Origin of the sequence: Colwellia marinimaniae (genome assembly GCF_002207865.1) — a bacterium.
GTDB classification, from domain to species: Bacteria; Pseudomonadota; Gammaproteobacteria; order Enterobacterales; family Alteromonadaceae; genus Colwellia; species Colwellia marinimaniae.
The window spans coordinates 1-57,671 of the sequence record NZ_BDQM01000011.1 but is presented as its reverse complement, the minus strand read 5'-3'; the positions used below and the strand labels follow the sequence as shown (position 1 = coordinate 57,671).

The 57,671-nt window shown below is 38.2% G+C and carries 42 protein-coding genes and 4 pseudogenes (1 of these 46 running past the window's edge); 20 read left to right on the top strand and 26 right to left on the bottom strand.

The window, feature by feature from the left end:
- The 3 genes and pseudogenes from csrA to MTCD1_RS08610 form a co-directional block, all read left to right on the top strand.
- A pseudogene (csrA, locus tag MTCD1_RS21720) lies at positions 1–70 on the top strand (carbon storage regulator CsrA); its annotated part reaches 95 nt to the left of the window's first position; the annotation flags it as partial.
- A gap of 273 nt (positions 71–343) precedes the next feature.
- Positions 344–511: a helix-turn-helix domain-containing protein gene (locus MTCD1_RS20680; RefSeq protein ID WP_143760099.1), complete on the top strand. Its 168-nt coding sequence runs from the start codon at positions 344–346 to the stop codon at positions 509–511.
- Positions 512–975: 464 nt separating this feature from the next.
- Positions 976–1,716: a hypothetical protein gene (locus MTCD1_RS08610; protein ID WP_057180132.1), complete on the top strand. Its 741-nt coding sequence runs from the start codon at positions 976–978 to the stop codon at positions 1,714–1,716.
- A 218-nt stretch (positions 1,717–1,934) separates the two neighbouring features.
- Here MTCD1_RS08610 and MTCD1_RS08605 read toward each other — a convergent pair whose 3' ends face one another.
- Positions 1,935–3,539: an ABC-F family ATPase gene (locus MTCD1_RS08605; protein ID WP_057180131.1), complete on the bottom strand. Its 1,605-nt coding sequence runs from the start codon at positions 3,537–3,539 to the stop codon at positions 1,935–1,937.
- Between the two features lie 311 nt (positions 3,540–3,850).
- Between MTCD1_RS08605 and MTCD1_RS08600 the strand changes: the two genes are divergently transcribed.
- Entirely contained in the window at positions 3,851–4,753 is a 903-nt protein-coding gene (locus MTCD1_RS08600; protein ID WP_057180130.1) for a radical SAM protein, read from the top strand.
- 95 nt (positions 4,754–4,848) lie between these two features.
- Here the strand turns inward: MTCD1_RS08600 and MTCD1_RS08595 are convergent, their stop codons facing one another.
- Entirely contained in the window at positions 4,849–5,448 is a 600-nt protein-coding gene (locus MTCD1_RS08595; protein ID WP_057180129.1) for a GTP cyclohydrolase II, read from the bottom strand.
- Positions 5,449–5,497: 49 nt separating this feature from the next.
- On the opposite strand from MTCD1_RS08595, the gene MTCD1_RS08590 reads away from it, so the two are divergent.
- Positions 5,498–5,695 (top strand): hypothetical protein, encoded by a 198-nt coding sequence (locus MTCD1_RS08590; RefSeq protein ID WP_143760098.1) that lies wholly within the window; start codon positions 5,498–5,500, stop codon positions 5,693–5,695.
- A 172-nt stretch (positions 5,696–5,867) separates the two neighbouring features.
- Here MTCD1_RS08590 and MTCD1_RS21715 read toward each other — a convergent pair.
- A pseudogene (locus tag MTCD1_RS21715) lies at positions 5,868–6,052 on the bottom strand (NAD(P)H-dependent oxidoreductase); the annotation flags it as partial.
- A 156-nt stretch (positions 6,053–6,208) separates the two neighbouring features.
- Here MTCD1_RS21715 and MTCD1_RS08580 point away from each other — a divergent pair.
- Both MTCD1_RS08580 and MTCD1_RS08575 read left to right on the top strand, forming a co-directional pair.
- Entirely contained in the window at positions 6,209–6,817 is a 609-nt protein-coding gene (locus MTCD1_RS08580) for an acyl carrier protein phosphodiesterase (protein WP_057180127.1), read from the top strand.
- 89 nt (positions 6,818–6,906) lie between these two features.
- Positions 6,907–8,220, top strand: coding sequence for a metal-dependent hydrolase family protein (locus MTCD1_RS08575; protein ID WP_438819279.1), 1,314 nt, complete (start codon positions 6,907–6,909; stop codon positions 8,218–8,220).
- A gap of 481 nt (positions 8,221–8,701) precedes the next feature.
- On the opposite strand, the gene MTCD1_RS08570 is transcribed toward MTCD1_RS08575, so the two are convergent.
- The gene (locus MTCD1_RS08570) at positions 8,702–9,610 is read right to left on the bottom strand and encodes a hydrogen peroxide-inducible genes activator (protein WP_057180126.1); all 909 of its coding nucleotides are present in this window, start codon (positions 9,608–9,610) and stop codon (positions 8,702–8,704) included.
- Between the two features lie 233 nt (positions 9,611–9,843).
- Between MTCD1_RS08570 and katG the strand changes: the two genes are divergently transcribed.
- Positions 9,844–12,066 carry a catalase/peroxidase HPI gene (katG, locus tag MTCD1_RS08565; RefSeq protein WP_057180125.1) on the top strand — a complete coding sequence of 741 codons (2,223 nt, stop codon included), beginning with the start codon at positions 9,844–9,846 and terminating at the stop codon, positions 12,064–12,066.
- 97 nt (positions 12,067–12,163) lie between these two features.
- Here the strand turns inward: katG and katE2 are convergent, their stop codons facing one another.
- Complete coding sequence (gene katE2 / locus MTCD1_RS08560; protein ID WP_057180124.1) at positions 12,164–13,597, bottom strand: catalase KatE2; 1,434 nt, start codon at positions 13,595–13,597, stop codon at positions 12,164–12,166.
- A 354-nt stretch (positions 13,598–13,951) separates the two neighbouring features.
- Between katE2 and MTCD1_RS08555 the strand changes: the two genes are divergently transcribed.
- On the top strand, positions 13,952–15,163 hold the full coding sequence (locus tag MTCD1_RS08555) for an EAL and HDOD domain-containing protein (protein ID WP_057180123.1): 1,212 nt from the start codon (positions 13,952–13,954) through the stop codon (positions 15,161–15,163).
- 29 nt (positions 15,164–15,192) lie between these two features.
- Here MTCD1_RS08555 and MTCD1_RS08550 read toward each other — a convergent pair whose 3' ends face one another.
- The 5 genes from MTCD1_RS08550 to MTCD1_RS08530 all read right to left on the bottom strand — a co-directional run bounded on the left by MTCD1_RS08550 (position 15,193) and on the right by MTCD1_RS08530 (position 19,953).
- Positions 15,193–17,235, bottom strand: a complete 2,043-nt coding sequence (locus MTCD1_RS08550; protein ID WP_082606439.1) for a tetratricopeptide repeat-containing sensor histidine kinase — start codon at positions 17,233–17,235, stop codon at positions 15,193–15,195.
- A 249-nt stretch (positions 17,236–17,484) separates the two neighbouring features.
- Entirely contained in the window at positions 17,485–18,414 is a 930-nt protein-coding gene (locus MTCD1_RS08545; RefSeq protein ID WP_057180121.1) for a hypothetical protein, read from the bottom strand.
- A 59-nt stretch (positions 18,415–18,473) separates the two neighbouring features.
- On the bottom strand, positions 18,474–19,121 hold the full coding sequence (locus tag MTCD1_RS08540) for a hypothetical protein (RefSeq protein ID WP_057180120.1): 648 nt from the start codon (positions 19,119–19,121) through the stop codon (positions 18,474–18,476).
- A 25-nt stretch (positions 19,122–19,146) separates the two neighbouring features.
- A complete protein-coding gene (locus tag MTCD1_RS08535) occupies positions 19,147–19,608 on the bottom strand; it encodes a hypothetical protein (RefSeq protein ID WP_197410253.1) in 462 nt (153 codons plus the stop codon).
- 84 nt (positions 19,609–19,692) lie between these two features.
- The gene (locus MTCD1_RS08530; RefSeq protein ID WP_057180119.1) at positions 19,693–19,953 is read right to left on the bottom strand and encodes a DnaJ domain-containing protein; all 261 of its coding nucleotides are present in this window, start codon (positions 19,951–19,953) and stop codon (positions 19,693–19,695) included.
- A 513-nt stretch (positions 19,954–20,466) separates the two neighbouring features.
- Here MTCD1_RS08530 and MTCD1_RS08525 point away from each other — a divergent pair.
- Entirely contained in the window at positions 20,467–21,126 is a 660-nt protein-coding gene (locus tag MTCD1_RS08525; RefSeq protein ID WP_057180118.1) for a peptidylprolyl isomerase, read from the top strand.
- A gap of 80 nt (positions 21,127–21,206) precedes the next feature.
- A complete protein-coding gene (locus MTCD1_RS08520) occupies positions 21,207–22,253 on the top strand; it encodes an endonuclease/exonuclease/phosphatase family protein (protein WP_057180117.1) in 1,047 nt (348 codons plus the stop codon).
- A gap of 137 nt (positions 22,254–22,390) precedes the next feature.
- On the opposite strand, the gene MTCD1_RS08515 is transcribed toward MTCD1_RS08520, so the two are convergent.
- From MTCD1_RS08515 to MTCD1_RS08505, 3 genes are all read right to left on the bottom strand, one after another.
- Complete coding sequence (locus MTCD1_RS08515) at positions 22,391–23,923, bottom strand: DEAD/DEAH box helicase (protein ID WP_057180116.1); 1,533 nt, start codon at positions 23,921–23,923, stop codon at positions 22,391–22,393.
- 562 nt (positions 23,924–24,485) lie between these two features.
- Entirely contained in the window at positions 24,486–27,026 is a 2,541-nt protein-coding gene (locus MTCD1_RS08510) for a PilZ domain-containing protein (protein ID WP_057180115.1), read from the bottom strand.
- A 446-nt stretch (positions 27,027–27,472) separates the two neighbouring features.
- The gene (locus MTCD1_RS08505; RefSeq protein WP_057180114.1) at positions 27,473–28,090 is read right to left on the bottom strand and encodes a DUF5610 domain-containing protein; all 618 of its coding nucleotides are present in this window, start codon (positions 28,088–28,090) and stop codon (positions 27,473–27,475) included.
- A 506-nt stretch (positions 28,091–28,596) separates the two neighbouring features.
- Between MTCD1_RS08505 and MTCD1_RS08500 the strand changes: the two genes are divergently transcribed.
- From MTCD1_RS08500 to folD, 4 genes are all read left to right on the top strand, one after another.
- Positions 28,597–29,265, top strand: a complete 669-nt coding sequence (locus tag MTCD1_RS08500) for a YiaD family glycine zipper/OmpA-like lipoprotein (RefSeq protein ID WP_057180113.1) — start codon at positions 28,597–28,599, stop codon at positions 29,263–29,265.
- Positions 29,266–29,271: 6 nt separating this feature from the next.
- Entirely contained in the window at positions 29,272–29,571 is a 300-nt protein-coding gene (locus MTCD1_RS08495) for a hypothetical protein (RefSeq protein ID WP_057180112.1), read from the top strand.
- A 273-nt stretch (positions 29,572–29,844) separates the two neighbouring features.
- Positions 29,845–30,807: a transporter substrate-binding domain-containing protein gene (locus tag MTCD1_RS08490; protein ID WP_231732972.1), complete on the top strand. Its 963-nt coding sequence runs from the start codon at positions 29,845–29,847 to the stop codon at positions 30,805–30,807.
- 72 nt (positions 30,808–30,879) lie between these two features.
- Positions 30,880–31,740: a bifunctional methylenetetrahydrofolate dehydrogenase/methenyltetrahydrofolate cyclohydrolase FolD gene (folD, locus tag MTCD1_RS08485; RefSeq protein ID WP_057180110.1), complete on the top strand. Its 861-nt coding sequence runs from the start codon at positions 30,880–30,882 to the stop codon at positions 31,738–31,740.
- Between the two features lie 503 nt (positions 31,741–32,243).
- Here folD and MTCD1_RS08480 read toward each other — a convergent pair.
- Positions 32,244–35,135, bottom strand: coding sequence for a M16 family metallopeptidase (locus tag MTCD1_RS08480; RefSeq protein ID WP_057180355.1), 2,892 nt, complete (start codon positions 35,133–35,135; stop codon positions 32,244–32,246).
- A gap of 469 nt (positions 35,136–35,604) precedes the next feature.
- Here MTCD1_RS08480 and MTCD1_RS08475 point away from each other — a divergent pair, with 469 nt between their 5' ends.
- Both MTCD1_RS08475 and MTCD1_RS08470 read left to right on the top strand, forming a co-directional pair.
- Complete coding sequence (locus MTCD1_RS08475; RefSeq protein ID WP_057180352.1) at positions 35,605–36,735, top strand: methionine aminotransferase; 1,131 nt, start codon at positions 35,605–35,607, stop codon at positions 36,733–36,735.
- A complete protein-coding gene (locus MTCD1_RS08470; protein ID WP_057180109.1) occupies positions 36,723–37,511 on the top strand; it encodes an amidohydrolase in 789 nt (262 codons plus the stop codon). The genes MTCD1_RS08475 and MTCD1_RS08470 overlap by 13 nt, the downstream gene beginning before the upstream one ends.
- A 741-nt stretch (positions 37,512–38,252) precedes the next feature.
- Here MTCD1_RS08470 and MTCD1_RS08465 read toward each other — a convergent pair.
- On the bottom strand, positions 38,253–39,050 hold the full coding sequence (locus MTCD1_RS08465) for a Rossmann-like fold-containing protein (protein WP_057180108.1): 798 nt from the start codon (positions 39,048–39,050) through the stop codon (positions 38,253–38,255).
- A gap of 281 nt (positions 39,051–39,331) precedes the next feature.
- A pseudogene (locus tag MTCD1_RS21710) lies at positions 39,332–39,481 on the bottom strand (Type I secretion system protein TolC); the annotation flags it as partial.
- A gap of 389 nt (positions 39,482–39,870) precedes the next feature.
- On the opposite strand from MTCD1_RS21710, the gene MTCD1_RS08455 reads away from it, so the two are divergent.
- The gene (locus MTCD1_RS08455) at positions 39,871–42,522 is read left to right on the top strand and encodes a TonB-dependent receptor plug domain-containing protein (protein ID WP_057180351.1); all 2,652 of its coding nucleotides are present in this window, start codon (positions 39,871–39,873) and stop codon (positions 42,520–42,522) included.
- Between the two features lie 211 nt (positions 42,523–42,733).
- Here the strand turns inward: MTCD1_RS08455 and MTCD1_RS08450 are convergent, their stop codons facing one another.
- Positions 42,734–43,216, bottom strand: a complete 483-nt coding sequence (locus tag MTCD1_RS08450) for an FKBP-type peptidyl-prolyl cis-trans isomerase (protein WP_159459904.1) — start codon at positions 43,214–43,216, stop codon at positions 42,734–42,736.
- 420 nt (positions 43,217–43,636) lie between these two features.
- Here MTCD1_RS08450 and MTCD1_RS21195 point away from each other — a divergent pair, with 420 nt between their 5' ends.
- Both MTCD1_RS21195 and MTCD1_RS08445 read left to right on the top strand, forming a co-directional pair.
- Positions 43,637–43,777, top strand: coding sequence for a hypothetical protein (locus tag MTCD1_RS21195; protein ID WP_157447792.1), 141 nt, complete (start codon positions 43,637–43,639; stop codon positions 43,775–43,777).
- A 392-nt stretch (positions 43,778–44,169) separates the two neighbouring features.
- Positions 44,170–45,453: a lytic murein transglycosylase gene (locus MTCD1_RS08445; RefSeq protein WP_057180105.1), complete on the top strand. Its 1,284-nt coding sequence runs from the start codon at positions 44,170–44,172 to the stop codon at positions 45,451–45,453.
- Positions 45,454–45,755: 302 nt separating this feature from the next.
- Here MTCD1_RS08445 and MTCD1_RS08440 read toward each other — a convergent pair whose 3' ends face one another.
- The 9 genes and pseudogenes from MTCD1_RS08440 to MTCD1_RS08405 form a co-directional block, all read right to left on the bottom strand.
- Entirely contained in the window at positions 45,756–46,730 is a 975-nt protein-coding gene (locus MTCD1_RS08440) for a transposase (protein WP_088568928.1), read from the bottom strand.
- A gap of 213 nt (positions 46,731–46,943) precedes the next feature.
- Positions 46,944–48,560 (bottom strand): methyl-accepting chemotaxis protein, encoded by a 1,617-nt coding sequence (locus MTCD1_RS08435; protein ID WP_057180103.1) that lies wholly within the window; start codon positions 48,558–48,560, stop codon positions 46,944–46,946.
- 112 nt (positions 48,561–48,672) lie between these two features.
- On the bottom strand, positions 48,673–49,089 hold the full coding sequence (locus MTCD1_RS08430) for a type 2 periplasmic-binding domain-containing protein (protein WP_143760097.1): 417 nt from the start codon (positions 49,087–49,089) through the stop codon (positions 48,673–48,675).
- A 13-nt stretch (positions 49,090–49,102) separates the two neighbouring features.
- Complete coding sequence (locus tag MTCD1_RS08425) at positions 49,103–50,287, bottom strand: porin family protein (protein ID WP_057180101.1); 1,185 nt, start codon at positions 50,285–50,287, stop codon at positions 49,103–49,105.
- Positions 50,288–50,812: 525 nt separating this feature from the next.
- Positions 50,813–51,262 (bottom strand): methyl-accepting chemotaxis protein, encoded by a 450-nt coding sequence (locus MTCD1_RS08420; protein ID WP_231732982.1) that lies wholly within the window; start codon positions 51,260–51,262, stop codon positions 50,813–50,815.
- A 42-nt stretch (positions 51,263–51,304) separates the two neighbouring features.
- Positions 51,305–52,483, bottom strand: coding sequence for a methyl-accepting chemotaxis protein (locus MTCD1_RS21190; protein ID WP_057180099.1), 1,179 nt, complete (start codon positions 52,481–52,483; stop codon positions 51,305–51,307).
- Between the two features lie 749 nt (positions 52,484–53,232).
- On the bottom strand, positions 53,233–53,406 hold the full coding sequence (locus MTCD1_RS21185; protein ID WP_157447791.1) for a hypothetical protein: 174 nt from the start codon (positions 53,404–53,406) through the stop codon (positions 53,233–53,235).
- 423 nt (positions 53,407–53,829) lie between these two features.
- The gene (locus tag MTCD1_RS08410) at positions 53,830–56,748 is read right to left on the bottom strand and encodes an insulinase family protein (RefSeq protein WP_057180098.1); all 2,919 of its coding nucleotides are present in this window, start codon (positions 56,746–56,748) and stop codon (positions 53,830–53,832) included.
- 394 nt (positions 56,749–57,142) lie between these two features.
- Positions 57,143–57,671 (bottom strand): annotated as a pseudogene (locus tag MTCD1_RS08405) (transposase); the annotation flags it as partial.

Genomic DNA, 57,671 nt, shown 5'->3' with positions numbered 1-57,671 from the left:
TGGCATTGATGCACCTAGAGACATATCAGTACACCGTGAAGAGATATACAACAAGATTCAAGAGGAAAAACTTGTTGCTCCTGCAGTTAAATGGGTAAAACCAGAGCCATCCAACACTAAGCCGGCAACAATCATAGTTAAGAAGTCTAGAAAGATAACCTAATCAATCAAGGTGAGCCTTTAGTTTCTCATCACAACTAGCGCAACTGAAGCATTTATTGAATTTTCAACGGAGGGAATAGTCGAGGTGTGTGCAGAATATAATGAGCCATTAGTAATATGGCAATAAGTTGACCGATGCATAGTATCTGAGACTAGAAAATATATCCGTAGAGTAATCGTCATGAACAAGAAAGCAATAGAACTCTTTCTAGCAGAACATAAGAACACGAGAACAGTTAAAGCCATTGAATTATTATTGAGTGGTGATGGCGGTGTAACTATAGCCAAAGCACTTGGTATCAGTAAACAAGCAGTCTATAAGATTAGAGATAAATACATTAAGGTTTAGTTAGCGGTTACTTTCTAGGGTTGCAGTTTAAAAGTGCTTGCTGCAAGCTAATGTCAAAGTGACACGTTAGCACCGAAAAACCCGCTAATCTGCTATATTTACCAGCAAAGTAAGTATAATTCATCCAGTCTGCCTACTAATAAAACTGAAGCCCGGGAACCTTTATCCTGGAAAACGAAGACAACAATGATCCCCCCTTAATAAGATCCTCCTACTAACTAGCACCCGTTCAAGATCATTTATACCAATAGGGCTAAGTTATTGCTCATTTGGCGAGAATTAAAATGCTTTTAGCCTAGGTATGGATTACCGAGAATGTTTATTACCGATAATTTTTATTACCGATAATTTTTCCTGCATTATCTAATGACCTGGTCAAAGAAAATTAATGTTATTATTGCCTCATATTTTAGCAGAAATTAAATAAACGCTAACGTTAAACCCTCATTAATCGGTTGGTATAGATGCAAAAAATCAATAATATAACTAGTTTAAAAGCTATCCTATGCACTATTGCTTTATTTTGGCAAACGAGTTTATTTGCCCATACAATAACCGAGCATGCTATGGAAAATACGGAGCATAAAATTGAACAAACACAGTTGACTGAGCTTGGTGCAGCGGTAAAAGAAGCAGTAAAAGAACCAACCGTAAAGTCTATTCAAATAGAGCTAGTTAAATTAACGGATAAACAGTTGACTGAGCTTGGTGAAGTGGTAAAAGAAGCAGCAAAAGAACCAACCGTAAAGTCTATTCAAATAGAGCTAGTTAAATTAACGGATAATAGTGGTTTAAGCTATATAGGCGGAAAAGTTAATGCTGCCGACCTCGATGTATATTTATTCCAGATGAAGCAAATATTAGGTGATGACTTTACCCTGTATCGACAGTACCAAAGTAAGAGAGATCATCACACTTTCCACATGACATTAATTAATCCCTATGAATACCAAAACCTATGCAAACGTATCGCGATAGGAACAAAGTTATCCGTATCGTTACGTGGCTTAGCACGAGTAAGTGTTGACCATAAAACAGCATATTTTGTTGTTGCCCAATCTGCACAGGCGAAAAGTTATCGTCAAAGTTTAGTGTTAACTGCTAAAGACTTCCATATAACCCTAGGGTTTTATCCTAACGATGTTTATGGTGTGAATAAGGGAATTGAGACTCTTATACCAACAGTTCGAATAACTAATAAATAGCTAAACCTTGGGCAAGAGCTTTATTGATGCTTGCTAGTGGTGATATCGATTTACTGATTAACGTCGCTAAAACTCAAGCAATAGAGCTGTTTTCTTACCACGGTTATTCAATAAAATTAAGGCTATATTCAAGTATCATTGAAGTCAAAACTGACACTCGCTAATAAAATAGCGTGTGTCAGTTATTTTCTTAACAGTTAACCGTTAACCGTTAACTATTATGCTACTTTTTTGGCTTCTATCTGGCTAGCAAGGTATTCATCTAATGAACCTTGGAAGTTAACTAATTTTTTATCTTTAATATCAATAATACGTGTCGCCAAGCTTGAGACAAACTCACGGTCATGGCTAACAAAGATTAGTGTACCTTCAAACGCTTTAAGGGCGTTATTTAAAGCATCAATCGCTTCTATATCCATGTGGTTAGTTGGTTCATCCATGATCAAGACATTAATATCTGCCATCATCAACATACCAAATAACAAGCGGTTCTTCTCACCACCTGAACAGTTACGTGCTTTTTTGTTGGCGTCATCATCGCTAAACAATAAACGCCCTAACATACCACGAACGCTTAAATCATTGTGACAAGGTCTACGCCATTGTGACATCCAATCCATTAGCGTTAAGTCGTTATCAAAAAAAGAACCGCTATCTTGCGGGCAATAACCCACTGAAGCATTTTCAGACCACTTAACCACACCTTCATTGTGTTCTAATTCATTCATTAAACAGCGTAACAAGGTGGTTTTACCGACACCGTTTTCGCCGATAATGGCTAACTTGGTACCTGCTTCTAGCAATAAGTCACCCTTTTCAAATAACATTTTGCCATCAAAACCATGACCTAGGTTTTCCAGCTCTAAGGCTTGGCGATGCATTTTTTTACCTGGGGCAAAGGCAAGTTTAGGGCTAATACGACTTGATGCTTTCACATCATCCAATTTAATTTTGTCCATTTTTTTAGCGCGTGAACTGGCTTGTTTCGCTTTTGAAGCATTGGCACCAAAGCGGTTAACAAAGTCTTGTAACTCGGCAATTTCTTCCACTTTTTTAGCATTACCTGATAATAACTGTTCACGTAATAAAGCAGACTGCTCTAAGTAAAACTCATAATTACCTGGGTAAATACGTAATTCACCGTAATCAATATCGGCCATATGTGTACAAACAGCATTAAGGAAATGTCTATCATGAGAAATGATGATCATGGTGCATTTACGTTTGTTCAACTCACCTTCTAACCAAGTAATGGTATGAATATCCAAGTTGTTAGTCGGCTCATCGAGTAATAAAATATCAGGGTTGGCAAACAATGCTTGAGCAAGCAAAACACGTAACTTCCAACCTGGGGCAACTTGTTGCATGGAGCCGTAATGAAAAGACTCATCAATACCGGCTTCTAATAAGATTTCACCGGCGCGACTTTCAGCGGTGTAACCGTCCATTTCAGCAAATTCACTTTCTAATTCACCCGCACGCATGCCATCAGCTTCACTCATTTCTTCTTGTGCGTAAATAGCGTCACGTTCTTGCTTTACTTTCCACAATGGCATATCACCCATGATCACAGTATCAATAACATTGAACTCTTCAAAAGCGAACTGATCTTGGCCCAAAGTACTAACTTTGTTACCGGTACTGACCGACACATTGCCTGAAGTTGGTGTTAACTCACCACTGAGTATCTTCATAAAGGTAGACTTGCCACAGCCATTTGCACCAATCAAACCGTAACGGTGACCGTTGCCAAATTTAGCCGAGATATTTTCAAACAACGGCTCTGCGCCAAATTGCATGGTGATATTACTTGTTGTGATGATAAGCCTATACTCCGAACGAAAAAGTGATCATGGATTTTTCAAGTCGCGCATTATAGCTGAGTTGGCGGTCTAATGATAATGATAATTAGATTAACTGTACAAATAACGAACTCATTTGTGATGGCGGGATTTGGGGATTGTCCCGTAATCTTATTATGGGGTTATCATATACAGCTAGAGTTTAGGATTAAATTAGTCAATGAAATAGGCTATATCTGATAAACTACTTTTAACAAAGTAAGCTAAGTACAAGACCAAGTAGAGTCATTAATTGCCCATTTAGCTTGCGCCTAACTAAGTAGACCTTAATTATGTATCCTTTGAATTATATCGAACCGGTATTTCGCCCACCAAGTGAATGGAAAAGCCTAATATTACAAGTCACTAATGGCTGCTCTTGGAATAAATGTACCTTCTGCGATATGTATACCAGTGAAAATAAAAAATTCAAACCAAAGAAAATTGACCTGATAGAGCAAGAAATTATCAAAGTTGCTAACTCAGGCATTACCACCAGACGGGTATTCCTAGCTGACGGTGACGCCATGATGTTGCCGTTCAAGCGTTTAAAAGAAATTCTCGAGTTAATAAAGCGGCATTTACCACAAGTAGGTCGGGTCTCTAGTTATTGCTTACCGCGAAATTTAACCAATAAAACAGTCGAACAACTAGCTGAGTTGCAAACCCTAGGGTTGAAGTTAATGTATATCGGTTGTGAAAGTGGTGACGATGAAGTGCTGGCGTTAATTGAGAAAGGCGAAACCTATCAAAGCTCATTGATTGCCCTTAATAAAATAAAACAAGCGGGCATAAAAAGTTCGGTGATGATTTTAAATGGTCTTGGCGGTCCAGAACTATCTCGCCAACACGCCATCAATTCAGCTAAATTGATGAATGAAGCGCAACCTAACTACTTATCAACACTGGTGGTGTCTTTCCCTTTAGGTGAACAACGCTTTGCCGTTAAATTCAGCCAAGCATCACTGCAACCTTTTCGTCAATTAACACAGCAAGAATTATTTAGCGAAATGGAAGTACTGTTATCAGAGCTTGAGTTAGAAAAAACCATTTTCCGCTCTGATCATGCCTCCAACTATCTGGTACTCAAAGGTGTCTTAGGCCATGATAAGGAAGCGCTTTTGGGCCAAGTAAGGCAGGCTTTACAGCAGCCAAGTACGGCTAACTTAAGACAAGAATGGCAGCGAGGCTTATAAGCGGCTATGCGTTAGTAATAAAAAAAGTAACACTGGTATTATGACAGCACAACCCTATAAAATAGGGCGTTGAGTCGCTATTTTTAGCTAAAATACTAATCTAAAGTCAATTTATGACCCGCATCAGATATTTTTGCTTTCAGATAATCTACATTATCTTCCTTAATAAAGGTTGAAGTACTGATGACTTCGGCAACCTTTAAGCCATAATCAGTTAACGCTTTAACTTTTAAATCGTTATTGGTCAGTAATTTCAAATGATGAATATTGAGTGCTTCGAGCATTTGTCCAGCTTCGGTAAAATCTCTCAGATCATCACCAAAACCTAAATGGTTATTCGCTTGGTAAGTATTCATTCCTTCGGATTGCAGCTTGTAAGCATCAATTTTATTATATAAACCAATACCACGGCCTTCCTGGCGTAGATAAATAATTACCCCCCCTTCAGCTGCCATAAGAGCAATCGCTTCATCAAGTTGCTCACCACAATCACAGCGAGATGAATGAAAAACATCGCCGGTTAAACATTCAGAGTGAATTCTAACCAGTGGGACTTTTTGCAAGGTATCTGCCTGGCCCAAAACCAAGGCAACATGCTCTTTATCAGAAATTAGATCCCTAAATGACACCATTTCAGCGGGAATGTCACTATTGGGACCTATCTTTAATGAAATTCTTGTTCGTATCTCAGCCATAGCTACTACTTATCTATTAAACTATTAACCCAAAATGAGTTGTTTCAGCATGAAACCAGCAATTAACTTAGCTGATTTAAAGTATAAATATTATACCTTAAACCTCGACACTGGTATGACCTTTATTATCGACAATTTCATTATTAGTTATGCATACCACGAACTGGATAATTATTATCAGTATTTTTATTCAAGCCATACCATTGAGCAAAGCTGCAATTCAGAGCGAGCAAAGGGGTTATTTTAAATATCAACTAGTGGTATTTTTCCGCTGCTGTTAACAACAAAAAAGCCTGGCTCAGCAATGACATGATCCATTTTTTGTGGTTACCTGGCTCTGAAACATATAAGCCTAGCGTCTGTATTTGTGCAACCGTTAAACCCTATGCTATTGAGAAACGCACGGCTAATTGTTCTATGTGGTTTTCTAATTGCGCGTCGACATCATACTCATCAGCCACAGTGACCACTCGGCTGTTATAACCATTACCAGCAGCATGGTTGCTGCTTTATCTACTAAAGCAGCGTTTAGCTTACCCTCTGAAAAAGGGTAATACTGGTGAGCATTAATCATTAGTAAGTTTTTCGACTTGGCTGTGCTGATAAAATAACGCCAAAATTTAATTTTATTTAATTAAAATGAAGTAAAAAAATTTTTCTCCTTCATAATTAATGTTAAAAATAAAGCGTGCTATATTTTAGATCAATTAACAATGTGGTCCTAGTCCCATAAAATATAACAATTAGTTTGGTATAACATTTGAATTATTTAGCTCACTTATATCTTGCCCAACCGAATGCTGATTCTCATTTCGGTAATCTGTTAGGGGACTTTGGCGGCAAGGTTCATGCTCAGCAGCTATCGACAGGCGTTCAGTTAGGCTTAGAAAACCATTACCTAGTTGATCGCTTTACCGATAGCCATAGCGCAGTAAAACAGGCGAAAAACTTATTTTCTACAGAACGAAGACGCTTTGCCGGTATTGCCTTAGATGTGCTGTTTGATCACTTCCTGATACGGCATTGGTCACGCTTTCATCAAACACCTTTGCGCCAATTTAAACAAAGCAGTTATGCCCTACTCAATGAAAACCTTAGCTATATGCCGAGTAAAATGCAGCAGGTAGTTACACCCATGACACAAAATGATTGGTTTAAGGAATATGAAACAGTAGCAGGCATAGGTTTTGCGCTTGATAATATAGCCAAGCGCATTCGTTTTGCTAATCAATTTAGTGGCTGCATTGCCGATATCAATCGCCACTATGGCGAACTAGAAGCGGTATTTTTAGCATTTTTTCCTGAGCTGATTACCCATGTAAACAAACATGGCCTTGAGACAAAGCCAGTTGGCGTTATTCAACCATAGGTTTCGTGCCTTAGAGCTATTTGAATTCCCCAGTGCAGCTAAGCTTGCTATGGTGAGTGACAATTGATAAAAATAATAATAGGAATATTATGAAAGCTTTAATTAAATCATCAATGAAAGCTTCGACCCTGTTAGGGCTAACACTGTCTGCTCTAGTAGCCACTCAACTTGCCGCACAAACCTATGTCATTCATGCGGGTCAAGTCTTAACCATTCCTGGGCAAGCGCCCTTAACGAAACAAACCATAGTGGTTAAAGATGGCATAATCACTGCGCTTAAATCGGGCTTTATCGCCGCGAATAAAATAGCTACCAATGCCAAAGTTATAGATTTATCCAATAGTTTTGTCATGCCTGGCCTTATGGATATGCACGTCCACTTGCAAGGTGAGTTAGGTCCTAAAAATGATAGTGAAAAACTAAGAATGTCTGATGCAGACAAATTAGTTAAAAGTATCTATTTTGCTAAAAAAACGCTAATGGCTGGTTTTACTACCGTCAGAGATTTAGGTGGCAATGCCGAGCAAAGCTATGCCTTACGTGATGGTATTGCTAAAGGCTATCTACAAGGGCCGAGAATAATTGCCGCTGGCAGTAATGTTGCCGTAACTGGCGGTCACGGCGATGTAGATGGCATGAGCCCTGCTCTGTTAGAAATGCATACCGCAAAAACCATCTGTGATGGCCCTTATGATTGTCGCCGCGCTACCCGCCGAGCCATAAAATTTGGCGCTGACATTATTAAAATAACCTCTACTGGTGGTGTGTTATCAGATACTAATACCGGTACAGGCCAACAAATGTCTGATGATGAATTAAGAGAAGTGATAGACACAGCTCATGCCTTAGGCAGAAAAGTAGCCAGTCATGCCCATGCCGCTGCAGGTATAAACGCGGCGTTAAGAGCCGGTGTCGATAGTATTGAACATGGCAGTTACGCCAATGAAGAAAGTATTAAACTGTTCAAGCAAACAGGCGCTTATCTGGTGCCGACCTTGATGGCTGGCGATACTGTAGTAAATTTAGCGAAAAACACTGACTTTATGTCGCCCGCTATTCGAGCCAAGGCCATTCGTGTTGGTGGCGATATGATTGCCAACTTTAAACGTGCATACCAATCTGGGGTGAAAATTGCTTATGGCACGGATAGCGGTGTTTCTAAACATGGCAACAATGCCAAAGAAGCGGTGCTGATGTTTAACGCTGGCATGACGCCGCAAGATATTTTAATAACAGCGACAGTGAATGCCGCCGACTTAATTGGTAAATCTGACTCGTTAGGTACCATTGAAGTGGGTAAAATCGCCGACATTATTGCCATGGATAACAGTCCATTAGAAGACATCAAAGAGTTACTTACTGTTGATTTTGTGATGAAATCTGGGCTAATTGTCAAAGAATAAAACTATGTTCACTTGCTTAACCATTAATAACTAATCAGCAATCCCGAAACATAATGACTAAGCACTCGCATTAAAGGCCAGGAGTAAAATTACCAAGCAGTTTGGTATTAGCTCAACAAAAAGGCTGACAGCCAGCAGATAAAATCAGGGGTGCATGTCAGCCGCTTTATTCACTTTAGTTACCTGAGCAGACTTAATAGTTTGCCGTTTTATTTACTCTTTTGTTGGCAATACTGATCGCCATAATAATTGTTGGAGTAGTTACAATTAAGGACTGATTTTTTAACACTAGTTACAGTGAAAATTAATTTTATATTGCTTGTTACAGTACTAACCACCTGATCAATCGCACCATTAATTATACTTTTCATAAGTGTTCACCTGGTCTATTTAAGTTGCACCTAGTGTGCACCACCGTCATCATTCAGTAAATTCAACAATATCGAATATATACTTCGATTAAACTAAAGTACCGGTCGTGCTAAGGCAAACTACATTTATCGGTTAATTGCTGGCTAAAAATATCTTTTAGCAGGGTCAACTCATTGGTTCTGACATAATTGGGTCTGATAACTAAGGCAATGGTTCTATGTGGGCCAGGTTCATTTAAATGAATGGCCCTCAGCTCTGATTCGTTATAGATTAATTGATCTAAGGCCATTTGTGGTACCAGTGTCGTACCTAACTTACCAGCAACCATTTGAATTAAAGTATGTAAACTAGCCGAATCAAAATCTGAGTCTTGCTTTTTTATTTGTAATCGACAAGCCGCTAAGGCATGCTCTTTTAAGCAATGACCATCTTTTAACAACATCAACTTATCAATTTCTAATTCTTCACTGCTAATTTCCTGAATTTTTTCCGGGCATTCATCTTTATGACAAACCCAATAAAAATCCTCTTGCCAAAATTCGAAACTCATTAAGCCCGCTAACGGGTAAGGTAAGGCCAATATGGCGGCATCAATTTCTCCAGTACGCACCTTATCAACTAATATATGTGATTGTTCTTCAATGATTTTTAATTTAAAGCTCGGATACTGTTTTCTGACTTCGGGTAAGACTTTCGGCAACAGATAAGGGCCAATTGTCGGAATCACCCCTAGAGTCATGGGGCTGGAAAAGGCTTGTTGATCGCTTTGCGCTATTTGTAACAGCTGGTCTAACTCCAACTGCACGTTTTTGGCTTTATTGAGTATTAATTGCCCCTTATTGGTGACTAATACCTGTTTATTATTGCGTTCAAATACCGTAACCCCTAACTGTTTCTCAAGTTCAGTGATTGCGGTACTTAATGCTGATTGAGAGACATTGCACGCCTCTGCCGCCTTTTTAAAGTGTAACGTTTTTTCAATCGCTAAGGCATAGTGCAGTTGTTTTAGTGTGATCATATTTTGATGATTACCTAATGAAAAGCTAATGAAAATTCAATGTTAGCTTTTATTGAATATAAATATGATTTTAATCATAAAGACAAAATTAGTCACCTCTTTGACCATAAGAAAAATAGAAGCTTATCTTCACGTTAATCAAATATGCAACTACCGCTACTTTCCCTATGATTTATATAAATTGATTTATAACTAAATTACTTATCACTAATTTAGCAAACGAGGACACTACCATGTTAAAGAAAACACTGCCTATTGCCGCGGCAATTACATTTGCGCTGTCATCAATGTTACTACCGGAAAAAGTGTTTGCGGCCAGTGAAATAAAAACCAATCAGTTTTGGTGGCCTGAACAGCTAGACCTGAGTCCACTGCGCCAACATGGCGCTGAATCAAACCCATACGGCGAGCAATTTAATTATGCCAAAGAGTTTGCCAGCCTAGATTTAACTCAGCTTAAAAAAGATATTCAAACTACACTGACCGATTCAAAAGCTTGGTGGCCTGCCGATTGGGGCCATTATGGTCCATTGATGATACGTATGGCGTGGCACAGTGCCGGTGTTTATCGCGTGCACGATGGCCGAGGTGGCGCCTCTGGCGGGCAACAAAGATTCGACCCGCTAAATAGTTGGCCAGATAATGCCAATTTAGATAAAGCGCGGCGATTATTATGGCCCGTTAAACAAAAGTATGGCCGTAAAATTTCTTGGGCTGATTTAATGGTGCTATCCGGTAATGTTGCCCTTGAGTCCATGGGTTTTAAAACCTTTGGTTTTGCCGGTGGTAGAACGGATGACTGGGAAGCCGATTTAGTTTACTGGGGACCAGAAACAGTCATGCTTACGGATAAGCGCAGAGATAAGAAAGGTAACTTAACCGGCCCACTGGCCGCGGTAGAAATGGGCTTGATTTATGTTAACCCTGAAGGGCCACACGGCAACCCTGATCCGCTGTTAGCCGCTAAAGATATCAGAATGTCATTTGGCCGTATGGCCATGAATGATGAAGAAATAGTGGCCTTACTTGCCGGTGGCCATACCTTAGGTAAGGCACATGGCGCGAAAAAACCGAGCGCATGTATTGGCGCAGAGCCAGCAGCAGCAGATATTGAAGAGCAAGGCCTAGGCTGGAAAAACAAATGTGCCACTGGTGTTGGCGCAGATACCATCACCAGTGGCTTAGAAGGCGCTTGGACGGTTACCCCAACGCAGTGGTCCTCTAACTACTTAGACAACCTAATGAACTTTACTTGGGTACTGACTAAAAGCCCTGCTGGTGCCAAACAGTGGGTGCCTGACGATAAAGCGGCGGCTAATTTAGTGCCTGATGCCCATATCGCTAATAAACGCCATGCGCCTATTATGTTCACTACCGATATTGCCTTAAAGGAAGATGCAAGTTTTCGTAAGATTGTTGAGCGTTTTAGAAAAGATCCCGCTGAATTTGATAAAGCCTTTGCTAAAGCTTGGTTTAAGTTAACCCACAGAGATATGGGACCTAGAGCAAGATATCTTGGCGCCGACGTGCCCAGTGAAGTACTAAGCTGGCAAGACCCTATTCCAGCGGTAACGCAGCCGCTTATTACCCCCCAAGATATCAGTAAGCTTAAAAAGCAACTTATAAACTCGGGTTTAAGCACCGCTGAGTTAGTAAGAACCGCTTGGGCGGCAGCGTCTAGCCATAGAGTCACTGATATGCGTGGTGGCGCCAATGGTGCTCGTATCAATCTTGCGCCACAAAATAGTTGGCCGGTAAATAACCCAAAAGAGTTAAACCAGGTATTGGCTAAACTTGAAGGTATTCAGGCGGCATACAACAAGCAATCGTCTTCAAGCCAAATATCACTCGCTGACTTAATCGTTTTAGGTGGTGCTGCTGCCATCGAAAATGCCGCCAAACAAGGTGGAACTCAAGTTACTGTGCCCTTTGTTCCTGGCCGTGCTGATGCTAGCCAAGCGCAAACGAGCATTAAATCATTTAATTACTTAAAACCGAAAGCCGATGGTTTCCGTAATTTTTACACCGATGAGAGCTATATGTCACCCGCTGAAATGTTAGTGGATAAAGCCAATTTACTCGGTTTAAATGTCCCTGAAATGACAGTACTTGTTGGTGGTATGCGTTCACTAGCTGCCAACTATGACGGTTCATCTTACGGGGTATTCACCAATAGACCGGGTGTATTAAGCAATGACTTCTTTGTCAACTTACTTGATATGTCGACTGTCTGGAGTAAAGATGAAGCTAACGTTGGCATTTATCTAGGTCATGACCGCGCGTCAGGCAAGTTAAAGTGGCAAGCAACTCCGGTGGATTTGATTTTTGGCTCTAGCTCAGAATTAAGAGCCATTGCCGAAGTTTATGCCTCAGACGATGCCGATAAAAAGTTCATTCATGACTTTATTGCTGCTTGGGTTAAGGTGATGCAATTAGATCGCTTTGACTTAAAGTAAAGTTAACATAACGTTAAAAAAAACTTAAAATAAAAAGCGAGTACTTGCCTTTGGCGGTACTCGCTTTTTCATTTCATCAATCTTTTTCAATACGACCTTATAAATTTAATGCCGTTTTTAACCCTGCGCCATAGGCAGCATCCGCCGCAGTACAATGTTTAATATGGCGCTGCTTTATTTCATCCGGTACGCCACTCATTGAGCTGGCGGTATTATTAAATAGCGCTTGTTGTTGCTCAACTGTCATTAAGCGGAATAAATCTCCGGCTTGAGAAAAATAATCCTCATCTTCTCGGTGATCCCAATGCGCGGCATAACCTTGTAAATCTAACGGCGGCTCAGAAAAACCGGGCTGCTCTGCCCACTCGCCTTGACTATTAGGCTGATAACCAATAGTTGCCCCTTGATTACCTTCGGTGCGCATTTGACCATCTCGGTGATAACTATGTACTGGACAGCGCGGTGCATTAACCGGGATATGATTATGGTTAACCCCTAAGCGATAACGCTGGGCATCGCCGTATGAAAATAATCGCCCTTGCAGCATTTTATCCGGTGAAAAGCCGATACCTGGTACTACATTGGCGGGGTTAAAAGCGGACTGCTCAACATCGGCAAAGAAATTTTCCGGATTACGGTTTAACTCCATTACGCCAACTTCAATGAGCGGGTAATCTTTATGTGGCCATATCTTGGTTAAATCAAAGGGGTGGTAAGACACTTTATTGGCATCCGCTTCCGGCATAATTTGTACTTTTAAGGTCCACTTAGGAAAGTCATTATTTTCGATGGCGTCAAATAAATCTCTTTGATGACTTTCTCTATCTTTACCTATTATGGCTTCGGCTTCAGCATCGGTGAGGTTTTTAATACCTTGTTGGGATTTTAAGTGAAACTTCACCCAGAAACGTTCGTTATTGGCATTGATAAAGCTAAAGGTATGACTGCCAAAACCATGCATATGACGGTAAGTTGCCGGAATGCCCCTATCGCTCATCACAATGGTAATTTGATGTAATGCCTCGGGTAGTGAGGTCCAAAAATCCCAATTATTAGTGGCACTGCGCATATTGGTTTTAGGATCGCGTTTTACCGCATGATTTAAGTCTGGAAATTTTAACGGATCTCTTAAGAAAAATACCGGCGTGTTATTACCGACTAAATCCCAATTGCCTTCTTCAGTGTAAAACTTTACCGCAAAGCCGCGAATATCTCGCTCGGCATCGGCGGCGCCACGTTCACCAGCCACGGTAGTAAAGCGAGTAAACAATTCAGTTTCTTTGCCTATTTCCGAAAATATTTTTGCCCGGGTATACTTGCTGATGTCATGGGTGACGGTAAACTTACCAAAAGCACCAGAGCCTTTGGCGTGCATGCGTCTTTCTGGAATGACTTCGCGATGAAAGTGAGCTAATTTCTCTAAAAACCAAACATCTTGTAACAGTTGTGGTCCACGCGGACCAGCAGTCATCACATTTTGATTATCTGCGACCGGACAACCCGCCGCTGTGGTTAATTTTTTCTTAGACATGTTAAAACCTCCAATTAAAATTATTAGGTTAATTAACCCCTAATCATTCTAGTTGCTTTTTTAACAATTCATTGAACTAGGTCAATATTTCATGCTAATAAGGTAAATTCATGGATGATATTGGTACGTTGATTTTGCTGTACTAAAGGTGACATTAAAGATAATGATCCTGACACCGGCGGGTCCTTTAAATATAAACTGACAGAATCCGATAAAGAAAATTAACTATGACGAAAGTGAACTATGGCTGTGCTCGTTATTTCCTAGTCAGCTTTAGTAAAAACACTAGAAAATATCACTCATTCGCGTGGTTAAGTGTATAGTTAACTAAAGCAGTTCAACCACTAATATTGCATGAAAAAAACCTATATTGCTCGCCAAGCCATATTAAACCATAAGTTAGAAACCATTGGTTATGAGCTATTTTTTCGAGATAGCCCTGACAATAAATTCCCAGAAATAGATCCCAACGTGGCCAGCGCTAAATTAATTATCCAAAACCATATTTATAGTGATATACAAACATTAAGCATGGGCAAGGTCGCCTTTATCAATTTCACTGAGTACTCGTTAATTCATAAATACCCGTTAATGTTTGATAAAAGTAGCATAGTGATTGAATTAGTCGGTCATAAAAAACCGACAAAAAACTTATTAAAAATTCTTGGCTATTATCATGGCAAAGGTTACCAAATAGCTTTAACTGAGTATGACTTAGCGATTCATTGGGACGTATTATTTCCCTATATAAGCATAATAAAAGTAAACTTAGAAAAAATTAACCCTAAACGGATAATTGCGGCCCTGCCTAGAATGAAGCCTTATAATATAAAGCTGGCCGCGGAAAGAGTTGAAACAAAATACCAAAGACAAGCTCTAGTCGAAATCGGTTTTACTTATTTTCAGGGCTATTTTTATCATCAACCGGAAATAGTCGCCGGGCAAAAGCTAACCAGCCAAAAAACCCAAATGCTACAGTTATTAAGTGAAACCTTTAATACGCCAATAAATTACGACCAAGTGAGCAAAATCATCAGTCACGATGTCAACCTCAGTATAGCTTTACTGAAGATGGTCAATAATGTTTCAACTGGCTCTAGGGTTGAAATCACTTCGCTAAAACAAGCAGCGGTCTACTTAGGTGATGATCAGTTATGCCAATTTGTCGCTATTTTAGCGTTATCAAATTTAACCTCGGATACTGCGGATGAAGTGTGCCGACAGGCACTCATTACCGGAAAAATGATGGCTGAGCTAAGTCATAGTAATAGCTTTCAATCGGTGAGTGAATTTGCTTTTATTACCGGTTTACTCAGTGCCATTGAAGTGATGTTGGCCATGCCCATGGCCCAAATAATCAAAACCATGCCTTTGGCTCCCCCCATTGAACAAGCGTTACTAAAACAAGCAGGCCCCTTAGGCGAGTTATTGAAGTTAACAACGGCGTTCATCTCAGGAAAAAATGATGATATTAACCAATTAATTACCAGTCATGCCTTAAACAAACAAGCCATTCAGCAAGAGTTTCTCAACGCTAGCCAATGGTGTCATGATTTAGGTATATAAACCACACGCCTTAACTCATTATTATTAAACTAAGCTGACTTTACCTTCAGGGGTAAAGTGATACAAAACATGATGCCCTTTCCCTTTTGGGGTATACATTGAATATTGCCCTGCATAAGCTGCACCACTAGGTTGTATACTATGCTTAGCCCAATGCCCAAATTTTTATTGCCCATAGTCGTGGTATAAAAAGGTTCAAAGACATCATTCACCATCGCTGAGTCAATACCTTTACCATTGTCTTGATAAGTAATTTCAAGCTGATCCTTTACTTTAGCAATCTCAATATTTATTTCTGGGCTTAGGGTATCCGCAAAAGCATGGTCAATAGAATTAGCAATTAATTGGCTAAAAATCTTATTCAATGCTTCTGGATAGCCTAATATCCGCACCTTGCTGCCTGAGATATTAATGATGGGTTTATCTTGTTTAAGCAAGATTAACACTAAGTCAGTATGCTTAGATACATGTTCAAAAATTTCAAACTCTTGTTGCGTTTCCGCCTCCAAATTTTCAGAAATCATTTTAAATTGACTAATTAATCCGGCAACTTTAGCCATAGCGTTTGAAGAAAGCTCGCAGCCTTTGTTCAAGTCGGTCATAAATAAATCAATCTCTGACTTTTTCACCTTGCCGCCCGCAATTAATGTCTCAAAACATGTCACTTTTTCATGGATATGAGATACCCCGGTAACGGCTATGCCTAAAGGAGTATTTACTTGATGCGCCATTCTAGAAACTAAGGTCGTTAGCGCCGACATTTTACCCGATTTAATTAACTTCTCTTGAGTTTGTTGCAATTGAGTTAAGGTTAAAGACAGGTTGGCGTTTGTTTTTGCGATGACTTTTTTACTCTTTTGCACGGTCCATAAAAAAATAGTCAGAAGAATTACCATACAAAAACCAGAAATAAGCATGATTTTGGTTTTTTGTCGCTCACTATTAACTTGCAGCGCTTTAATTTCGGCATTTTTTTCTAGTTCTAATATATTTAGATCTTTAGAAATGGCCTCTGAAGTATTGAGGTAACTAGCCAGTTTAATGCTGGTTTTACGCGAAACCACCTGCTCTAAGGTTTGCTGATAAAGTAAAGAGGCTTGATAAGCGCTTTGGTAATCTTGGCTATCAGCATATATTTGTCGTTGTAGGTCAAAAGCATTTGATAAGCTAGTATTATTTTTTTGTTTTTTCGCTGTCACTATCACTGCTGTAATCACTTGTTGTGCTAATACATATTTATTACTGGCAATATAAACCTTAACTAAGGCCAATTGACTCACCAGTAAGCCTTTAACAAAACCCGCTTGCGCTCTTATTTCAATGGCTTTATTAAAAGCAATTTCTGCTGGTTGATATTGTTCTTGTTGATAATAAAAGAGTCCAATATTCTGATAAGAAAATGATGTATGAAATGTCAACTGATGTTCGAGTCGTATCGCCAGTGACTTTTCTAGTAGCTCAAAAGATTTCTGATAATTTTTAATCCCTAAGTAGGCTTCACCTAAGTTGTTATAGGTTGACGCCAACATAACAACATTATCATGGGTTAATACTATTGCTAACGCGGACTCCAAATAAGTAACCGCTTGCTGAAAAAAACCTAATTTAATAAAAGCATAACCAACGTTGCCTTCACTAATGGCTTGATATTGACTGAACTCAGTAATGCTTTTTACTACACCATAGGCCTTTAAGTTAAAATCTAGTGATTCTTCAATACTATCCATATGCCAATAAACAATGGCTTTGGTGTTGTAGTAATGCCAAAGAAAGCTCTTATCACTTGCCAAATGGGCTATTTCTTTAACCTCTTCGATAATATTAAGTGCGACTTTATGATGATTTAAGTAGGTATTCGCTACCACTTCATGCCTAATGAGCTTAACTCTTTGTTTTGTCGTTAACTGTACTTTGCTCTTTTTCAGTTGCTCTATTGCCCTAAGTGCCTGTTCAGGCTCAGAGACGACTAACGACTCTATCGTGGTTAATGTTTCGATAAGGCTTTTCTCATAGTTAGCCCAAGCAAAGGAAAAAAACAAGAAAAGAGAGAGAGTTAACAGTGTCTGCTTCATTAGACAATTAACCACTGGCTACAAGTATTAGAATTTAATTATAGTAATTAATTGGCCGAGCGCTGGGGCTTTAGTGAACTTTAGAAAAGAGTGCTCATTACGGCCTGAGGGATGACTGCATGAAAAGGGGGAATGGCTGACTTGGCTAGCCCATAGAACAAACACCAAGTCGGCTTTAACAAACACATAAATGAATAAACTTACATTTACTGGTACTTACTTACTCACTTACCTAAAACCACAATAATGCTATGGGTTTTCTTCTACATCTGGCCTTAAATAAGCGATATCATCTTCATCGTCACTATGAAAATCATAGCCGCCCTCAAAGTCATCATTCAATTCGGCCGCTAGGGTTATAGGAAGTTCTAATATTTCTTGAATAAAAATAGAGATATCAGTTTTTTGATCAATGATGCTCTTAAATTCAGTAAAGTCTAATAACTCAATTTCTTGCAAGTAATTTCTAGTGGGTATCGACAGTTGCTCGGTCAGTTTTACTATACAAGTCGCCAACTTCTCCAGCAGTAAGTCTTTCTCTGTACTGATCAGGTAAGTGTTAAACGTTTGATATAAAGAGCTAGTAAACACTTTTTTATCAGTATCGATCAGTAATAAGGCAAGCGCTGAATTAAGAAAACGTTGTAACTCAAATATCAGTATATTTTCATCATTTTCAATCAGCAGGGCATTAGCACTATAGCGCGCGGCAATGCTTTTATACACATCTAATAGCTTGGCACTTTTATAGCTTTCCTTCAAAAAATTGTTATGCATAAGCCTAATGTCAGCGGTATCGTTAATTGCTAAGGCATAACTGCTGATCGAAATACCTTCAAAAAATGCTGGTGATACTTGCTTTAATTGGCCATATTTAGCCCAACCTGCTCTAAAGCAATAAACAATGCCTTGAGTTTTGATGATCTCTTTTGCTTTGTCGGCATCGTTATCACACAGATCTAACAAACCTAAATTGGTAATACCGAGAACGATTTCACAGCCTTTTTTAATTTGATCCGCATAAATTATCGATAAATTATCCGAGGCGATGCGCAAAGACATGTCGACTAATTGTTGTTTGCTCTTATGGATAAACTCTGAAGAAAAATAGCCGTCATTTTCTCCGTCTTTTAACACTAAAAGTAGAAAAGGATGGTTTCTTAACTCTGCAATTCTCATTAATGAATCCTAGTTATAGTAAGCTGTTGATTAAGGCTATGGTAATAGTTTTTTGCCCATCAAAGTGGTGCAAACATGTCATCGGTATCTATTGCTACTGATGTCACTCTTTGTTTATTAGCATTATCTTTCAACGCTTTTTCAACATTGTCTAACGTACCATTGCTACTAACCACCATAACTTCACGGTAGGAATCTTCATCGAGGGATTTGATTTTCATTAACAGCTCTTCAATACTGCCTGATACTTGCTCTTCGTCTTCTTCGAGTTCCGAAAAATCATGACCAACAAATGGCAGAGACAAATATAATAGGCCAAAGTCATCTTCAACAATGGCTTTTAATACTTCTAGCTGTTTTTCTTCATCGTCTGAAGAAAGAAAAATTTGTGATAATAAACTCTGTGCTTCTGTTTGCGCACAAAACACATGGTCTTCATCCATATTTTGCCAATAAGAGGGCTCAACATTCAATAACTGCTTAATAGACTCGGCATCCATTAACCAAGTAGCGATAGAAGGAATGGTGGCATCGTGTTCTCTGACAATTTTAGCGACGGTTAAAATATCCATTTCGCTTAACACTGCCATCATTTTTTCATCACCTTCTTCAGAAGCAATTGCCTCTAATGAAGTACCTGCGCGTCTACCGCTTTGTTGTGCTATTTCGATAATATCGGTAGCCAGAGTTAATGCGTTTTTTGTCACGGTTATTCCTTAGAAGGTAAATCTACTAGTAGTTCTCATCAAAATCATCCGATGCATAATCATCGACTTTTTCATAATTGTCTGGGGCAGCTTTTAAAGGCGTGGCATCGTAGCACTTATAAAAATGAATAAGTAAAACAGCAATTTTCAACTCCTGTTCGGCATGTTCCATCAGTTCAGTAATACAGGCTCTGGCATCAGTATGTACACCAACGAATGGCTTTACCTCCGCCCAAGAAGGTTCATCCATTAAGCCAAGTAACGCTAAGTTTTTATTATCAATTTTAATTTTTGTGGTGATAGCCATGGCTAATTGATCAACCATGCCACTAAATAATAACGGCGTAGAATTTAACGGTGTAAATAAATTAGCTAAATATGTTGATAATAATTCAGGGTTTTCAGGATCAGTTAACGAGGTCATATTTTCTAAATACATAGAAAAATCATCAGTTAAATAATCAGGTATGTATTTTTCAATGTGCAAGGTTATTTCCTAATTACATGTTTTATACGTGAGAGTATTGTCTGCTTTATAAGTGATAAGTTCGCTTGGCGTTTAACTTAACGCTTAACTCAAGGCATTATGCCAAAAAGAATCTGCTACCACTCGGGGATCTGCTATAACGGTATAGTTACTTTTTAGATACAAAGTACGCTTTTTAGGATCCGAAATAGCCTCATAGGCCTTTTGAATTAATTGGAATTTCTCGCCATCCTCAGTGCTAGTATTTTTATCTGGGTGATATTGATTAGCAAGTTTTCGATAGGCTTTTTTGATCTCGACCGTCGTTGCATTTCTAGCTACACCTAACTGTTCAAAATAATCCATAGATTTACCACGACCTCTTATTGACGTTTTATCTTAACAACATCATTGTATTTATTTGCCTGTTAAGCATTGCCTGGGCTTCATCAATAACGCCCACCTAAGACCCTGAGAATAGTGTATTAACATCTATCGCTGGGCCAAACATAAAAGCTAACATAGGGGTTAACCATTATAGCTATTTTAATCTAATCAAAACATTCTTGCTAACGTTATTTAATATAGTGACTTATATTGGCACATCTAGCCTAAATCATTGCCAATAACTGCCGATATCGTCAATAAACTTGGTAGAGTTGCTGCTGGCTAAATGATTTGCTTAGACTATTGCTTTATTGGATGTCGCGATGATGGCAGCAGGAAAAGTGAATAACGCCAGCTTTGCTCAGTAAAAACACCGCCATAAAAAAATCATGGGAATACTGTTACCTGCAACTTGATAGCTGATAACATCTGACAACACCCGATAAGTTAAAATACTTTCAACCCTTAAAATAACACCATAAGACCTTTTATATGAAGAATAACAATAAAATAATTGCTAGCCTTTTTTTAATAATCACCCTCTCGGCTTGTAGTGGCGGCGATGCGGCAATAAAACAAGCCGAGAGTTTTATTACTCACCAAGCTATAGATAAAACAGATCCCAGTTGGAAAACCCAATTAACTAAACCGCCATTACTTACCTTTACCCAAGGCAAAGATTATTTTTGGGAGCTGCAAACAAACCAGGGTAACCTCACCATCAAACTATTAACAGATTCAGCACCCATGCATGTTTCCAGTACCATTTACTTAACTAAGCTTGGTTTCTATGATGAGTTGATTTTTCATCGGGTAATTCCAGGATTTATGGCGCAAGGCGGTGATCCTTTAGGCAGTGGCTCAGGTAACCCAGGTTATAAATATGATGGCGAATTTGAAGGTACGGCAGATCATAGCGAAGCTGGCATGTTAAGCATGGCGAATTCAGGCCCAGGTACTGATGGCAGTCAATTTTTTATTACCTTTAAAGCAACACCTTTTTTAGATGGCAAACATACTGTTTTTGGTAAAGTGGTTAACGATGAAGAAGGTAGTTTAGCTAAAATTGAAGCCTTAGGCAGTAGACGTGGTAAAACCACAACCGAAGTTAAAATAATTAAAGCATCAATTCGTATAGCCGACAGTGAATAAAGGAATTTAACCTTATCGTTATAGCAGATACATTAGCCGCCTCAGTAGTAGATACGCAACTTAAAATTGCCACCTTCAATTTGTTTAATTACCTTGAGCCACCCAATGCTTATTATGAGTTTGAGCGTATTTATAGTGCCGAGCAATGGCATAAAAAACAAAAGTGGATAGCGGATTATTTACGTGAATATCAGCCTGACATTATTGGTTTTCAAGAAGTGTTTAGTACCGAGTCATTAAAAGTATTGCTTACCGCACAAGGCTATAATTATTTTGCCGTGGTTGATCAACCCGAGGTTATTGATGATTTTATTTATCGATGTCCTGTGGTCGCCATTGCCTCTCGTTATCCTATTGTAGAGGTTGATGCGGTACGTCCTAATGCTGACCTTGCCCAAACATTAGGTTTGAGCAGTGACTTTTCTTTTAGCCGAAAAATAATCAGAGCGACGGTTGCAGTACCTCATCTAGGTAATTGTGATTGTTATGTGGTGCATTTTAAATCTAAGCGTTCAATGATTGCACTTGATCAACAACAGCAAAGTTCCTCGGCAGAAAAAACCATTATTGACAGCCTAAAAGCACAAGTGGCAGGAGGTTGGGGCTCAACCATACAACGTGGCAGTGAAGCGACATTATTAATGATTGAGATGATAGAGCGGCGAGAGACTACCGGTCAGCCCATGGTATTAATGGGCGATTTTAATAATAACTTAACGGATGGTGTGTTAAATCATTTACTGACCAATACTTTACGTTTTGTCTCCCACATTGATCGCGATGCCTATCTGGCTAAATATTGTTTAAATGATGCTTGGGATTTATTGCAACGGTCGCTGGCTAAAGAAGTGAACGAAGCTGATGAACCTAATGCAGCTAATACTAAGCAAGCAGTAAGTCGAGCAGAAAAAGTACCGCGGACACCAACACATTATTTTGGCGGTACTAGCTCGGTACTCGATTACATCTTATTGTCATGTGAATTTGATGCCAGTTATCACGACAGTCTTTATCAAGTCAGTGGCTATGATACTTACGACCGACATTTAATTAATCCTATCTTCGCGCGTGATGGCGAAAGTACCGATCATGGCATAGTATTAGTGACCTTAACCTTAAGATCATAATGGTTAAGCAGAATTCTTATTTTGACTGATTACGCCATGATTTGGTATTTTATTCTCTACTTGGCCTCGCGATGACCACAACAACCAAAGAGGCTTTACCTGCCAAAGCCTCTGTTGTTATCAATGATTATTTCTACCTAGGCTATTGCTAAGTCTTTCCTCGCTATTGCGGTTATCAAATTGCTAACCCGGAGCAGTAAACCTCTAATTGATTTGTTATGAGCGTGTTGATCCTCAACTAACTTAATGCAGCTATCAACTAAGGCATCACTATAAGCGAATCCTATCAGGGCAACTAACTTAACCATATCGAGCTCATCAAGCATCTTGCTACTTTCGTCTTGCTGTTCATAGACGATATTAACCAACTCTATGGTGCTGACTAGTTTTTCCATCTTAGGGTTAAGTCTGGCTAACGATGCAGCCCGCTTCTTCGCTGTACTATCAACTAGATCCTTATTGGTAACTAACGTAGGTCGAGGTGGTTTACGGATAGTCGATGGCTTTCTTTTGACAAGTTTACGCTCTATTGATTCATGGTAACTGAACTCACCATCGACAAACTGAGCGATATTGGTCACACTCAATCGCTCAGACATGATAGCGGCCGACTTAGCCGTTTTACGGGTAAAGTCTCTATAGTCTTCGGCAAAACCATGAGTCGAGATACATTGAGCTAAATCCAGAATTAACGCATTAGCCTTACCCTTTGAGGCACGTAAACACCTACCGATAATCTGTAAATACAATCTTAATATCTTGGTAGGTCGCGCTAACACCACGCAATCGGTAGTAGGGTCATCAAAGCCAATGGTCAGCATAGACATATTGATGATTAGCCTAACCTCGTTTGACTTGTATCTACGTATGCTTTCATCATTATCACTACCCGAGCGCTGAGAGTGAACAAACTCATGTTGAACACCGAGCAAATCAAAAGCCTCAGATAACGCCTCGACATGTTTTATCGAGTTAGCAAACAGCATCACCTTGCGACCATGAGATAGTGCATCATCAACGGTCTGCTGGGCAACTAAGGAGCAATGCTCCAGTAATATACAGTCTAATCCAGAGGCACTAAAGTCACCTCGGTACATTTTCACGGCACTATAATCTATCTCTTGAGATAGGCTAGGAACTTTGTAAACAGGCTTGGCTAATTCACCTAAGTCAATCAGTTGCTTAGTGGTAGTCTCTTCAATCAATATCATCGACTTATCAATATAAACGCCTAACCTATCAATGGGTGTAGCAGTAAGGCCTATGATCAAGTCAGGAGCTAGCTCTTCACGCATAGCGATATAAACACCACCCATACAGCCGACATGATATTCATCACGTAGCAGTACATCACATTCTATATTTAGGTACTTTCTTCGAGCAAATGACTGCTCCATCACTAAAGTCACATCACCACCAGCTATATACTCGTAGCCAGATTTGACCACGCTAACAGACAGACCATTAGAGGTAAGCGTATTTAATAATTGTGGGATCAAGGCAGCATTACGTAGACTTATCACGACTTTTTTATCGGACAATGCTTGGCACAATTTAAGTATACATATACTCTTACCGCCCCCCGTAGGTAACGCAATAATGGAGTTTCCCCCTGCGTTAATAGCTTTATTGACGCTGTTAATTTGATAATCTTTTTCTAATATCTGCATGCCATACTACTCGGGGTTCTTGCTAATCGGGGGCTTGTTAAACCAATGTGTTCTACGTCTAAGTTTCCTCACAACGCAAGCCCTCGACATTAAGATTTATGTGCGCTGCATCACAAGTCTTTTCGAAAGCGGGCACTATTATATACTGAAACGATGGCAATATGCAGAATTCAGATTTTACTTTTTTTTAGTGCCGTAAAATCAATTAATTGCTATCTTATTATCGGTTGGCATTGCCGTCGCTTTGAAGTGCTCAAGAACAAAAAAGCATACTTAGAGCGCTGCCAACACCTGAGTAATACGTTATCAACAAAAATGGTGATGACCCAAACTTTACTTTGCAAGATGGCATTTTTGGTTGGATGAATTTTGGTTATCCAGTCATGCGTGGCGATATTGAGGATGTTGCCGACTAAAAGCATTCCAGGCTAATCTTTTCAGCCCTAAACTTTTATTCGGTATAGGACATGCTCCGAGATTTACGCTGGGTAAGTTGGCACTAAATTTAAGCGTGACTTCAAGCACGTCTTATTGGCTGGCCTTATTAAGCCTTCTGTGAGTGTTATACGTAACTTAATTTTTTTAGTGTTGGAGTAGTTAAATTAGCATTGCTGATCATCTCAATTGCGATGTCAGTTAAATCAGTCACTTCTCCTATGCCAATAGTGTTTTCTAATTGCACTTCAAGATCATGAGCCAGATTTTTGTCCAAACTCTTTAAATAACTGATTTCGTCACGATAATGCATATTCTGAGTTTTATTACTTCTTTTTAATTCAATCTTTAAAATTGCTGGCTGACCAAGATTAGAGAGCTTATTGGTATATACTTGTAATTGTGAGGATTTCTTTAATACCGCTAAATCACGATACCAGAATGAGTACTCTTCTTTTTCATTTTGATCTTTATCTTTTGGTAAAACAAGAATATAGAAAGCACGTGCGGGTAAATTTTGGTAAGCAAGAGCCGCAATGATTGATAAACATGATTCTCTAAATTTCTTATTACTCAATAAGTTGAGAATAATATCTTCACTGCTCTCATTTTTATAAATAAGATTTTTAAGTGCTGAGTTACCACTAAAGCTTGCTGCATTAATATATTGTTGATGCTTAGTGGCTTTTAAATAGAAAGGAATAGAGAAATGATTATGAGCATATATATTTCTCATCGCTTTTTGCAGGCCATAAATGCGACTGCCCTGTTTGCCACACGCTTCAATGTTATCAATGTGCTGATATAAATACTTTCTTATGGCTCGACATGCCTGATGTTTACTTTCAATGGCGTTCATTAATAACCGAACTGCGCCATGACCGTCATAACCCAGAACAATATATTTTTGTTTTTTAAGCCGACGTTCTTGCTCAGTAAAAGGTACCGTTAGTTCAATTTCGATTTCTTCACCGGCTCTGAATTTAGTTTCTTGGGCCAGGTTTACTAATAAGCCCTGAATAGAAATATTTTGAGTTTCACCTGGAATATTTACCAAGACATTATTACTGCGTGTTATCGCCATTTTAAACGATAAGACAAAACGATCTTCACTTCTTAATTCATCATTTTCAGCGGTTACTATTTCAATTTCAGCAAGTTCATCAATAGCACTAAGTTGGTAGCGTTTAGGTAACAGGCGGTCAAATTCAGTCAAATTACCCTGTATTGGTTGATATATAGTTTCGTATAAACTGGTTATATCTGAGACTGTTACCATGTGATCGCAGTTATTAATCACCTCTACAGCCGCTTTAGGGGTAGCCCTATTTAATACCGCCATTTTAGGATGAACATGACAAGGTAGTGCTGATGGTACATACGCATCTTCTTTAGCATTAATAAAGGATGACGATATTTTAATCACTCTAAATAGGCCGTTTTTGAAATAACGATTAAAAACCGCTTTAACACTTTTATCATTAACAAATTCGTCATACCAAATAAGTGCATAGCTAAACGTTTCTTTATAACTAGACTTCAGTATGAATGCATACTTAGCCACGGTATTTTGTTTGTTTAAGGCATGTTGAATATCTTTATGGCCAAGTAATACCGGTAAATGAAAGTTTTGTTGTCTATCGCTAAAAAAACTCCATAAGTTATCATTACCTGAAGTTTTCATCGCTACTTTTACCTGCCAAGTATTATTATTTTTATAGCAAAGTAGTGGAATATCATGGGTTTTATTTAAATATAACTGCTCATAACCTTTAGAGGTGATCGAGTCAAATAATGGTTTAATAAATAGATCAGTAGGACCTATTATGGCTCGCTTTTTTTGCATTAAATAATGAAAAAACAACACGCGCATTTGTTTATCTGTTAACGGCAGTGAGAATTTCAACAGGTATTCAAAGTTATTATTTACTGACGAGCTTTGACTATCAATTATCTCAAAGCCCAGTTCGAGTTCTTTATCAAAATCTATTTCTTTATGATGGTCATATAACCATAAATACACTTTGTTAGATTTAATATGCTCTATTTTATTTAACGTCCTAATGATAACTTTTCTGTTATTCATTTTTTCAATACTAGCCGTTATACCAACGGCTTTCTTTCCTTTCGATGTCATGCCCATAATTGGATTAAGAAAGACTTTACAAGAAGAGTTAAGGCTCTTTATTTCATGAATTATTCGGTTTTTATTCACTAAGGGTTTCGGTTCAGTTTTATCTATTTTAAAGGTGGCATTTTTACTGCTATGGCTATTTTCGTGTGTATTGTTATTTTTATTTATCGCTTTCTTAGCGACTCTCTCTTGAGCATTTTCAATAACTTCATGATAAATCGCTATGGTGTAAATATTTTGGTATGCCACTAATTTTTGCTCGAAAAACACTTTACCTGCTGAATCAAGATAATGGCTTATTTTATTATGTTTAACCATCTCACAATCGCTAAAAAACAACCGTAAATCAATCGATTTAGTTGCTTGTTGAGCAAGTTTTTTTATTTCATTTTTAACGGCCAGATGTTGACCGGTACCTTCTTCAGGTAATAGTTTTTGAACAAGGTATTCTAGTCTGTCGTTGCTGGCATAAGGAACTAAACTTAATATTTGCTTGGTAAATTTCACTAAGTGAGGACTTATTGCACTACTCATTAGTCGTTGTACCTTATCTGTTACATGAACATATTTTAAAATATTTTAAAATCATATTCTTAGCTTATGTTATTGCGATAAACTAATGTTTACCGCCGATAAATGAAGCCTTTATTGTTATGTTTAGGTTAATAATAAAATTTACCAGCCAATATTCACTTGCCGATAAAGCCGTCAGTTTTTAGGCCATCAAATACAAATGACCATCAGTTTTTGTCAAGAATGAACGGTGATTTATTGAACGACTGTCTATTTATCACGCTAGGGTGACATTAAGCTTTCCATCGTCTTAGGTCAACAATGCCGATAAAAAAGACAACTTGAATTGAATGGCGCTTGCTAGCATTAAAAAAGGCGAACCATTGCTGGTTCGCCTTTTTATCTAAAATTAGGGTTTTTCTACAAACTAACCTTTATAAATGGCCATTATTTAAGAAGAAGCTAGTTTACTCTTCCTCATTCTTACTAAAAGAGTCGACAAAAGACTGTAATCCCTGTTGAACTAGCTCATAGGTTTTGTCAATATTACTGGCAATATCTCCCGCTAAGACTTTGAAACCTCCGAGTATATCCCTGGCTTCAGTAAAACCTTGCTCTATGCCGCCACGAATAATATCAACAAAGGCAGTTAACGATTGCTCTTCGTTCATTTGTGGATTTTGCTCTCGATAAGAAGCCAAAAACTGCGTGCTAAAAGCAACAATACGTTCTGCCGTTGCTTCTGGACTAAAATCAATACCCGAGTCATAAGCATTTTCAACGCTAGCCTCAACCCCTCTGTCTTTAAGGGCTTCGTTTATTCCCTGCAAGGCGGTTTTTAACAGCAGTGACAATGGCTGATCGCCGATTGTTTTACTGAATTTTAGTGACGACGCTATAATCGCCGCATTAAGTTGTTTTTTCTGGCTGAGATAAATAGACTCCGGTACTTCAGCCATTTTTTTCTTATCGGCAAGCTCCGATACCTGCTGTCCCATAGCGCCATGCTCTTTTTTATCCTGTGCTTTTGCTAAGGAGCGAACATTTTGGCTAAATGTCGCATTTGGATTAATTGATGAGCTCATAATATCTACCTTTATTTATCAACGCCTATATAAAAAGTATCGGCATGATGAAGTATAACTTAAGCGTTAATCTGACTATATTTCGGACAGTAAAATTTTATTAATTATCAGGGTACTCATTGATATTTAGGTGTTAACGTTAAGGATTACTATTTTCCTTCCGCTTTAACAATGAATAAAACAATACTGGTCAAACAGCTAAAAGCACTACAACAACGGTTATCTGCCTCAAGACCCCATAGCCATAGGCATAATATTTAAAAGATAAATACATCTGGACATGGGCAAGTCCAGACACCTATAATCGCCGTTTTATTACCTACTGTTACCTTTATACCGTTAGCTTTGCCCATAATTTAAAGTCTGTTTACTATTTATTCTCTACTCTGTTACCAAAAAGTATGGACGATGAATATGAAAAAGCTAGCGTTAAAAATATAATGGCAGTTATGCTAAAACACCATATTCAAACCCCAAACTCATAAAACACTTTTTAAGGAAAAAAAATGAAATTATTTACTATCCCGCTAATGACGTGTCTTGCCCTAACCGGCTGTTCGACTTTTGACCCATATACTGGTGAGGAAAAAGTCAGTAATACCGCCAAAGGCGCTGGTATTGGTGCTAGTGTGGCCGCAGTAGCTGCCTATTTAGCCAACAAAAATGAAGACGATATTAGTAAAAGAAATCGTAGAATTTTACAAGCGGCAGTCGGTGGCGCTGCGATTGGTGGTGGCATTGGTTTCTACATGGATAGCCAAGAAGCTAAATTAAGAAAACAATTACGTGGTTCAGGCGTTAGCGTTGAGCGTGAAGGAGATAACATCAATCTTATTATGCCGAGCAATATTACCTTTGCTTCCGGTAATACTAATATCGAACAAAGCTTTTTATCGGTATTAGATTCAGTTGTTTTAGTGTTACAAGAATTCGACAAAACCTTGATAGTGATAGCTGGCCATACAGATAGCTCAGGCTCGAATGCACTTAATCAACGTTTGTCTGAACGTCGTGCGCAGTCAGTTTCTACCTACCTAATTGGTGCTGGGGTTATCACTGATAGAATAGAGAGAATTGGCTTTGGTGAAACTCAGCCAGTAGCCAGTAATGCGACTAAGGCGGGTAAAGAGCTTAATAGAAGAGTAGAAATTACTCTGTTGCCAATTACAGAGTAATTAACTATGAAATATTTACTTTCAGTGTTAATGATCGTCGTATTATCAGCATGCCAAAGCGCAACAGAGTTGCAAAGTGCTTATTCAAAAGGCTTGGCTAATAGTTATTCTTGTGGACAAATAACCAGCGCATTGGCAGCGTATGAGGCAGACAAAACATCTTTTGCTACGCTTAAGCAAATCGCTGAGATGTCAGGATTAGTGATTGCGCCAAGCGCTGAAACGGATGCTAGCTCATATTACGAAAATGTAAAATCTGCAGCCACTGTTGCTATGCTTGTTCAAGGCTGTCCGCCAATAACTTAACTGTTATACGGCTTACAAAGCTCTTTATAAAAAGCTCCTCATATATATATGCAGGGGCTTTTTAAATGGGTAAAATAACCCTATTTGTTAACCGATACATTATTGAATGCTTACCGTAGCGGTGAAATCATGAAATTATTTGCTAGCTCCTGCTCTATATCCAGGTTACGGGTCGTGAGTGGTTTAGGTTGTGAGTGATATTTATAGCTTTGCAGCGATGAAAGCTATTTTATTAAATAAAATACAGTTAGAATAAGCCGAATTTTTACTCAGATGACATTTTCCTTGAAGCTATTTCCCTCACCACCAATGCTAGCCTCATTCATTAGCTTTACTGTTTTTATTGGCGCTCTTTACAGCGTTACTTATAGTGCCACGGCGCAAAGTGAGCCGATAAATGAGCAGGTGAGCAAGAAAAAAATCCTTTGGTTAGTAGAAGACAAGATTGAAAATATAGATCTATTAGCTAAAAATTCTGCTGAATCGTCAACCGCTTCTTATATTGAAAATTTAATCATTCAACAATTGAAAAAATCACCACAATATGATGTTCAAATAGTGCGAGTGACAGCACCACGAATAAATAAAATGCTTATTACTAAAGATGATGTCTGTGTCGCCAATAGAGCGAAGACACCAGAGCGTAGAGAATATTCACTCTTTTCAGATCCACAAAGCTTTTACCTGACCCATAAACTTTACCGCTTTAATCAAAAGTCTGCTTTACCTAGTCAATTATTTAATACCAAGGGTGAAATCAAAAATCTTGCCAGTGTCTTTAAATCATTACCGACACAAACTATGGGTGTTGCCCAGGATGTCTCTTTTGGTAATTTTCTTGACCAGCAAATAAAACAAATAAATCCAGAAAATATCTATTACCGTGGCGGCAATCAGCGAGTAGTGGCGCTAGCGTCGATGTTATATAAATCACGGGTTGATTTTGTCCTCGCCTTACCTGTAGATATAACCCCAAATGAAGCACAAAAAACACTGCTAGAGCAATACACCATTGCTGGTGCGCCCCCTTACCTTATTGCACATTTTAATTGTTCAAATAGTCAGTTGGGCCAGGGTATTATTAACGATATTAATAAAATATTAGCCAAAGTTTACCAAAGTAAAGACTATTACCAAGCACACAAAAAATGGTTCTCCGATAAACAATTAGCTGGCTTACAAACTTTTTTAGCGGAAAAGTTCGCTGAAAAAAAATACCTCGACCCCACTCAATAATACTAACTATTGAATTTTGAATCATGGGGTCAATAACTATATTCTTCTAACATTTTAAAAAGTAAAAAACATATGATTATTGATGGTAAACAAGCAGCAGTCGATTTACGAAAAGCACTGGCTATTGAAGTTGCACAACTAAAAAAAGACAAAAACATTACCCCAGGCTTAACGGTTGTTTTGGTGGGGGAAGATCCTGCTAGTCAAATTTATGTTCGTAATAAGGTTAAGCAAACTCGTGAAGTTGGCATGATTTCAAGTGAAATTAAATTGCCTATTGATACTACTCAGGCACAATTGCTTGAGCAGCTTGAGCAATTAAATAATGATAACAGCGTACATGGAATTTTAGTGCAGTTACCCTTGCCTAAACATATTGATGAAAGTGTCATCATTGCCGCTATAGCTCCTCATAAAGATGTCGATGGCTTTCATGCCCTAAACTCTGGCCGTTTACTCAATGGAGAAAAAGGCGCATTAGTTCCTTGTACACCACAAGGTTGTATTATTTTGGCGAAAAAGCATTTAGGTGAAGATTTATCAGGCCTGCATGCCGTCGTTATTGGCCGTTCAAATATTGTCGGTAAGCCGGTGGCTTTATTACTTTTACAAGAGCACTGTACGGTAACTATTACCCACTCCCGCACGAAGAATTTAGCTGAAATTTGTCGACAAGCGGATATTTTAATAGCCGCGGTTGGGCGTCCAAACTTTGTTAAAGCAAGTTGGGTTAAAAAAGGAGCAACCGTTATTGATGTTGGCATTAACCGTATTGAAGATGAGAATGGCAAGGCTAAACTTGTTGGTGATGTTGACTTTACTGCCGTTGAGAAGATTTGTGGTGCAATAACACCCGTGCCCGGCGGCGTAGGGCCAATGACGATTGCTTGCCTATTAAAAAATACTGTTGAAGCGGCAAGAGCTAACGCTTAACTAAACCGCAGTGAAACCTCATTGAAAGCTGAGTTAAATTGTCTATCACGACTAAAAACCAATAAGCTGTTATTGGTTTTTTTATAGTGTAAAAATAGAAAAATATAACCGCAGCCACTTATTTGCTCGAAACATTAAACATAGCATTAGTAATATTACATGAACTTTTTCCATCGCGTTATTATCGCAACATTACATGCCGAAACACCAAGGTGAACAAGCGTTGTTTTCAAATGAATAGCCTCTGATTATTAGTGATAACCTCAGCTAAAGTATAGAAAATACAAAACTTCAGTCAAGTTCATCTTTGGGCCGTTCGAGCCTTTTATTTTATCTTGGTATTGAATAATTGCCGAGCTTGTTTGGTAATGCTGTGGCAACAAATTAATGACATTTACTTTGACGCCATTTATTCTGCATTAAAAACAAAAACACCACGGCAAGCGTGGTGTTTAGTAAAGTCTGAGAAGACCCGTCAGATGAATACTGAGTTATCGCTATACTTATTTAAAAACCTTGTCTACCGCAATAACTTCAACATTTTTAGCCGGCAGCGCTAACTTATAACTTTCGATAATTTTATCGGTAGCTAAAAGCTCGGCCGGTTTTTCACTGTTATATGTTAACGGTGATACTTGTTCAGACAACAAACGTTTCTTCATATCTTTAGCATCACTTGAAATGAAAACATAATGAATATCATCAGTTTGTAAGTTCTCTTTAATAACACGATTGACATCGGCTAACGATAGTTTGGCAAACTCACCACGTACGTACTTAACAAACTCTTCTGTTTGATAAAACTCACTATCAAGTGCATAACCTAACTGCTGATCTTGGCTAGCCACTAATTGCGGAGCATAGTTAGTTAAATAATTACGTGTTGCCTGAAAGTCTTTTTCGCTCATGCCATTTTCAATCAGTTTGTCCAACTCATATAAAGCGGCACGTGTGGCGAAATGCGCATCATTATTTGAACGTAAAGGACGTAACCAAATTTGAAAAATTTGGCTTGAACGGCCTAGGTTTGCATCCGGCTTAGTTTGATACATACCACGTGGAAAATATTCAATATAAGAATAATCACCATAGTTCATACCACGTGCTTGACGTATTTGTTGATACAAGTAGCTATTAGAGCTACGGTGTTCACCAAAATATGAACGCACTAACCAAAGCGCGGCCCAATCTTTGTCACTGCGAATAGTATCGATGGGAAAACCAAAAGATACAGCGGTTGATTGCGCATTCTTTTCTACAATTGTCGCATGATGACCTTTTAAAATCGGTGCTTTGGCAATAGTTAAGCGTTTTTCATCACCAACAGGTAAAGCCGTTAAGTCGGAGATTAACTGTGCTTTTAAAGCACTCGGCATAGCGCCAGTAATACCCAAATGTAATTTAGCTTGGGTAAGTTGTGTGCTGTAGAAGGTTTTAACATCTTCAATGGTGAGTGCTGCTAAGTCAGACAAATCACCATTATTATAGTTTTCATAAACATGGCCCTGATACAACTTGCTATAAAGCACCTCTTTGCCTAACTCCTCATCATTAGAAGATTTAAGCCCTGATTTAATGCCCTCAATTAACTCTTTTTTCAGACGTTTAAAATCTTCTTCACGCCAACCCGGATTCAATAATTGATCACTGATCAATTGATACCACAGCAAAGCATTGTCTTTGTGAACACGACCGGTAAACGACATCATTTCTTTATCTAGCTGAGACGAAAACTGTCCGGCTAAAGGGTATAGACCTTGCTGAATGTCTTTATAGCTACGCGTTTGTGAACCACCTTGGGTTAACATGAGAGCAGTCAATGCTGCCACACCTTTCTTACCGACTGGATCTGCTGCCGCACCAGTATAAAACAGGAAGTTAATATCAATCAACGGCGAGTCATTCGTTTTATCTAAGACCGAAAACAGCGGCGCACTAGGGTGAGCCTTGTTCATCTCGATTTTTGCCACCGCGCCGTTTAAGTCAACTTCTTCTGCAAAGCCAGCAATTTTATCTAATGCTGATAACGTCACTGTAGTGCGGTTTTCATCGACAAAATATTGATTGGCGATGTCTTTGATATCTTCAGCCGAAATTTTATCAAAGCTATTATATAGGTGGTTAATCGTTTCTGGATCACGATCAAAGTGCATATAACTGGCAAGTGTAGAAGCGATAGACTCGGAAGAATCTAACTTATTGACAAAGCTATATTTTAAATTAGATTTTAAGTTATCAAGCTTTTCGGCTGAAACTAGCTCAGTACGAGCTTGCGCATAAGTACGATTCACTGCATCACGGACAATCACTAAATCTTTTTCTTCATTCACTTTGATGAATACATGACGTAAGCCAGCATCTTTTGTTTCAGGATTGTAGTTAAACATTTTGCTCGCCAACTGCTTATCTACCACTAGCTCTTGATACAATGCTGAGTTTTTTGAAAAGTACAATTCAGCAATTAAATCTAAAGCGGCGCGATCTTTTTCCTTCGGTTGCCAATCAGAGCCTTTATAAGAAACTAATAACCAATGACCCGGTAAATCATCAAACTGTTCATGAACATACTTTGCTGCTGTTTGCTTTGGCTCTGGCGCGATTTCATTAACAAAATCACCTTTTTCCCAACTGCCCCAATGTTTTTCTACCATAGCCATTGTGGCTTGTGGCTCAACATCACCAACAATCACTATAGAAACATATTCAGGCTTATAAAACTGATTAAAGAACTTTTCACCATAAGCCATTTGCTCAGGCATTGCTTCTACATCTTCAAAGAAGCCCATGGTGGTATGTTTATAGGTATGACTTTCAAATGCTTCTTTTCGCACAGCCGCTAGTAGCTTTCGAATTGGGCTAGCATTGTTTTTTAAGTATTCACCTTTTACCGTTAACGCTTCAGTTTTAAATTGTGCCGCTGTGTAGCTAAGGTTTTTAAAGTGATCCGCTTGAATTTCTAATACTTTATCTAAATGTGCTTTAGAAAAATCTAAATGATAATTGGTGTAATCGTTGGTTGTGTAAGCACCATTATCAACACCAGCATTTTTAAATAAATCAGAATAAACATCTTGTGGAAATTTCTCTGAGCCTTTAAACATCATATGCTCAAAGAAATGTGCAAAGCCGGTTTTACCCACTTCATCTTCATCGCGAGAGCCAACTGACACGGGGATTTGTACGGAAACAAGATCTGGATAGTCAGTTCTCACCACTAATACACTTAAACCATTCGCTAATTTTTTGAATAAGTATTTTTGGCTAAAGACTTTATTGGCTTCATTTGCAGATGATGGTATTGACGCGCTATTGCTAGAGTCAGCGTCAGTGGTTGCCATGCAGGCGGATAACGTTAAACTTGCGGCTATTACGGCCGCCAAATATTTCTTTTTCATCTTAACTTTCATCATTGTCCCCTATATTATTATCACGGTATCTTATGTAACTTTGTACAGTTTTTCATTAGTTTTTCATTAGTTCTTCGAGTTAAAGCTACGACATCATGTAACAAATTAGTTACACGCCATAAATACAAAGAATGAAGCGGGTCTATTGGGTGCTTAGCGTGGCAGTGGCGACAACCGTAAAGGGGGTGTCCCCTAGCTATACTCTGCAAAAACTGAAGGTTAACTTTGTGCCGTTATCGATTAACAGCGGATAACGATTGAACTAATAAGCCGTTAGTCATAACATTGATTGATCGGTTCACTGTCTATTTTAAAAAGCCACTTGAACCTTATTTACTTAATAGCTACTTAAACGATTTCTATATAAACATTCACGACTAAAAAAATAAGGGCGTCTTTAGTGTCATCTTCTTTTACCAGTAAACTACCTCATGTAGAGACCAGTATTTTCACTGAAATGTCGGTAATGGCTAATCAGTATCAAGCCATTAATTTATCGCAAGGCTTTCCTGAATTTGAACCGCCTGCTTTTTTGAAAGATAAAATTAATCAAGCCATCTCTGAAGGCAAGAATCAATACTCACCATCAAACGGTTTGCCTGAGCTGTTAACTGAAATTGCCAACATGGTGCATAGGCAGTATCAAGTGCATTTAGCCGATGAGCAAAAGATCGATGGGCTAAACAACGTCACTATTACCTCGGGCGCTACCGAAGCATTATGGGTCGCGATACAAACCCTAGTTAGCCCAGGTGATGAAGTAATAATTTTTGACCCCGCCTACGACTCTTATGAGCCTGCCGTTGAACTAGCGGGAGGCATTTGTCGTCATATCACCCTGGATGCGCCAAGTTATGCAATAAACTGGGCCGTGGTAGAGAAAACTATCAATGCCAAAACACGCGCGATTATTATCAACAGCCCACACAATCCAACCGGCTCAATATTGAGTCAAGCTGATCTTAGTGCCTTACAAGGCTTGGTTGAGCAATATAATTTGTATGTCATCAGCGACGAAGTATATGAGCATATGACCTTTGACGGTTTACGCCATGAGAGTGTTTTACGTTACCCTGAGTTGTTTAAACGCGCCTTTGTCGTCTCTAGTTTTGGTAAAACCTTTCATTGTACTGGCTGGAAAATGGGTTATTGCATCGCACCCGATGAGCTTACCGCTGAATTTAGAAAAATTCATCAATTCGTTACCTTTTGCTCTTTTACCCCGGCACAAATTGCCATTGCGCAAATGTTAAAAGCGCAACCAGCACATATCACCGAGCTAGCAAATTTCTATCAACAAAAAAGAGATGTGCTCATTAATGCACTGCAAGAGTCTCGTTTTAGCCTACTGCCCTCGAAAGGTACTTATTTCTTATTATTAGATTATTCGGCAATATCACCACTCAATGACCGTGAATTTTGTCAGTGGTTAACCAAGGACATAGGTGTTGCCGCCATTCCACTCAGCCCATTTTATCCAGCAGAGCAAAGGCCAGCGTATCAGCAGAACAATAAAGTGATCCGACTCTGTTTTGCTAAAAATGACGACACTTTACTTAAAGCAGCGGAAATATTATGTCAACTTTAACCATAGCCGCAGTGCAATACGATATACAGTGGTTAGACCAACCAGCCAATTTTAATGACTTAGCACAGCTGATCGAAAATCACTTTACTGACCATGCTGCTGCCGACTTATTATTGCTACCAGAAACCTTTTCCACTGGTTTTTGTATTAATAAAAGCAATGTACAAGAGCCCGAAGATGGCGGTCTTGCGTTAGCCTGGCTAAAGAAAATAGCACGACAATATAACTGCGTAGTAGCTGGCAGTGTTTTAGTGAGCCACAACGATAAAAAAGTGAACCGTTTTTATTGGGTGTTTGCTGATGGCACGGTTCAATATTACGACAAACGTCATTTATTTCGTTTAGGTAAAGAGCAAGACCATGTTGAACCAGGCAACAATAGAAAAGTAATCACCATTAACGGCATCAAAATACTGCCCTTGGTTTGTTATGATTTACGCTTTCCCGTTTGGTGTAGAAATCGCCAAGATTACGACCTTATGATCAATGTCGCTAATTGGCCTGCTGCGCGACGACATGTCTGGGATACCTTATTAAAAGCACGAGCAATGGAGAATCAATGCTTTGTTGTTGGCGTAAATCGTATCGGAGCAGACGGTAGTAATACCCCTCACTCTGGTGGCACCACTATCATTGATTTTACCGGTGAAACCATTGTTTATGCGGCGGATAATCTACAACAAATCATTACCACACAACTGGATTTCAGCACGCTTGAGCAATTTAAAGATGACTTCCCCGCATTTTTAGATGCCGATGAATTTGAATTGTTATAACGAGTGAACAAGATAATAGTTTAGAACGTAACCATATGTTTTTATTGCTTACATTCAGTTTATCTGGATACGTAGTTCAGAGGAATTTAAGAAGGAGAAACAAGAGCGGCGGCTTTATCCGATGCAACGTATTGTATAAATCGACGGAAAAACAATAAATACCACCGATAATTTTGTTAAAGCGGTAAAAGGCAAAGAGCAGCAGTCGTCCATATTAATTAAAACCTTAGATTTTAAAACCTTAGATTTTAAAAATAATGCGGGGGGTCATTACTTTGAGTAATCGATAATAACTACTGACCATTTTATGAAAGCAAATACACCAATGGCAAAGGGGAAAAAACAGATCCTCTACTACGCTAAGAGTCTTGCACATAGATACACGTAGGCTTTATCGTCGTTAATTGATGCTGAATTGTTATGCCGCCGTTGAGTATGTGTTGAGTAAACAAGTGAGACGCGTGCATCCATCCCTGAGGCTCTACACAAGTATCCATGCTTGAGAAGCTCACTTTTATTTCATCAGCAATACTCCCCCTTAAATCAAAGTATTGCGCATTGAGCCACACTTAATTACGACAGAGCCTTACACTTTGGTAACTCTCTACCTTGGATTCAAGTAAAAAGAGTAATACAAGCGATCAATCAGCATGGTTTAAAGGCGTGTTTGCTGAGTTGCAGGTTAACTTACTGAGTAAATTCTTATTGAATAACAATAACTCGAAGCAACAGTCTATCGAGTTATTGTTCAAACTGAGCGACATCATCTAACCACTGTTGTTCAAAATGCGCCATTTTCTGATGTTTTTTACTGGCTAGATGATGCTGTTTATCTTGTTCGGTATAAAAGGGACCCACTCGACAATAAGGGCAATAACCCTCACCTAGATAATTGGGTTTACTGATTTTGTCCTCAAGTTCGCTACTGATACGACGGCTAAATACATAAGTGATGCCTTGAGTATCTTTAACATATTTATCTCGATCAACATTTCTTATTTTGTAGCCAGGAAATTTCTCTATGTCAAAGGGCATACTGCCCAGGTAATGAATATCACTATGTAATGTTAACGATTGTTCAATATGCCATTGCCGGTAGGGTTTAACATCTTTTGAGGTAATAAAGGCCAGTTGTGCGCCATGACTATCTAAAAAGTAATCAAAACAATTTAAAAGATAAGTCCGTAATAACCGGCGGTGCAAGGTATTTACACTGACATTTAGGCACTGCTGCTTAAAATCTTCAGCCGAGTTAAACGCAGATAACAAAGGAAATTGAAAAAAAACGGCATCATATTGATATTTGCCCAGCTCACCCCATGTTTGATTGTTTGTTACATCAAAACCGGTAAGCACCTTGCACCCTTGCGCTGCTAATTGCTGGAAATGTGTCGCCCCATATTTAGCACTTAATGAGGAGTATTCATCAAAAATTGTCGCCGTTAAAACGTGTGGACGATAATTTTTCAATAATGAATGCGAAAAGGATAAATCGCCATCACCAATGGTTAATATGCGCCAAGCCGGATTGATATACATAGATAACTAACGCTTATTGAGTTTAAGTCGGAGTGGTAAATTAAGCGTTATTGTAAGCGATTTTTACGTTACATTCGATTTTATTGCTCCAACAGAACTCTATTTTATAGACTAAAAAGCAGTCCTTAAAGGGACAAAATATAACAGACACCCACTCAAAATCTTAAAAAAAGGCTTACCGATAAATAGCGCGTATAATTACACTTTAATTGTGGTGACAAAACGGAAATTAACATCAACGGGCAAAATAGGGGGTTTCCTCAAATTAAGGTCCACTAAGGAAAAACTCCACTTAATGTATGTAATTTATCGGCGTCCCACCCTCGCCTATGTCCATGACTTTGTCCTGTTATTTTATCTTCACCACAAAGAAACTCCCACCGAACACAACGAGAAAGACAATGATAATAAGGGGTATCAACTAAGCTTATTTGCTGTTTTCTTGGGGGTAGCCATAATAACGCTAAAAAATCATTTTTTGGTCATTATTTAACCATTCCCGCACCACTCAATTATTTCTGTTTGAGTGGGTGTCTGTTATATTTGGTTATATTTTTGTTATATTTGGTTATATTTTGTAACTAACCTTGCCCGTTAGTTTTACTGGTCTGGCATCGATCTGGACAAATTTCTTTACAATTTACCTTTTCATTACCATGGTATTTGGTTTCTTTAGATGAACCTTTTTGATATAACTTTCTTGTTATAGTTTTCCTTAAATAACAAAAAGTTAGTTTTAAAGTCCTAGCGAGAGCTTTGACGATTAATAATAAAAACATGGAATTGGAATATTAAGATGAAAGTTAAAAACACTATTACGATGAAAAAAAAGACGCTAGCCTTGTGTATCACCACGGCGCTGTTAGCTTCACAAAGCTTAAGTGCTTTTGCCGCAGATGAAGAAGACATAGAACGAATTGAAGTGACCGGCTCGCACATAAAACGCCATAATATGGACGGACCATCACCGGTAACCAGTATTTCCGCCTCGGATATTGCTAAAACCGGGGTTACCGATTTAATCGGTTTATTTGCTAAATTACCCATAGCGGGCCAAGGTACTTTTTCTACCCAAGCCAACAGCAGTGATGATACCGCTAACGGTGGTTCTAGTGTTTCTTTACGCGGTTTAGGCGCTGATTCCACCCTAATTTTAGTCAATGGCCGCCGTGTATCGGTTAGCCCATTTGCTAAGGGGATAGACACTGCTTTTGTCGATATCAATAATATTCCTTTGTCGGCAATTAAGCGTGTTGATATATTAAAAGATGGCGCCTCGGCAACCTACGGCTCCGATGCCATCGCCGGTGTTATCAATATTATCCTGCGTGATGACATTGATGGCATGGAAATATCTGCTAAAATTGGCGATACCGCCGATGGTGGTGGTAAAGAACAAAGTATCAGCCTGGTATTTGGTAATCATACCGACAAAACCAGCAATACCTTTATTTTAGATTATTTTAATCGTGAAGGAGTCCTTTATGCCGATCGCAGCTACTCAAGTACCGCTAACCAAGCAGAGCGGCGACCTAACGACCCTTATGCCACCGACTTTAGAAGTTCATCGGGTATTCCTGGTACCATAGCCTTAAACTCTGATCCAACAAAAAGATTAGCGGATATATGGGGTAATGATAAATGTCCTAGCGAAAGTATCACCCAAGATACCGATGAAAATGGCGATTTAACTGGTTATAATTTATGTCGCTATGATTATGCACCACACATGACCATGATTCCGGCATCAGAACGTTTCAGCTTCACCTACATGGGCAAGTATGAAATTAACGATAATATGCGCGCTTTTGTGGAATTAAACGGGCAAAATGCCAAGACCACAATTAAAGGTGCTGGCAGTCCAAGCTTTAATGAACTCTTTATGGCGGGTGATAACCCTAATCATCCCATGGCCGACATGCCTGACCATGAATTTTATCAGCAAGACTTAACCATGCGTCGCCGTATGGTAGATATTGGTAATCGCATAAAAAAAGTGGATAGCAATTACTATCGGACTGTTCTGGGTTTAAAAGGTGAACTGGGTGAGTGGGACTGGGAAATGGCCTATAGTTACATCAAGAGCACCTCGGTTGAACGTGGTGTTGATGGTTTCCCTAACTCACGTCGTGTACAAGAATCCATTGATAATGCCTCATGGAACCCGTTTGAACCCTCACAAAATAGCCAAGCCGCTTTAGATTATATTGAAACCACCACCACACGTGTGGGTAAATCGACCAACCGCACCTATGATGCAAAAATTTCAGGACCGGTTATGGAATTGCCGGCGGGTGAATTATTCATCGCCGTAGGCGCCGAATATCGTGAAGAAACCATCAACGATAATCCGGATGATCAATTCTTGCGTGGTGAAATTTTTGGCACAGAATCCACTGCTGCCAGCGGCTCTCGCGATAATACCGCTATGTTTTTAGAATTAGCGATTCCTGTTATAGATAGCCTTGAACTACAACTAGCGGCACGTTATGAAGATTACAGCGACTTTGGCACCACCACCAATCCTAAAGTTTCATTTATATGGAGCGCAACGGATGACATCGCCATTCGTGGTTCATGGGGCACTGCATTTAGAGCGCCATCACTTTCACAACTTGGTTTAGGCCGCACCGATGAGTCGCCTAACTTAGTAGATACTATTCGTTGTGATGCGGTGGGTAATGTTAACAAAGCCTGTGAACCTCAAGAATACACCGCGGTATTTGAAGGTAATCCAGACTTAGGCCCGGAAGAGTCTACCAGTTATAATTTTGGTCTAATGTATAACATTACTGAATCATTAGAGCTTTCTCTTGATTATTATAGCTATGATATTGAGAACATCATTGACTCTGATACTCAATTTGTTTTCAGTAATTTTGGTGATGATCCTAATGTAGTTATTCGTCTGCCAACCAATATTGCCAATGATCCCGGTGAAGTAGTAACCATTTTCGACTCCTTCCAAAATATCGGTGACTTAACCACCACGGGCATTGATTTAGATATAAGATATGCCTTAGAAACGGGTATGGGTGATTTTAGATTCTCATATATTCTTAACTATGTATTAAAATATGAAGATAAACGCCCTGATGTCGATGGCGGCCAACGTATTAATGTAAAAGAAGGTGATTTTGAACAACCACAATTTCGCTGGACCACGGCTGTTGACTGGTCACTTGACGATGTAACTGCCAATGTCGCGATTAACTATATTGCTGAGTTTGAGCAAGATCAATCGGTGAGAGTGCAAGGCGATGGCACCATATTAGCCCCCTTGGATGCTATGGTAACTGTGGATGCCTCTGTTAATTATTACGGCATTGAAAATACCACCATCACCTTAGGCGCAACCAACTTGTTCAATGAAAAACCCCCCTTTGCCTATCATGATTTTATGGGCTTTGCGGTAAATACTCATAATGGCCAAGGTCGTTTTGCCTACCTTAAGGCAAGCTTCAAGTTCTAGACTTAACCCGTACTAATAAAGTTAATACTTATTTATTAGCTAATTGTTAACACATAAAGCCGCATCCTATTTTATGATGCGGCTTTTTATGATCGTTATTTTTATCAAATTCGGGTTAATTCCCCTTGAGTGGGTGTCTGTTATATTTTTCCGCGGCAAATCGTATAATTTCCTCTGACCCCGTTTATTAATATTTTCTATAATTAAGTGACTAGTCCTGACAACGTGCATCAACAAGGGTTATTTGCGAAATAAGCACGCTATTGGGCGCAACTGATCCTGGTGAACCTCTACTGCCATACGCTAAATGGGGCGGTATATAAAGCTCCCAGGTTTCACCAACCTTCATCATAGGTACGCCTTCACGCCATCCTTTAATCATTTTAGATAGCAAAAACTTATCGGGGTTACCGCGTTGATAACTACTGTCGATAATTCGTTTCGATTTAGCTGACAACATTTTATAGTGCACAGTCACTTTAAAATCAGGATCAGGTTTACAACCAGTACTTTGCTCTAAAACTTTGTACTGCAACCCCGAGTCAGTGGCTAGCACCCCCTCTCGTTTAAGATTCATGGTGAACCAGTGTGCATTGATTTCTTCGGGACTATACACGCTACTAGAGTTGTTTGAATTGGTGCAAGCAAATATCGAGGTACAAGCAAAACTGACGAATAGAGTGCGTATTAACATCTTTTTACTCTCGACTAATAAGTAGGCTGTTTTATAATTTATTGAATTAAGCATGGCTTTAGGAGAACCTGTTTTTACCTTGTATGACGAATAGAGCAACTGATTTTATCGCTAAATTATATGAAAGTCATGACATTAAAATTATGACTTTAAAGTTATGACTTTAAAGTTATGACTTTAAAGTAAGCAATTCATTTTCTCCAGTACACTATTGTTTTAATTGGATAACCATGCCCCATTTATTAAGGTTGCTTGCAATAAACTCAATAGCTTGGCGTCACGATGGCGACCACACCCCTTAAAATATAGTAAACTAACTACATTTAGTCGGTATTTATTACTAAATATACTATTTTGAGTTGATTATTACGTAAAAATACTACATATTAAGTAAGTATTAATAATAGAGGTTATTAAAATATGGAAAATCAACAAACACATTTAAGCACTGAGAATGTAACTGAAGTGACAGCGTTTGATTATAGCAATGAGAACTTCCCTCGTGACTTTGATATCCGTATTGAAGTTGCTGAACAACGTGAAGTACTAGAGCAATCATAGCTTAAAGTACGGGTAAAACCGTTTAGTTATTTGGGATGAAGGGGAACAACTACTCCCCTTTAAAATCCCCCAGATCGCCCTACTCCGCAGAACATTCACCTGCCAATGTCATCTAGTGTAGCCCACAATTTTATCGATAAACTTAGTAGACTGCAGTTAGTATCCCTGCTTGGCAGTCGTAGTGGCGTTACACGCCACTTATATGAAGCTCAGTTTTGGAATTCCCATGTCACTCAAGCTGCTAAAATGAAAGTTAAAGGTTGGCTGAACTAAGTAAAACATGTTATTTTTAAATTAAAACGATGATTAAATCATTGTCATCAATGTACAATTTAGCCATGGTATTACTACTTGTATTTTCAATTTCAGTTCTAGCCAAGGAATACTCATTTATGCACTCGTCAAAGCAATTTTTTAAGCAGATACTTCATTTTTTTAATAGCAGAAAATTAATCATCATCTGCTTATTTTTTCCTATACTTGCTAATGCAACAATTGCCGATCAAAATTTTCTCCAGTGCAAAGTTAATTTAGTTAAACGCGCTGCACACACAGGGTTTTCTTCCTATATAACTCAAACGGTTATTAATAATATTTCCCCTATTGAGCAAGTGATTACTTTAGATAAAAAACAACAAGAATTTACCCAAACTTTTGAGCAATATATTAAGGCAAGGGTGACGGTTTACCATGTTCGAGTAGGTAAGGAAAAATTAAAACAACACAAAAAGCTATTTGACTCATTAGAAAAAAAATACGGGATTCCCCGCCAATATTTAGTGTCTTTTTGGGGCTTAGAAACGGTTTTTGGCAAACATAAAGGCAAACTGTCGGTACTTGATGCCCTAGCAACGTTAGCCTGTGATCAACGCCGTAGTGAGTTTTTTACCCAAGAATTATTAAACTTGTTCACCTTAATTGACACAGAACAAGTTTCTGTTGAGCAACTAAAGGGCTCTTGGGCCGGTGCAATGGGACATATGCAATTTATGCCTTCAGCGTTATTAAAATATGCAGTTGATGGTGATAATGATGGCAAAGTGGATGTTTGGAACAGCGAGGTAGATGCATTAACAACGGCGGCTAATTACTTAAGTAAAATCGGTTGGCAAGCTAAAGAACGCTGGGGCAGAGAAGTAAAATTGCCAGAAAACTTTGCCTTTAATAAAGTGGTTTTTGATCAATATTACCCACTTAATTATTTTCAACGGTTAGGCGTTCAAAAAACTAACCATCAACCATTACCTGTTTATGATATTCAAGCTGAGCTTTATCTACCTTCAGGCCATCAAGGGCCAGCATTTTTACTTTACCCTAATTTCAATGTGATCATGACGTGGAATCTGTCGAAAAGCTATGCACTATCAGTAGGCATATTGGCCAATAAATTAGTTGCCGCTAAAGGCATTGAGTTTTTTGAAAAAGAGCAAACTAAAGTGAAACCTTATAGTATTGCTGAAATGAAAAATCTACAAAGCCAGCTTAATTCGTTAGCATTTGAACCAGGTGAGCCCGATGGCATTTGGGGGCCTAAAAGCAGACATGCCATTCGCTTATTTCAGTTACAACATCAACTTATTGCCGATGGATATCCAAATAAAGAAGTTTTTTTAACAATTAAGTTAGTGATGAGTAAAATTGAGCCTACTACGCCCAGTACCAATCAAGAGAGTTAATAGGAACCTTGATTGATGCCTGCACAAGTAACGCCAAGGCTTGTTGTAAGGTTTCAATGAGTGGCTCACCGCGAAAAAACACAAAAAAACACAAAAAGAAAAACACCAGACACCCACTTAAAATAATTAATACATAAGATCAATAAATCATCGTTTCTGATTTAAATTGAGCAGAATTTAATTTTGATTATTATGGTGACGAAGATGGTATGAAAATTAATTCACAAAAACAGAGTTTTCATCCATTTTAAGGCACAACTAGCCTTAAGTGAGTAATGTATCTAGATGAGTTATACGGATTATTAAGCAAGCAACTTTTGGCAAATTGACACCGTAGCGCGTTTCTTTAAGTGTTGATGTTCACAAAAATCTGTGAGTGCTTGCGCTCTACCCACTGCGCCATGGAAACACTGCCTAAATTGTGTAGTTAACACCAACCAGTTTTCGTGACTTATACCTAAGCGGGTTAATATTTCAGGTTGGGCTTTGTCAATATAACCGCGTTTATCGGCTCGAATACAACGGCCGGTTAAATCAAGCAATTGGATATAGTCACTTAATTCAAACGGTAAACCTGTAGGCATGTTCTTTCTTGGATTGCCAATAAAGGGCAGTAGTTGTTGGGCTTGCTTTCCTTTAACCGCTGCTTGTATCCGTCGCTGAATACTGGTGTAGTTCGATGTTTCTGGGGTTTTAGCACTCTTAGCTCTAATTGGATTTAAATCAACATAAGCCATACAGGCTATTAACGCGGCTTCATCAAGCAAGGCTTGAGATTTAAAACGTCCTTCCCAAAACCTGCCGGTACACCCATCTTCAAGATTGGCTTGTTTAGCGATAGTTTCATTTAAAATACGCATAAACCAACTGATATCCATCAAGCGCTGACGATAAACCTTGGCAGTTTCGTTTACAACCTGTTGTAAGGTGTCAATAAGTGGCTCACCCCGTAAATATTGCTGGGTTAGCAAAGTGCCTTTAAATAACTGATGCCAACGGCTAATCACTTCATGCATTGACCATGACTTAGCTTGCTGCTCATCAATAAATAATACCAAATGGGTATGATTACTCATGACCGCATAAGCACAGACATCAATCGCAAACACCTCACTTAACTCCTGTAGTTTATTGGCGACCCAAGCACGTCTATGTTCATAACTTTTCCCGGTGTGTTTATCTTCACCACACAGATATGCCCGCCGAACACAACGAGATACACAATGATAATAAGGCGTGTCAACTAAGCTTATTTGTTGTTTTCTTGCCGTGGCCATAATAACCCTCAATGGAAATTTATTGATCATTATTTAAGCATAGTCGAGTCACTCATTATTTCCATTTGAGTGGATGTCTTCTATATTTCGTTTCTTATTTCCATTTGAGTGGATGTCTTCTATATTTCGTATTTCGCTCATATAAAAAAACCTATTCAAATTGAATAGGTTTTTCTAACGTAGCTCTATTCACTACAACGTGAATCTTAACGTCTATACAATAAACTTAGAGGTGGCTTTGCCTAATTGCAACGCATTACCATCAAGCTTCTGCGCTACTTCGCCTATTTCTTGAACAGAAATGCTCATTGAACCAAAGCTATTATACATTTCTTCAATATTGTTGACGACTATTTCAGCAACACTCGATTGCTCTTCTGTCGCGGTAGCAATTTGGCTATTCATTGAACTTATATGGCCTATTTGTTCTTTAATTGTATTCAAGGATTGATCGACTTCACGAGAAATTTCTTCATTACTATTAGCTTTATCCTTGGCAATTTTCATAGAGTTAACTGACAAATTTGCCGCACTAACTAATTTTTCGAGTAATTCTCTAATTTCTGTTGTCGATAGAGCCGTTCTTGACGCTAAATTTCTAACTTCATCAGCAACCACCGCAAACCCTCGGCCATGTTCCCCAGCACGTGCGGCTTCAATTGCAGCATTAAGAGCGAGTAAATTAGTTTGATCCGCTATACCGCTTATAGCATCAAGAATTTGATTCATGTTTTGAGAGTCTTTTGCCAACTGATTAATAACATCAGAAGCTTTAACTATTTCTTCCGATAATTCAGCTGACACATGAAGTGAACGTTGAACGTTCTCCATTCCTTGGTTAACTTCACTTTCTGCAGAATCAGCGGCATTCGCCGCTTCGGCAGCAGATTTAGCGATATCAGTGACACTAAATTGCATTTCAATCATAGATTGCTTGGTCACTTCAGCTATTTCAGTTTGGCTGTTTATATTTGCGTTAACTTGATTAACTTTATCAGTAAGCTGTTCTGCACTTTGCGTTAATGGTGCAACAACATCCACCACTTCCTTTACTATACCTCTAATTAATTGAGTGAATATATTAAAATGCTTAACAACACTACCGAGCTCATCTTGGCTAACCACTTCAAGTTGATTGGTTAAATCCCCTTCGCCTTCTGCTAATTCACGCAGTGAAGAATCAATTGAAACCACGGATTTACTAATAGATTTGGCTATCACCACACTGAGAAATGACATTATCCCTAATAAGAAGACACCTAAAAAAATGCTTAAATCTCTAGATTCATTCGAATTTACTACTGTTTGAACGATTAAGTTATTGAAATGTAAAAGTGCTTTTTTCTTATCTTTTTGAAGGGCATTTTTAACGGTTTCAAACAACTCGGCCTTAATGTCAATTTTTCCCTTTGCGGCTTGAAAATCAATCTCTTCATTGATAAAGGCAACAGAAATTTCATTGGCAAGGCGATTATAATGTTGAGCTTGTTTGGTGATCAATTCAACTGGCGAGAATGACGCATCGAGTGCGCTAATTTTTGCTAAACTGTCAACCAGGCTAATGAAAGAATCACCTGCGTCTTCTATTAAATCTTCATCCCCAAAAGACACACTTTGAGTATAAAGTTCGTCGACACGTTGCCAAGAAGTCGCATTTTCGCTGGTTAAAGTGACTAAATGAATTGCAGTGTGTTGTAGCGACTCTAATAAAATTTGATTTTTTGAAATTGCTGAAATATTTATTACTAAATTAACCACAAAACTTAATATCGCAATTGCTAATATGGCAATAATTTTATGAAATATTTTTAACTTTCTAAAAAAAAACATCAATAACCTCTGTCATGTAAATAACATAAGCTAACAAGCTAATCAGTTATTTAATAAATCACAAAAATATAATGCCAGATATCAGATATGTGGCATTACAGGCTCAAAAAACTTAATACCTAGCAACCACTTTCACATCAGTGGTCACGACTGTACTATCAACAAAACCTATAGCTGTGACGTCTGATTTTATGGCATTAATCATATCGGCATCATTTGCCATTTTTTTAGGCGGCGTTCCTTTACCAGTAAATGCCATTTTAGACCAATAAGACTTAAATTGGCTATTGGATTTTTTCAGTGCACTTTGACGAAAAACAGTCGTTGCTGAAGCATCATCTTTTAAAGTTAATACATTGACTTTAGTACCGTTTGGAAAAGATTTCACCTTTCCTAAGTAAATTCGTTTAATTAATTTAGTATTGATAACGTCAGTATTTCCTTTATTTACTATAACCGACACTTCAGCAAAGCTAATAAAACTAATCATGGAAAAACTGATGATGCATATTTTCTTTAATAATTTCATGTTGGTTTTTCCCTTAAAAAACATAGTCAATACCGAAAGTAACAACACTAGCACCTTCGCCTTCTACTTTATCTGTTGCATAGGTATATTCAAACTTATAAGCAATTCCTTCAGAGGCGTCATATCTGATATGAATTCCTTGAGCGTCATATTCATTAGGCTTTAAAAAAGTGTTATTGGTAGCGGTTAAAAAAGCATTTACATAAGGGTCTGCTGAAGAAACATTATCATAATCGAAGTTATAACTAACATCTTCATGCACTAAAGTAACTACTGTTTTATCAAAACGGTAGCCTAAAGATACATACATTGATTTGTTCTGCTCACTAAACGAATCATCAATTTTATAAGTGACATACTCAGCATTAAACAGCCATTGTTGATAATCGATAGTAAAACCCGTTGATAGATATGTCGCACTATCTTCGTTAACGTAGGTAGCAGACATATCATAAACAGCTAATTGCTCAGGTTTAGGATTATATACCGTACCATCCTTAACGGTATAACCAGGTAAACTCTTCATTAATGCCGCATCAAGTTGGCTATTAATATCTAAATCTAGCTCGGCATTCAATGCGCCAAAGTATATTGAAAACCAATCGTAGCTATATTCAACAGACAGTTGCATTATATTGTTTATGTCAGATTCTACTTCACCTAACGCAGTAAGGGTTGAGCCTGAAAAACTGCCATAAGAGCCCTTAATGGTAATGTCGCCATCGCCGATGAATGTTGAGTGCATCAAACGAATGCCCTCGATAACATCAAAAGCTTGTCCTCGATAAACTGAACGCGGCATAACAGAGTAATTGTGAGCGTAGCCAATATCTTGTGTATCTGAGTTTCTAAAATAAGGCAATGCAAAACGACCCAAGGTTAACGTAGTTTCATCTGTCAACTCGTAATTTAGATAAGCCCAACGCGCTTCGAGTTCAAAATCATCTTGCCCTTTTGCTTGGAGAATAATAGTCGCACTCCAATCATCATTTATTTGGGTTTTTACTTGCAAGGCGAATAATGACTCTTCTTTAAAATCGATATTATCATCATAATTAAAATTACGCGGAAAATGGTCGTCACCTAAAACAAGTCCTGCGCGAATAGAACCATAGCCACTGAAATTAACATCTGCTGCTTGTGCAGCATTACAGAGCATCAACGAACCTATTATTAAGGCAAGGCTAGTCTTTTTCATATATCCTCCAAAGGAATCAAGCTATGTAACCAAATACAATTATATTGTTACTTTTAGTAAACGTCGCGCACAATACACGAATTGACTTATAAATATTCACTTACTTTGTTACTTAATTGTACAATCGCAATCTCTGAGAAGCCCATTTATTAGATAAATAGTTGGTATGGCGACAGTGGCCTTTGTCGTGTTACATAGACCTGCTTAAGTCATAGGGGGTAAGAGTAGGTGGGAAATCATTTAATGTAAAAGGGGAAATTGAAATATTTATGCTTAATCACTACGATAATATTAGTTGTGTTTAAGGTTAAATCGGCAGAATTAACCTTAAACTTTATTAATACTCAACCTTAAGATGTCAATGATATTATGGTATACGCTCGACCGATTGAGGGTAAATATAACAGACATCAACTCAAAAAAAATAATAAATGTCATCAGAATAAATGATAATCAATACCATCTCTGTCAGGCTAGTTGTCGCGCTTAATATTTAATTCGTTTAAAAAAGAAAGTGCTATTATCTTAAGCAAGAGAAAATTGTGATAAGCGTTCTTGTAATGATAAGGAAATTTGCGCTAGCTCTTCTGAAGCGGTAGATATTCGAGAGATTGACGTTATATTATCATTTGTAAGTTGGCTCACTTTCAGTGTATTTAACGATAATTCTTGAGAAGTACAAGACTGTTCTTCCGCGGCAGTCGCAATATGGTTATTCATTATATGGATTTCTTCAATCGCCGTTCGAATTTCATTAAGTTTATTATTAGATGCCGTTGCTGCCTGATTACTTTTTCGTCCATGGCTTATACTATTCGTCATCGATTGTACGGCATCAGAAGTACCTTGAGAAAATAACGCGATCATATTTTCAATTTCAACTGTTGAGTCTTGTGTACGTTTAGCTAGATTTCTCACTTCATCAGCAACAACGGCAAAGCCTCTTCCTTGTTCTCCTGCTCGAGCCGCTTCAATGGCCGCATTTAATGCAAGTAAGTTTGTTTGATCCGCTATGCCTTAAATTACATTTAACACTGAGGCTATATTTGCACTGTGCTTTTCTAGGTCATAAATATTTTTGCTGCTCAGTTCAAGGCTCGCTGTTAGTTGTGATATTGATGTCATTGCATCATTGGTGAATTTTTTTGTTTCATTTGTTGTAGAAGTTACCTTTTTTGTCGAACTCTGAGTACTCTCAGCATGTCTAGCAACTTCTAATGATGTCGCTTCCATTTGTGACATTGCTGTTGATATTTGTTCAATCTCTTGGACTTGAAGTTCTGCTGTTTGATTGACTGCTGCACTTATTTGTGCAAGCTCATTACTTGCACCAAGCACTTCGTTTGCAGTGTTTTCTACAATCAGTAATGTTTCATTTAAATGCTGTCTCATAATATCCAGTCCAAATTCTTTCCCTAATTTAGAAGATACTTTAGTCACTAAATCTCCATTTGAAATTCGAGAAATAGCGGTACTAAGTTCAGACAAATCTTTATTAAGATTACGGATAACCCCCTTAGTTAAAACAACCGCTACTACTAACGAAATAGCCAGTAGCACCATCCCAATATTCAAAATGCTTTCTTCTTCTAGCTTTAGTTTATGAATTATCTGTTCGGTAAGGTGTGCTATTGAACTTAGAATTTTGGTGACATTTTTTGTAAGCACTAACGACTCGTCTTCCACCACTGCTGATTTTTCGATTGCATCATTAAATTGATTTTCATCAAGCAATGTAAAAACCGCTTGAACATGCTGAATCCATTTTTGATGTTGCTCATCAATAGTCTCTAGATCATATTCTAATTTAGCTAACATTTTACTTTCTTTGTTATCTTCGATTATCTCAATAGCATGTAAAATTCGTTTTTCTGTTGATTTTATTTCTTCATTGAATTTACTTGAAAGGGCATTGAAATTTTCAATTGCATGCTTAAAGTGATCCGTTGCTGCACTATTATTTGTTTTTTCATGGGCATAACGAAAAGCCCGTTCAAACTCTACTTCTTGCTTAAGTTGATATTCCGCGATCACCGTAATATGCTCTGTGATAGGCATATATTGAGTTTCAATCATTTCGATATGATGACCCATTGAATTAATACGCGTCATATTAATAATCCCATTAATTAATTGCAAAGCAAACATTGCTATAGCAATTAACATAATGGTTTGTGGCAGTGTTAGTTTTTTCATTAATTTTACCTTACAAACTAGTTCGACACGAAAACGAATTTTGGTGAATTATGTGATTGTAATGCTCTGACATTATTACTTATTACCTTTTAATTTTTAATTGTGTCTTTTCGCTCTTATGCCCCTCTATTTTTTGTCCACCAACGCCAGAGCAACTAATTTGGAAGCGCTTACATTAAATGAGTGTTTTATAGTGGGGGAATAACAGTAACTTTAAATAAACAATAAAACTGAGTTATTTTTCAGCTTCTTCCTAGGAGTAATTACTTGAATATAATTTGCTGAAGTATTTCATATTATAATTTTCTCAATAATTCAGGTTAATATAATTCAGTTCTACAATCAATCTGTTTGTACTCTAGTACTATTACATGACAATTTTCTAACCATTGCTCAGATTTTTTTTAACCAACTGGTGGTGAGGCTGTAATGATTTTTACAATATAATCGTATTTTTTAAGCTGTTGTTTTGTAAATATACTAAATAAAAATACAAAAAAACACTGAAAACACCAGACACCCACTCAAAATAATTAACACTAAATATCAAAAAATAACGTTCTGATTAATATTGGGGGGCTAAAATTAAGGCACAATTATTTGTTAACTAACTTATTTATAAGATTAATAATTGCTAGTAATTAAGTAATCAATTTTTGGTAAATTGACACCGTTGCTCGTTTTTTTAAGTGCTGATGCTGACAAAAATCTGTGAGTGCTTGCGCTCTACCTACTGCGCCATGGAAACACTACCTAAATTGTGTAGTTAACACCAACCAGTTTTGGGCACTAATGCCTAAGCAGGTTAATATTTCAGGTGGGGCTTTGTCAATATAACCGCGTTTATCGGCTCGAATACAGCGGCCCGTTACATCAATAAATTGGATATAGTCACTTAATTCAAACGGTAAACCTGCAGGCATGTTCTTTCTTGGGTTACCGATAAATGGCAGTAGTTGTTGGGCTTGTTCACCATTAATCGCCGCTTTTATTCGTCGTTGAATGCTGGTGTAGTTCGATGTTTCTGGAGTTTTACTCCCTTAGCTCTAAACACAATGATAATAAGACGTATCAACTAAGCTTATTTGTTATTTTCTTGCCGTAGCCATAATAACTCTCAAAGATATTTATTGATGGTTATTTGAGCATAGTAGACACCACGTATTATTCCCATTTGAGTGGGTGTCTGTTATATTTTTGCATATTTAAGGATACGGTTAAGAACAAAAAAAGGCCTCATTCAATGAGACCTTTTTGATCAAGTAAACAAGTGAGTTTCTTTGTTATTCAACTTATTTAAGGAAAGTATTAAACATTTCAACCTGCAATTAATTAGACAATAATAATTATCTCACAACCTTATTAAGTTCATTAGTAAAACACGGTTCAGTGCGACAAATGCTCTTGTCTTTTAAAGCTTGCTGGTAATCTTCATCATCTTGATGGGCAGTACCAAAGCTTCGCACAATAATAGGTTGAATTTTCTCAATTACTGAAGAGAAAAACTCTTCCATATCGCTATGGGTTAATTTTTCAACTTCAGCAACAATTTTTTCTTTGCTATTAAAATCAAACATTTTGTCATTAATTTCTGACCAGTAATGTCGTGTGCGCTCATTTAAGTTTTTATCTTTGGCTTGTAAATCTTTAATCAGCCCTTGTTTGTATTCATCAAATTTTTCAGCGGTCATCTCACTTAATGACCCTTTGAAATCAGTCATGAATTGATCGATACGGCGTTTTAATTCAACCGGACCCGCTTTAGGTGACTGAACTAAAAAGGACAAACCCGGTAGATTTTGTAACTTGGTATTTCGACCACTGACAATATAACCAAGTTGCTGATCGGTACGCAGAGATTTAAAGAAAGGAGCGCTAATCATGCTACCAATTAAACCATATTTAGCGCGATTTTCAAATGAATCATCATTACTAATGTAGCTTTCAACTATGGTTGAATCGTTATGGTCAACTATTAATTCTTGAATCAATTCATGACTGGTATTGTTTAACTTAACAACTTTATTAGCACGTTCTTTAGCGGTAGAGTTTGTCATATTAAGCGCATAAAGCGTTTTGCCCAATTGAACAGACTCTGCTTTTAGCATATTACCGTGTACCAATACTTCAACTTCAATCGCCTTATGGAAATCGTTAATATATTGCGCTAGCTGTTTTGGTGTTACCGTTGCAAGTGCACTGGCTAATGCTGTAGCTGAATAGGTTTTAGTATGCTGTATTTGTCTTAACGCTGAACGTGCTTGGCTATATGGGCGATCAAATTTAGCATTATTCCATTGTCGTACTAAGCGAGCTTTGTGTAAATTAAAAGCCGCGTCGTCAATAGCCAAATGTCGAACACGTTTATTAATAGTACTTAACAGCATGGCTTGTTTTTCATCATAGCCATTTACGCCAAAGCCCATTCCTGCACTGGTAGACCAAACGTTATAGTATAATCCAGCTTCTTTAGCCGGATAACCAAACTCATTTAAACTGTCTGTTAATAACGCACTGTAAAGATAGTTTTGAGCACGCGATAAAACATCTTTTCCTGCTTGGTCAGAATATATCTGTACGTTAACAGAGGCTTTAGGCACTCTAAATTCAGTGTCTTGCTTGTGCCACAAGGTAAAACCTGATTTTTCAAAAACAACCACTGGCTTGTTTACATCTGACTCTATTTTTTTCATTGTTAGGTTAGTAGCAATAAACGGGTTAGGCGCTGGTAACGAAAAGGCAGCAATCGTTTTAGGTGATTGATAACGACTAATGTCTTGTGCACTGATTTTAGTCATTGAATAAGGCGTATTATATTCAGGCTGAACTTTATCCGTTGTTAAACCTTTAGCCACTAATACTAAGCGCATATTCTCAGGTGTTAACTGCGCCAAATATTCAGTAACTAATAGATGAGAATAGTCATTATACAAATACCCTTCATTTAAAATGTTTTTTGGTGAAAAGTATTGTAACTGTCGCGAAAGGTTACTAGCCGTATCTGCAGCACCCTGTTTTTCTAAAAAATCAAAGCTGTTTTTTGAAATAGCGGCTTGCTCTTTAAAGTACTCTTGGTTGTATTTCTCATTTGATAACAGTGCTAAATAAGAAAATACCGCTTCAGTAACTTGTTTATAATCAGCTAGACCTTTAGGTGTCAGTGTAATACTTATGCTAACGCGGTCAAAATCATCAGGACCATAAGCGCCAGTACCTAAAGATTCGATTGACCCTTGGTTTTTTAGATAGCTATATAAACTGCCTTTACCTTCTTGACCCAGTAAAGACGAGATAAGGCTCAGAGGCTTCTCTTCAAAATACTGAGTTGACTTAGTAACAGGAAATGCCAAAGTTAACTTTCGTATATCTTTCATTGGTTCTATATTAATTTGTACGCCTAACTGCTCAGGTAAGTAGGGCTTCATTGTTACCGGAGTAGACTTTGAACCATTATTTGGAATGGCTGAAAACATTTCACGCGCCCATTTTTCTAAGGTATCGAGATCTTCACGGCCCACTAATGAAAGTGACATACGACTGGCAGTATAATTTTCTTTATAAAGTGCTTTTAAGTCATCAATAAGTAGATCATTTTCGCGATCAGCTAAGGTATCTAAATTACCTACCGAAAATTGGCTTGATGGATGTGCTGGGTTGCGCGTATCTTTTAATACTTCTCTGATACGGCGAGCATCATCTTTAATCTTCATGCTGTATTCAGAGTGAACCGCATTTTTTTCACGGTCTACGTATTGCTTGTCTAAACTAGGCGAGATAAAAAATTGCGCAAAACGGTCGGTGGCTTCTTTTAAGGAGTCTTGATTTACTTGGAAAAAATAATTGGTATGCTCTTGGCCTGTTCCTGCATTTGACCAACCGCCATTCGCTTTTAAATATTCATTGTATTCACCCACTTTAGGGTATTTATCAGTACCTAAAAACAACATATGTTCTAAGAAATGGGCAAGACCTTCACGATCTTCAGGATCAGCCATGTGACCTATATGTACATCCATTGATGCAGCAGATTTATCAGCACTACTGTCAGAAACGAGTATTACTTTTAAGCCATTATCGAGCTCTACATAACGGTAAAGACGTTGATCATTTTGACTTTTAACCACCGTTTGGTTGGCTAATAGCGAGTTAGCTGATACTGATTGAGTGTTAGCAGTAGACTCTGTGGTATTGCAACCGCTAAGTGTACTAACACCTAATGCTGCGGCAACTAAAGTCGCGATTAAAGTAACGTTGTTCTTTCTCATTATTATCCTTGTGATACACACTTGAAGATCATTATTAATCAATAGTTTGCAGTAATATACACCTTAACATTGGCTTAGTGAACGTATTAAAGCCACAACATGTAACATAATATTAACGCAATTATCGCCTTGGTATAAAGACAGCTAAAATAGCTAAGGATTTCCACTCTGCGGATTTCCACTCTGCCAGCCATAATAAATAACTATAAATACAGATAATAAAAACAGACTAGCTATGAAATTTGTCACAGCTAAAAGCGGGTAATTATTAAGGGATAGTTATCAACCGTAGGCTTAACACACTAAAAATAGTCAAAATTTAAAATTTAGACGAGTTAAAACCGCCATTTAAAAATAACAAAAAAGGTCTGTTTATTCGTGATTGTGTTGGAAGTTACGCGCTATTCAAGCAGGCTTGAGCATTAACGATACCATGGGTTCGTTGCAAGCCAACATGCTCGGTAAATTCACTCAAGTGCTCTGCTGTACCTACCGCGCCAGTGAACATACATTCAAAGTCTGTGGTCAGCTTTAACCAGCTTTCTTCGTTAATATGTAACCTTGCTAAAATACGTTCAGATTTCTGGCTAATTGCGCCTCTTTTATCAGCACGAATAATACGCCCGGTCTCATCCACTAGGGTTAAGTAGTCTTGTAAACCAAATAGAATACCCTTATTTTTTTGTTGGTATTCATTACCTGTGAATGGTAGTAAAGCTTTGGGTTGCTCACCTTTTATCGCTGATTTTATACGTAGTTGAATACTAGTAAAATCAGACTTCTCGGGCGTGGCAGCAATACCTGCACGCACTGGGTTTAAATCAACATAAGCCATACACGACAATATTGCGCCCTCATCAAGCAATGCTTGGGATTTAAAGCGCCCTTCCCAAAAGTGGCCGGTGCATTTATCTTCTCGATTA

What these genes read in the sequence shown, in the direction of transcription:
- MTCD1_RS20680 (WP_143760099.1), top strand. Translation starts at nt 344, where the DNA reads ATGAACAAGAAAGCAATAGAACTCTTTCTAGCAGAACATAAGAACACG.
- MTCD1_RS08610 (WP_057180132.1), top strand. Translation starts at nt 976, where the DNA reads ATGCAAAAAATCAATAATATAACTAGTTTAAAAGCTATCCTATGCACT.
- MTCD1_RS08600 (WP_057180130.1), top strand. Translation starts at nt 3,851, where the DNA reads ATGTATCCTTTGAATTATATCGAACCGGTATTTCGCCCACCAAGTGAA.
- MTCD1_RS08595 (WP_057180129.1), bottom strand. Translation starts at nt 5,448, where the DNA reads ATGGCTGAGATACGAACAAGAATTTCATTAAAGATAGGTCCCAATAGT.
- MTCD1_RS08590 (WP_143760098.1), top strand. Translation starts at nt 5,498, where the DNA reads ATGAAACCAGCAATTAACTTAGCTGATTTAAAGTATAAATATTATACC.
- MTCD1_RS08575 (WP_438819279.1), top strand. Translation starts at nt 6,907, where the DNA reads ATGAAAGCTTTAATTAAATCATCAATGAAAGCTTCGACCCTGTTAGGG.
- MTCD1_RS08570 (WP_057180126.1), bottom strand. Translation starts at nt 9,610, where the DNA reads ATGATCACACTAAAACAACTGCACTATGCCTTAGCGATTGAAAAAACG.
- katG (WP_057180125.1), top strand. Translation starts at nt 9,844, where the DNA reads ATGTTAAAGAAAACACTGCCTATTGCCGCGGCAATTACATTTGCGCTG.
- katE2 (WP_057180124.1), bottom strand. Translation starts at nt 13,597, where the DNA reads ATGTCTAAGAAAAAATTAACCACAGCGGCGGGTTGTCCGGTCGCAGAT.
- MTCD1_RS08555 (WP_057180123.1), top strand. Translation starts at nt 13,952, where the DNA reads ATGAAAAAAACCTATATTGCTCGCCAAGCCATATTAAACCATAAGTTA.
- MTCD1_RS08550 (WP_082606439.1), bottom strand. Translation starts at nt 17,235, where the DNA reads ATGAAGCAGACACTGTTAACTCTCTCTCTTTTCTTGTTTTTTTCCTTT.
- MTCD1_RS08545 (WP_057180121.1), bottom strand. Translation starts at nt 18,414, where the DNA reads ATGAGAATTGCAGAGTTAAGAAACCATCCTTTTCTACTTTTAGTGTTA.
- MTCD1_RS08530 (WP_057180119.1), bottom strand. Translation starts at nt 19,953, where the DNA reads ATGGATTATTTTGAACAGTTAGGTGTAGCTAGAAATGCAACGACGGTC.
- MTCD1_RS08525 (WP_057180118.1), top strand. Translation starts at nt 20,467, where the DNA reads ATGAAGAATAACAATAAAATAATTGCTAGCCTTTTTTTAATAATCACC.
- MTCD1_RS08515 (WP_057180116.1), bottom strand. Translation starts at nt 23,923, where the DNA reads ATGCAGATATTAGAAAAAGATTATCAAATTAACAGCGTCAATAAAGCT.
- MTCD1_RS08510 (WP_057180115.1), bottom strand. Translation starts at nt 27,026, where the DNA reads ATGAGTAGTGCAATAAGTCCTCACTTAGTGAAATTTACCAAGCAAATA.
- MTCD1_RS08505 (WP_057180114.1), bottom strand. Translation starts at nt 28,090, where the DNA reads ATGAGCTCATCAATTAATCCAAATGCGACATTTAGCCAAAATGTTCGC.
- MTCD1_RS08500 (WP_057180113.1), top strand. Translation starts at nt 28,597, where the DNA reads ATGAAATTATTTACTATCCCGCTAATGACGTGTCTTGCCCTAACCGGC.
- MTCD1_RS08495 (WP_057180112.1), top strand. Translation starts at nt 29,272, where the DNA reads ATGAAATATTTACTTTCAGTGTTAATGATCGTCGTATTATCAGCATGC.
- MTCD1_RS08490 (WP_231732972.1), top strand. Translation starts at nt 29,845, where the DNA reads ATGACATTTTCCTTGAAGCTATTTCCCTCACCACCAATGCTAGCCTCA.
- folD (WP_057180110.1), top strand. Translation starts at nt 30,880, where the DNA reads ATGATTATTGATGGTAAACAAGCAGCAGTCGATTTACGAAAAGCACTG.
- MTCD1_RS08480 (WP_057180355.1), bottom strand. Translation starts at nt 35,135, where the DNA reads ATGAAAAAGAAATATTTGGCGGCCGTAATAGCCGCAAGTTTAACGTTA.
- MTCD1_RS08475 (WP_057180352.1), top strand. Translation starts at nt 35,605, where the DNA reads ATGTCGGTAATGGCTAATCAGTATCAAGCCATTAATTTATCGCAAGGC.
- MTCD1_RS08470 (WP_057180109.1), top strand. Translation starts at nt 36,723, where the DNA reads ATGTCAACTTTAACCATAGCCGCAGTGCAATACGATATACAGTGGTTA.
- MTCD1_RS08465 (WP_057180108.1), bottom strand. Translation starts at nt 39,050, where the DNA reads ATGTATATCAATCCGGCTTGGCGCATATTAACCATTGGTGATGGCGAT.
- MTCD1_RS08455 (WP_057180351.1), top strand. Translation starts at nt 39,871, where the DNA reads ATGAAAAAAAAGACGCTAGCCTTGTGTATCACCACGGCGCTGTTAGCT.
- MTCD1_RS08450 (WP_159459904.1), bottom strand. Translation starts at nt 43,216, where the DNA reads ATGTTAATACGCACTCTATTCGTCAGTTTTGCTTGTACCTCGATATTT.
- MTCD1_RS21195 (WP_157447792.1), top strand. Translation starts at nt 43,637, where the DNA reads ATGGAAAATCAACAAACACATTTAAGCACTGAGAATGTAACTGAAGTG.
- MTCD1_RS08445 (WP_057180105.1), top strand. Translation starts at nt 44,170, where the DNA reads ATGCACTCGTCAAAGCAATTTTTTAAGCAGATACTTCATTTTTTTAAT.
- MTCD1_RS08440 (WP_088568928.1), bottom strand. Translation starts at nt 46,730, where the DNA reads ATGGCCACGGCAAGAAAACAACAAATAAGCTTAGTTGACACGCCTTAT.
- MTCD1_RS08435 (WP_057180103.1), bottom strand. Translation starts at nt 48,560, where the DNA reads ATGTTTTTTTTTAGAAAGTTAAAAATATTTCATAAAATTATTGCCATA.
- MTCD1_RS08430 (WP_143760097.1), bottom strand. Translation starts at nt 49,089, where the DNA reads ATGAAATTATTAAAGAAAATATGCATCATCAGTTTTTCCATGATTAGT.
- MTCD1_RS08425 (WP_057180101.1), bottom strand. Translation starts at nt 50,287, where the DNA reads ATGAAAAAGACTAGCCTTGCCTTAATAATAGGTTCGTTGATGCTCTGT.
- MTCD1_RS21190 (WP_057180099.1), bottom strand. Translation starts at nt 52,483, where the DNA reads ATGAAAAAACTAACACTGCCACAAACCATTATGTTAATTGCTATAGCA.
- MTCD1_RS21185 (WP_157447791.1), bottom strand. Translation starts at nt 53,406, where the DNA reads ATGCCTGCAGGTTTACCGTTTGAATTAAGTGACTATATCCAATTTATT.
- MTCD1_RS08410 (WP_057180098.1), bottom strand. Translation starts at nt 56,748, where the DNA reads ATGAGAAAGAACAACGTTACTTTAATCGCGACTTTAGTTGCCGCAGCA.